Source organism: Micromonospora sp. NPDC049230 (assembly GCF_040647875.1).
GTDB lineage: Bacteria > Actinomycetota > Actinomycetes > Mycobacteriales > Micromonosporaceae > Micromonospora.
The window spans coordinates 114302-170882 of sequence record NZ_JBEZCZ010000011.1 but is presented as its reverse complement, the minus strand read 5'-3'; the positions used below and the strand labels follow the sequence as shown (position 1 = coordinate 170882).

54 protein-coding genes (2 of these 54 cut by a window edge) are annotated in these 56581 nt (G+C 71.7%); 24 read left to right on the top strand and 30 right to left on the bottom strand.

From position 1 onward, the window contains the following. A protein-coding gene (mqnE, locus tag AB0A95_RS13180; protein WP_357555895.1) for an aminofutalosine synthase MqnE crosses the window boundary here: on the bottom strand, nt 1–976 show its 5' portion. It extends 194 nt beyond the left edge of the window; the window shows 976 of its 1170 coding nt (coding positions 1–976); it begins with the start codon at nt 974–976; its stop codon lies beyond the left edge, outside the window. A gap of 238 nt (nt 977–1214) precedes the next feature. On the opposite strand from mqnE, the gene AB0A95_RS13175 reads away from it, so the two are divergent. From AB0A95_RS13175 to AB0A95_RS13160, 4 genes are all read left to right on the top strand, one after another. Beyond that, on the top strand, nt 1215–2756 hold the full coding sequence (locus AB0A95_RS13175) for a C40 family peptidase (RefSeq protein ID WP_357555894.1): 1542 nt from the start codon (nt 1215–1217) through the stop codon (nt 2754–2756). 114 nt (nt 2757–2870) lie between these two features. Beyond that, nucleotides 2871–4643, top strand: coding sequence for a hypothetical protein (locus AB0A95_RS13170; protein WP_357555893.1), 1773 nt, complete (start codon nt 2871–2873; stop codon nt 4641–4643). A gap of 365 nt (nt 4644–5008) precedes the next feature. After that, complete coding sequence (locus AB0A95_RS13165; protein WP_357555908.1) at nt 5009–6895, top strand: DEAD/DEAH box helicase; 1887 nt, start codon at nt 5009–5011, stop codon at nt 6893–6895. 102 nt (nt 6896–6997) lie between these two features. Next, nucleotides 6998–7618, top strand: coding sequence for a putative glycolipid-binding domain-containing protein (locus AB0A95_RS13160; protein WP_357555907.1), 621 nt, complete (start codon nt 6998–7000; stop codon nt 7616–7618). Between the two features lie 7 nt (nt 7619–7625). Here AB0A95_RS13160 and AB0A95_RS13155 read toward each other — a convergent pair whose 3' ends face one another. Both AB0A95_RS13155 and AB0A95_RS13150 read right to left on the bottom strand, forming a co-directional pair. Beyond that, nucleotides 7626–8717, bottom strand: coding sequence for a PLP-dependent cysteine synthase family protein (locus tag AB0A95_RS13155; protein ID WP_357555892.1), 1092 nt, complete (start codon nt 8715–8717; stop codon nt 7626–7628). Between the two features lie 102 nt (nt 8718–8819). After that, complete coding sequence (locus tag AB0A95_RS13150) at nt 8820–9278, bottom strand: Lrp/AsnC family transcriptional regulator (RefSeq protein WP_357555891.1); 459 nt, start codon at nt 9276–9278, stop codon at nt 8820–8822. Nucleotides 9279–9547: 269 nt separating this feature from the next. On the opposite strand from AB0A95_RS13150, the gene AB0A95_RS13145 reads away from it, so the two are divergent. Continuing rightward, nucleotides 9548–9814: a BldC family transcriptional regulator gene (locus tag AB0A95_RS13145; protein WP_007454516.1), complete on the top strand. Its 267-nt coding sequence runs from the start codon at nt 9548–9550 to the stop codon at nt 9812–9814. 97 nt (nt 9815–9911) lie between these two features. On the opposite strand, the gene AB0A95_RS13140 is transcribed toward AB0A95_RS13145, so the two are convergent. The 3 genes from AB0A95_RS13140 to AB0A95_RS13130 all read right to left on the bottom strand — a co-directional run bounded on the left by AB0A95_RS13140 (nt 9912) and on the right by AB0A95_RS13130 (nt 13127). Beyond that, nucleotides 9912–10541: a UbiX family flavin prenyltransferase gene (locus AB0A95_RS13140; RefSeq protein ID WP_357555890.1), complete on the bottom strand. Its 630-nt coding sequence runs from the start codon at nt 10539–10541 to the stop codon at nt 9912–9914. Between the two features lie 67 nt (nt 10542–10608). Then, nucleotides 10609–11667, bottom strand: a complete 1059-nt coding sequence (mqnP, locus tag AB0A95_RS13135) for a menaquinone biosynthesis prenyltransferase MqnP (protein ID WP_357555889.1) — start codon at nt 11665–11667, stop codon at nt 10609–10611. Beyond that, a complete protein-coding gene (locus AB0A95_RS13130; protein WP_357555888.1) occupies nt 11667–13127 on the bottom strand; it encodes a menaquinone biosynthesis decarboxylase in 1461 nt (486 codons plus the stop codon). The genes mqnP and AB0A95_RS13130 overlap by 1 nt, the downstream gene beginning before the upstream one ends. Before the next feature lie 347 nt (nt 13128–13474). Here AB0A95_RS13130 and AB0A95_RS13125 point away from each other — a divergent pair, with 347 nt between their 5' ends. Beyond that, on the top strand, nt 13475–14350 hold the full coding sequence (locus AB0A95_RS13125; protein WP_357555887.1) for an alpha/beta hydrolase: 876 nt from the start codon (nt 13475–13477) through the stop codon (nt 14348–14350). A 23-nt stretch (nt 14351–14373) separates the two neighbouring features. On the opposite strand, the gene AB0A95_RS13120 is transcribed toward AB0A95_RS13125, so the two are convergent. After that, nucleotides 14374–14928 carry a carboxymuconolactone decarboxylase family protein gene (locus AB0A95_RS13120; protein ID WP_357555886.1) on the bottom strand — a complete coding sequence of 185 codons (555 nt, stop codon included), beginning with the start codon at nt 14926–14928 and terminating at the stop codon, nt 14374–14376. Between the two features lie 84 nt (nt 14929–15012). On the opposite strand from AB0A95_RS13120, the gene AB0A95_RS13115 reads away from it, so the two are divergent. Both AB0A95_RS13115 and AB0A95_RS13110 read left to right on the top strand, forming a co-directional pair. Further along, on the top strand, nt 15013–15489 hold the full coding sequence (locus AB0A95_RS13115) for a MarR family winged helix-turn-helix transcriptional regulator (RefSeq protein WP_357555885.1): 477 nt from the start codon (nt 15013–15015) through the stop codon (nt 15487–15489). Between the two features lie 665 nt (nt 15490–16154). Next, nucleotides 16155–16355 carry a hypothetical protein gene (locus AB0A95_RS13110; protein WP_357555884.1) on the top strand — a complete coding sequence of 67 codons (201 nt, stop codon included), beginning with the start codon at nt 16155–16157 and terminating at the stop codon, nt 16353–16355. Nucleotides 16356–16480: 125 nt separating this feature from the next. On the opposite strand, the gene ccsB is transcribed toward AB0A95_RS13110, so the two are convergent. Genes ccsB through hemL form a run of 6 tightly spaced genes read right to left on the bottom strand, consistent with a single transcriptional unit; the run spans nt 16481 to nt 22488 of the window. Beyond that, complete coding sequence (gene ccsB, locus AB0A95_RS13105) at nt 16481–17458, bottom strand: c-type cytochrome biogenesis protein CcsB (RefSeq protein WP_357555883.1); 978 nt, start codon at nt 17456–17458, stop codon at nt 16481–16483. After that, nucleotides 17458–19113 carry a cytochrome c biogenesis protein ResB gene (locus AB0A95_RS13100; protein ID WP_357555882.1) on the bottom strand — a complete coding sequence of 552 codons (1656 nt, stop codon included), beginning with the start codon at nt 19111–19113 and terminating at the stop codon, nt 17458–17460. The genes ccsB and AB0A95_RS13100 overlap by 1 nt, the downstream gene beginning before the upstream one ends. Beyond that, on the bottom strand, nt 19113–19931 hold the full coding sequence (locus tag AB0A95_RS13095) for a cytochrome c biogenesis protein CcdA (protein ID WP_357555881.1): 819 nt from the start codon (nt 19929–19931) through the stop codon (nt 19113–19115). Before AB0A95_RS13095 ends, AB0A95_RS13100 begins: the two co-directional genes overlap by 1 nt. Beyond that, complete coding sequence (locus AB0A95_RS13090) at nt 19931–20497, bottom strand: TlpA disulfide reductase family protein (protein ID WP_357555880.1); 567 nt, start codon at nt 20495–20497, stop codon at nt 19931–19933. The genes AB0A95_RS13095 and AB0A95_RS13090 overlap by 1 nt, the downstream gene beginning before the upstream one ends. Beyond that, entirely contained in the window at nt 20497–21144 is a 648-nt protein-coding gene (locus AB0A95_RS13085; RefSeq protein WP_357555879.1) for a histidine phosphatase family protein, read from the bottom strand. The genes AB0A95_RS13090 and AB0A95_RS13085 overlap by 1 nt, the downstream gene beginning before the upstream one ends. 6 nt (nt 21145–21150) lie before the next feature. Beyond that, nucleotides 21151–22488: a glutamate-1-semialdehyde 2,1-aminomutase gene (gene hemL, locus AB0A95_RS13080; protein WP_357555878.1), complete on the bottom strand. Its 1338-nt coding sequence runs from the start codon at nt 22486–22488 to the stop codon at nt 21151–21153. A gap of 178 nt (nt 22489–22666) precedes the next feature. Here hemL and AB0A95_RS13075 point away from each other — a divergent pair, with 178 nt between their 5' ends. Continuing rightward, the gene (locus tag AB0A95_RS13075) at nt 22667–23002 is read left to right on the top strand and encodes an STAS domain-containing protein (protein ID WP_007454492.1); all 336 of its coding nucleotides are present in this window, start codon (nt 22667–22669) and stop codon (nt 23000–23002) included. 121 nt (nt 23003–23123) lie between these two features. Here the strand turns inward: AB0A95_RS13075 and AB0A95_RS13070 are convergent, their stop codons facing one another. After that, nucleotides 23124–24737 carry an ABC transporter permease gene (locus tag AB0A95_RS13070; protein WP_357555877.1) on the bottom strand — a complete coding sequence of 538 codons (1614 nt, stop codon included), beginning with the start codon at nt 24735–24737 and terminating at the stop codon, nt 23124–23126. Continuing rightward, nucleotides 24734–25630: an ABC transporter ATP-binding protein gene (locus tag AB0A95_RS13065; protein WP_357555876.1), complete on the bottom strand. Its 897-nt coding sequence runs from the start codon at nt 25628–25630 to the stop codon at nt 24734–24736. The genes AB0A95_RS13070 and AB0A95_RS13065 overlap by 4 nt, the downstream gene beginning before the upstream one ends. Before the next feature lie 92 nt (nt 25631–25722). Here AB0A95_RS13065 and AB0A95_RS13060 point away from each other — a divergent pair, with 92 nt between their 5' ends. Further along, nucleotides 25723–26220 carry a helix-turn-helix domain-containing protein gene (locus AB0A95_RS13060; RefSeq protein WP_357555875.1) on the top strand — a complete coding sequence of 166 codons (498 nt, stop codon included), beginning with the start codon at nt 25723–25725 and terminating at the stop codon, nt 26218–26220. A gap of 3 nt (nt 26221–26223) precedes the next feature. Here AB0A95_RS13060 and AB0A95_RS13055 read toward each other — a convergent pair whose 3' ends face one another. Together AB0A95_RS13055 and AB0A95_RS13050 are read right to left on the bottom strand one after the other, a co-directional pair. Then, entirely contained in the window at nt 26224–26778 is a 555-nt protein-coding gene (locus tag AB0A95_RS13055; RefSeq protein ID WP_357555874.1) for a response regulator, read from the bottom strand. Further along, nucleotides 26775–31142 (bottom strand): HAMP domain-containing protein, encoded by a 4368-nt coding sequence (locus AB0A95_RS13050; protein ID WP_357555906.1) that lies wholly within the window; start codon nt 31140–31142, stop codon nt 26775–26777. The genes AB0A95_RS13055 and AB0A95_RS13050 overlap by 4 nt, the downstream gene beginning before the upstream one ends. Nucleotides 31143–31457: 315 nt before the next feature. On the opposite strand from AB0A95_RS13050, the gene AB0A95_RS13045 reads away from it, so the two are divergent. Continuing rightward, nucleotides 31458–33509, top strand: coding sequence for a SpoIIE family protein phosphatase (locus AB0A95_RS13045; protein ID WP_357555873.1), 2052 nt, complete (start codon nt 31458–31460; stop codon nt 33507–33509). Nucleotides 33510–33538: 29 nt separating this feature from the next. On the opposite strand, the gene AB0A95_RS13040 is transcribed toward AB0A95_RS13045, so the two are convergent. Next, nucleotides 33539–34897 (bottom strand): FAD-binding oxidoreductase, encoded by a 1359-nt coding sequence (locus AB0A95_RS13040; protein WP_357555872.1) that lies wholly within the window; start codon nt 34895–34897, stop codon nt 33539–33541. A gap of 95 nt (nt 34898–34992) precedes the next feature. Here AB0A95_RS13040 and AB0A95_RS13035 point away from each other — a divergent pair, with 95 nt between their 5' ends. Further along, on the top strand, nt 34993–37089 hold the full coding sequence (locus tag AB0A95_RS13035) for a S9 family peptidase (RefSeq protein WP_357555871.1): 2097 nt from the start codon (nt 34993–34995) through the stop codon (nt 37087–37089). Between the two features lie 403 nt (nt 37090–37492). Next, entirely contained in the window at nt 37493–37678 is a 186-nt protein-coding gene (locus tag AB0A95_RS13030) for a hypothetical protein (protein WP_357555910.1), read from the top strand. A 189-nt stretch (nt 37679–37867) separates the two neighbouring features. Here AB0A95_RS13030 and AB0A95_RS13025 read toward each other — a convergent pair whose 3' ends face one another. The 4 genes from AB0A95_RS13025 to AB0A95_RS13010 form a co-directional block, all read right to left on the bottom strand. Further along, entirely contained in the window at nt 37868–39400 is a 1533-nt protein-coding gene (locus AB0A95_RS13025; RefSeq protein WP_357555870.1) for an FtsX-like permease family protein, read from the bottom strand. Beyond that, nucleotides 39397–40098, bottom strand: a complete 702-nt coding sequence (locus AB0A95_RS13020) for an ABC transporter ATP-binding protein (RefSeq protein ID WP_357555869.1) — start codon at nt 40096–40098, stop codon at nt 39397–39399. The genes AB0A95_RS13025 and AB0A95_RS13020 overlap by 4 nt, the downstream gene beginning before the upstream one ends. Beyond that, a complete protein-coding gene (locus AB0A95_RS13015) occupies nt 40095–40631 on the bottom strand; it encodes a PadR family transcriptional regulator (protein WP_357555868.1) in 537 nt (178 codons plus the stop codon). The genes AB0A95_RS13020 and AB0A95_RS13015 overlap by 4 nt, the downstream gene beginning before the upstream one ends. Nucleotides 40632–40817: 186 nt before the next feature. Continuing rightward, on the bottom strand, nt 40818–41399 hold the full coding sequence (locus tag AB0A95_RS13010) for a TIGR03086 family metal-binding protein (RefSeq protein ID WP_357555867.1): 582 nt from the start codon (nt 41397–41399) through the stop codon (nt 40818–40820). A gap of 31 nt (nt 41400–41430) precedes the next feature. On the opposite strand from AB0A95_RS13010, the gene AB0A95_RS13005 reads away from it, so the two are divergent. Then, complete coding sequence (locus AB0A95_RS13005; protein WP_357555866.1) at nt 41431–42228, top strand: AraC family transcriptional regulator; 798 nt, start codon at nt 41431–41433, stop codon at nt 42226–42228. 36 nt (nt 42229–42264) lie between these two features. On the opposite strand, the gene AB0A95_RS13000 is transcribed toward AB0A95_RS13005, so the two are convergent. Genes AB0A95_RS13000 through AB0A95_RS12975 form a run of 6 tightly spaced genes read right to left on the bottom strand, consistent with a single transcriptional unit; the run spans nt 42265 to nt 47853 of the window. Beyond that, nucleotides 42265–43803: a SpoIIE family protein phosphatase gene (locus tag AB0A95_RS13000; protein WP_357555865.1), complete on the bottom strand. Its 1539-nt coding sequence runs from the start codon at nt 43801–43803 to the stop codon at nt 42265–42267. Nucleotides 43804–43807: 4 nt separating this feature from the next. Next, nucleotides 43808–45157: a sensor histidine kinase gene (locus AB0A95_RS12995; protein ID WP_357555864.1), complete on the bottom strand. Its 1350-nt coding sequence runs from the start codon at nt 45155–45157 to the stop codon at nt 43808–43810. After that, complete coding sequence (locus AB0A95_RS12990; RefSeq protein ID WP_357555863.1) at nt 45154–46167, bottom strand: SpoIIE family protein phosphatase; 1014 nt, start codon at nt 46165–46167, stop codon at nt 45154–45156. The genes AB0A95_RS12995 and AB0A95_RS12990 overlap by 4 nt, the downstream gene beginning before the upstream one ends. Then, entirely contained in the window at nt 46164–46583 is a 420-nt protein-coding gene (locus AB0A95_RS12985) for an ATP-binding protein (RefSeq protein ID WP_357555862.1), read from the bottom strand. Before AB0A95_RS12985 ends, AB0A95_RS12990 begins: the two co-directional genes overlap by 4 nt. Beyond that, complete coding sequence (locus tag AB0A95_RS12980) at nt 46580–46993, bottom strand: STAS domain-containing protein (protein WP_357555861.1); 414 nt, start codon at nt 46991–46993, stop codon at nt 46580–46582. Before AB0A95_RS12980 ends, AB0A95_RS12985 begins: the two co-directional genes overlap by 4 nt. After that, a complete protein-coding gene (locus AB0A95_RS12975) occupies nt 46993–47853 on the bottom strand; it encodes an STAS domain-containing protein (protein ID WP_357555860.1) in 861 nt (286 codons plus the stop codon). The genes AB0A95_RS12980 and AB0A95_RS12975 overlap by 1 nt, the downstream gene beginning before the upstream one ends. Before the next feature lie 164 nt (nt 47854–48017). Between AB0A95_RS12975 and AB0A95_RS12970 the strand changes: the two genes are divergently transcribed. Next, complete coding sequence (locus tag AB0A95_RS12970; protein WP_357526143.1) at nt 48018–48371, top strand: STAS domain-containing protein; 354 nt, start codon at nt 48018–48020, stop codon at nt 48369–48371. Nucleotides 48372–48384: 13 nt separating this feature from the next. Here the strand turns inward: AB0A95_RS12970 and AB0A95_RS12965 are convergent, their stop codons facing one another. After that, nucleotides 48385–49665: an MFS transporter gene (locus tag AB0A95_RS12965; protein ID WP_357555859.1), complete on the bottom strand. Its 1281-nt coding sequence runs from the start codon at nt 49663–49665 to the stop codon at nt 48385–48387. 110 nt (nt 49666–49775) lie between these two features. Between AB0A95_RS12965 and AB0A95_RS12960 the strand changes: the two genes are divergently transcribed. From AB0A95_RS12960 to AB0A95_RS12945, 4 genes are all read left to right on the top strand, one after another. Continuing rightward, on the top strand, nt 49776–50432 hold the full coding sequence (locus AB0A95_RS12960) for an FCD domain-containing protein (protein ID WP_357555858.1): 657 nt from the start codon (nt 49776–49778) through the stop codon (nt 50430–50432). A 39-nt stretch (nt 50433–50471) separates the two neighbouring features. Beyond that, the gene (gene mscL, locus AB0A95_RS12955) at nt 50472–50945 is read left to right on the top strand and encodes a large conductance mechanosensitive channel protein MscL (protein WP_357555905.1); all 474 of its coding nucleotides are present in this window, start codon (nt 50472–50474) and stop codon (nt 50943–50945) included. Nucleotides 50946–51025: 80 nt separating this feature from the next. Next, a complete protein-coding gene (locus AB0A95_RS12950) occupies nt 51026–51277 on the top strand; it encodes a hypothetical protein (protein WP_088951051.1) in 252 nt (83 codons plus the stop codon). Between the two features lie 190 nt (nt 51278–51467). Further along, entirely contained in the window at nt 51468–51839 is a 372-nt protein-coding gene (locus tag AB0A95_RS12945; RefSeq protein ID WP_357555857.1) for a hypothetical protein, read from the top strand. Between the two features lie 70 nt (nt 51840–51909). Here the strand turns inward: AB0A95_RS12945 and AB0A95_RS12940 are convergent, their stop codons facing one another. Further along, on the bottom strand, nt 51910–53199 hold the full coding sequence (locus AB0A95_RS12940; RefSeq protein ID WP_357555856.1) for a benzoate/H(+) symporter BenE family transporter: 1290 nt from the start codon (nt 53197–53199) through the stop codon (nt 51910–51912). A gap of 56 nt (nt 53200–53255) precedes the next feature. On the opposite strand from AB0A95_RS12940, the gene AB0A95_RS12935 reads away from it, so the two are divergent. The 5 genes from AB0A95_RS12935 to AB0A95_RS12915 form a co-directional block, all read left to right on the top strand. Then, nucleotides 53256–53816, top strand: a complete 561-nt coding sequence (locus tag AB0A95_RS12935; protein WP_357555855.1) for an XRE family transcriptional regulator — start codon at nt 53256–53258, stop codon at nt 53814–53816. A 115-nt stretch (nt 53817–53931) separates the two neighbouring features. Then, nucleotides 53932–54651, top strand: a complete 720-nt coding sequence (locus AB0A95_RS12930; RefSeq protein ID WP_357555854.1) for a protein phosphatase 2C domain-containing protein — start codon at nt 53932–53934, stop codon at nt 54649–54651. Nucleotides 54652–54754: 103 nt separating this feature from the next. After that, nucleotides 54755–55093, top strand: a complete 339-nt coding sequence (locus AB0A95_RS12925) for a PadR family transcriptional regulator (RefSeq protein ID WP_357555853.1) — start codon at nt 54755–54757, stop codon at nt 55091–55093. Next, the gene (locus tag AB0A95_RS12920; protein WP_357555852.1) at nt 55090–55935 is read left to right on the top strand and encodes an ATP-binding cassette domain-containing protein; all 846 of its coding nucleotides are present in this window, start codon (nt 55090–55092) and stop codon (nt 55933–55935) included. The genes AB0A95_RS12925 and AB0A95_RS12920 overlap by 4 nt, the downstream gene beginning before the upstream one ends. Further along, nucleotides 55932–56581, top strand: partial view of an ABC transporter permease gene (locus AB0A95_RS12915; RefSeq protein ID WP_357555851.1) — the 5' portion only. 43 nt of this gene lie beyond the right edge of the window; the window shows 650 of its 693 coding nt (coding positions 1–650); the start codon lies at nt 55932–55934; its stop codon lies off the right edge, out of view. Before AB0A95_RS12920 ends, AB0A95_RS12915 begins: the two co-directional genes overlap by 4 nt.

Here is a 56581-nt window from a genome sequence, read left to right as displayed (position 1 = left end):
CGACGACGGAGCCGTCCAGGTCGTCCACGCCGAAGTTCAGCGAGAGCTGGGCCACCGACAGCCCGTGCATCACCCAGAAGTTCTTCACGTGCGGCACGTTGTCGAAGAGCAGCCGGGACACGGCGAACGTCTTCAGCGACTCGGCCGGCGAGGCCATCGTGGTACGCGCCTGGATCCGGTTACGGATCTTGCCGTCCGCCGAGTCCACGAAGTCGTGCTGGTAGCGCAGCGGGATGAAGACCGCGAAGCCGCCGGTCTCGTCCTGCAACTCACGCAGCCGCAGCACGTGGTCGACCCGGTGCCGGGGCTCCTCGATGTGGCCGTACAGCATCGTCGCCGGCGTCTTCATGCCCTTGCGGTGTGCGAGGGCGTGGATGCGCGACCAGTCCTCCCAGTGGCAGGCGTGGTCCACGATGTGCTGCCGGACCTCCCAGTCGAAGATCTCCGCGCCACCGCCGGTCAGCGACTCCAGACCGGCGTCCATCAGCTCGTCGAGGATCTCGTCGGCGCTCAGACCGCTGATCTTCTCGAACCACTGCACCTCGGTCGCGGTGAAGCACTTGAGCTTGACGTTGGGCAGCGCCGCCTTCAGCTCGCGCAGCACCTTCGGGTAGTAACGCCAGGGCAGCGTGGGGTGCAGGCCGTTGACGATGTGCAGCTCGGTGAGCTGCTCGTCCTCCATCTCCTTGGCCTTGCGGACCGCCTCGTCGATGCGCATCGTGTACGCGTCCTTCTCGCCCGGCTTGCGCTGGAACGAGCAGTACGCACAGGACGCCGAACAGACGTTCGTCAGGTTGAGGTGCCGGTTGACGTTGAACATCACCCGTTCGCCGTTGAGCTCGGTGCGCTTGTGGTGGGCGAGCCGCCCCAACCAGGTCAGGTCGTCGCTCTCGTAGAGGGCGACCCCGTCCTCGCGGGTCAGCCGCTCACCGGCGTACACCTTCGCTTCGAGCTCACGCTTGAGTCCGGCGTCCATGGCACGTCCCTTCCACCTGCGGTCGGATCGAGCGTACGTCGGAGGGCCGAGCACCGCGGCGGCACGGTCGGCGACAGCGACCCACTTCACCGAACTCTCAGCCTCCCGTAACCCGGCCACGCATCGACATCGGTGCCGGGGTGCGGTAGTAACAAGGTGGGGCGGAACACACACACTGGTACCGTCCCGACGGCCGTGCCCACCGAGCGCGGCGACGAGCAGTCGGACGGGGAGCGGAATGGTCTACAGCGGGCGCGGGCGACGGCAGCGACGACGGAGCCCGGTGATCTCGCCAGTGCTGCGTCCGAAGCTCTGGGCCGCCCTGCTCGGCGCGATCGCCGCCGCCGTGCTGGCCACCCCCGCGTACGCCGATCCGGCAATACCCACGACGATCCCGGACACCGGCGCCCGCCCGCCGGCCATCGGCGCGCCCCAACTGCCCGGCGTCCCGCCCGTCGGCGGTGTCCCGTCGCCGCCGGTCGGCGCCATCGGCACCGGCCCGCTGGCCGCCCAGATCTACGCCGCCCAGACCCAGGTCGGCACGCTCGGCGAGACGCTGCTGAAGAGCCGCCAGAAACGCACCGACGCGCAGGCCCAGCTCGACGCCGCCAGCAAGGCGCTGGCGACCACGCAGGACGCCCTACTCCAAGCCCAGCAGGCCGCAGACGCGGCCGCCGCGGACGCCGTCAAGGCGGACGCCGCACTGCCGCCCGGCGATTTCGCCCAGGACCTCCGCGGGCTGAGCCGCCTGCAACAGATCACCCGCGGCGAGAAGGTCGACGGCGGCACCACCGGGGTGGCCGGCGAGTTGGCCCGCGCCCGTGCCGCCGAGCAGGCCGCCTACCAGAAACACACCGAGGCCAAAGAGCTGCTCACCGCCGCCGAGGCGGAGTTCACCACGGGCGAGACGGCACTGCGCACGGCCGAGGCGGGTCTACTCAAGCTGCGCCGGGACAACTCCGCCCAGCTGATCGAGATCGAACGCCAGCAGGAAGCCACCGAGCAGCAGTACGGCGCCGGCTACGTCACCAACCAGAACGTCAGCGGGATGGCCGCGCACCCCCGGGCGATGGCCGCGGTCCGCTACGCGCTGGCCCAGCTCGGCGACCCGTACAAGTGGTCCGAGGAGGGGCCGGACGAGTTCGACTGCTCCGGTCTGATGTGGGCGGCGTACCGGTCCCCGGGCGCCGACTACTTCGACCTGCCGCGGGTCTCCCGCGACCAGTACGCCGCCACCCGCGGCCGGACCGTGCCGCAGGGCGCGCTGCTCCCCGGTGACCTGCTCTTCTTCGCTTCGGGCAGCAGTTGGACGACAATCCACCACGTCGCCATGTACATCGGCAACGGCAAGATGGTGCAGGCGCCCACCACCGGCGACGTCGTCAAGATCTCGGTGGTCAGCTGGTCTCGGCTGTATGCCGCGACCCGGGTGATCGGCGCGGTGCCGGCACCGGTCGTGCCCGCCCCGCCGGTGCCGATCACGCCGCCCACCACGAAGCCGACGCCCAAGCCGACGCCGAGCACCAAGCCGACGCCGACCACGAAGCCGACCACGAAGCCGACGGAGTCGGCCACCCCGACGCCCACCGGCAGTGCGTCGCCGTCGCCGTCGCCGACTGAGAGCGACTCGCCGACTCCCACTCCCAACAACACGCCCACGACCCTGCCCTCGGCACCCACCAGCGCACCGGTCAGCAGCACCCCGACGAGCACACCGAAGGCCAGCACGAGCGCGACGGGCAGCGGCAGCTCGCCGGGCAGCCCCAGCACCAGTGGCTGATCCGCCACGACCGGCTCCGGCTGTCCGCTCGGGAAGATCTGTGGCACGGTGACAACCGGGCACATCCGACTCGACGTCACGGGTCCGGGTGCGAGCATGGCACGGAGGGCGGAGATGGCCGAGCAGAGTGATCCGGCGGAGACTGTCGACCCCGTGGTCGACCAACCCGACTCGTCAGGGCCGGGCACCGCCGACCCGGCGTCCAGCACCGACGCCCCCGCAGCCAACCCTGACTCCGGCCCGGCCACTCCAGACTCCGGCCCGGTCTCCGGCAGCGTCGCCGCTGGTGGCGACGTCTCCACCGACGACGCTGCTCTCGACAGCGGCAGCGTCGCCGCGGACGTCCCCGACCCGGATGCCGGACCGCCGGACGCCGGACCGCCGGACGCCGGACCGCCGGCAGTCAGCAAGTTGAGCGCCGGACCGGCCGCGGTCACCGGCCCGAGTGCCGGCCAGTCGGCGCCCGCCGAGGACCGCCCCGACCAGGCTGCCGCGCCGGTCCGGGCCCGGGCCAGCGTCGCGACCGCCGGGGCCCTCCGCAGTGACCTGCCGGCCAGCGCCCCGGTCACCGCAACCACCTACCGTACGGCCGCTGCCGCCGGCCCGACCGGCTCGGCCGGATCCACCAGTTCCGCCGGATCCACCGGCCCGACCGGATCCACCGGCCCGACCGGATCCGTCGGCGCGGCCGGGTCCGCAGGGATCTCGTTGCCTGGGCAACGCAACGACTCGACCAAGCCCGCCCGAGCCAGCGCCACGGTTCCCAGCGGCAGTCGGGCCAGCGCCACGGTTCCCGACAGCAGTCGGGCCACACCAGGTGCCATGGGTGCCCCGGACGCGCGCAGCACGCCCGGCGTATACCGAGCCGCGCCGGTGCGTCCCGAACCATCCGACCCGGAACCCGAGCCGGCCCGGCTGTCGACTCCGGAGCCGGAGCCGACACCCACGCCGCCCGGCCCCACGCCGCCCGGCCCCGGGCCGACCCAGCCGTCGCCTCCCGAACCGGAGCCCGCGCCAGCCCCGGGCCCGTTCCCGCCCGAGCCGATGCCAACGCCTGGGCCCCGACCCACGCCGTCACCCGGTCCGGTTCCGCCCGTTCCGGGTCCGCCGACCCCGCCGCCCCCGCCGGTGCCACCCATCCCGGGCCCGCCGGCACCGCCGATCCCGAGCCCGCCCCTACCGCCGCCCGGTCCGCCCGTGCCCCCGCCACCGGGTCCGCCGGGTCCGATGCCGGCACCGCCGTTTCCGCCGCCGCCGGCGATGATCGACACGCCCGGCGTGCGGGCCAGCACGTCGGTTTCCGCAGCGCCGGCCGGGTGGCCATCCGCCGCCTCGACGGCACACCCGACATCCCGCGATCAGTGGGCCGGAGCACCGGTCTCCGCGCCCCCGGTGGTACCGGCACCGGCCCTGCCGACCTGGCCGCCGTCCACCACCGGCGCTGCCCAGTCGGGTGGTAATGGCAGCGGAAACTCGCGAGGGACCGCGTCCACGGGCAGCCCTTCGGAAGGCCCGGCCGGACGGGGGGCGGGCAGCACCGACGGAGGACGGCACGACGGCGGCTTCGTCGCACGGGGCACGGGCAGCACCGGCGGAGGGCGGCACGACGGCGGCTCCGACCTGGCCGGCACCGTCTACGGCAGCGGCGACGGGCCGGGCTTCACCACGATCGCGATGCCCGCCAACGCGGTGGAGAATTCCGGGTCGTTGACCGGGCACATCCTGGCCCAGGGCTGGGCGGACACACCGGCCGAACGGTCCCGGAACACCCGGGTGATGATCGTCCTGGCTGCCGCTCTGGGGCTGCTGGTGGCGATCAGCGTCATGGTCGTACTGCTCGCCGGTGACGCCCTGGACGGTCTGGTGGGCAGCGTGCTCAAGGGGTGAGTCGGAGGGTGGGAACGATGGTGAGTCCGCCCACTACCGGCCGGCAACCGGCTGGCGGCTTCGCCGGTTCGCCGTACACTGGTGGAGATCACTGACCCGGCGCGCGTGGTGCGCGCCCCTGGGCGGTCTTGCGGGCGATCCGGCGGCACAGCCGCGGCAGGCCATCGCGAAGATGCGCCCCGCTCGAAAGGCTTTTGTTGACCACCTCTGCTGACCCCAGCACCGTTTCGTCCGTTCCCCACCAGGCCCCGACGACCGACACCGCCCGGGAGCAGCTCGACGCTGCCCCGAGCGCGACCGGCACCGCGCCGGTCGACACCGCCGTCCAGGCGGCTGAGCCGGCCCCGACGGCGACCGCCGATCCGATCAGCTTCGCGACCCTCGGCCTGCCCGAGCCGCTGGTCCGCGCGCTGGCGCAGCAGGGCATCACCAGCCCGTTCGAGATTCAGCGGGCCACCGTTCCGGACGCGCTGGCCGGCCGCGACGTGCTGGGCCGCGGGCAGACCGGTTCGGGCAAGACGCTCGCCTTCGGTCTGCCGATGATCGCCCGGCTGGCCAACCGCAACCGGGCCCGGCCGATGCGTCCGCGCGCCCTGGTCCTGGTCCCCACCCGCGAGCTGGCCATGCAGGTCAACGACGCCCTGGTGCCGCTGGGCAAGTCCGTCGGCATCTTCCTGAAGACCGCCGTCGGTGGTGTTCCGTACGACCGCCAGATCGACGCTCTGCGCCGCGGTGTGGAGATCATCGTGGCCACCCCGGGCCGGCTCGGCGACCTGATCGAGCGGGGCATCTGCCAGCTCGACGACGTCGAGGTCACCGTGCTCGACGAGGCCGACCAGATGGCCGACATGGGCTTCCTGCCCGAGGTGACCGACCTGCTGGCGAAGACTCCCGCGAACGGACAGCGGCTCCTCTTCTCGGCCACTCTGGACGGTGACGTCGACGCCTTGGTCAAGCGGTTCATGACCGATCCGGTGACCCACTCCACGGCGCCGTCCACCGCGTCGGTTTCCACAATGGACCACCACATGCTGTTGATCCCGCCGCACGAGAAGTTCCCGGTGGCGGCCTCGATCGCCGCCCGGGACGGCCGGACGATGGTCTTCGCCCGTACCCAGCTCGGGGTGGACCGGCTGGTCGAGCAGCTCGCGGCGGTCGGCGTCCGCGCCGGTGGGCTGCACGGCGGCAAGACCCAGCGGATGCGTACCAAGACGTTGGCCGAGTTTCGTGAGGGCCGGATGAACGTGCTGGTCGCCACGGACGTGGCGGCTCGGGGCATCCACGTCGACGGGGTCACTCTGGTGCTGCACGTCGACCCGCCGAAGGACCCCAAGGACTACCTGCACCGCGCGGGGCGCACGGCCCGGGCGGGCGAGTCCGGCGCGGTAGCCACGCTGGTGCTGCCCAAGCAGCGCCGCACCACCCTGGCGATGATGGAGAAGGCCGGCGTCGCGCCGGCCGAGACCCGGGTGCGGGTCGGCGACGCGGCACTGGCCGAGCTGGTCGGCGCCCGTGAGCCCAGCGGCGTCCCGGTTCGCGTCGAGGCGGAGTCGCGGGGCTTTGGCGACCGCTCCGGCGGGTCGCGTCGGTTCGACGACCGGGCCGGAGGCCCACGCCGGTTTGGCGACCGCACGGGCGGCGAGCGCCGCTATGGCGACCGACCCACCGGCGAGCGGCGCTACGGCGACCGCCCCCAGGGTGACCGCCAGTACGGCGACCGGCCGCAGGGCGAGCGGCGCTACGGCGACCGACCGACGGGCGAGCGGGGCTACAGCGACCGACCGACCGGCGACCGTCGCTACGCCGACCGACCGACCGGCGACCGGGGCCGCAGCGACCGGCCGACCAGTGACCGGGGCTATGGCGACCGCCCGACCGGCGAGCGCCGCTACGCCGACCGGGACACCCGGGGCTACGGCGACCGTCCCCAGGGCGACCGCCAGTACGGCGACCAGCCGCAGGGCGAACGGCGCTACGGCGACCGGCCGACCGGTGAGCGTCGCTTCGCCGACCGGGACACCCGGGGCTACGGTGACCGGCCGCAGGGCGAGCGCCGGTTCGGTGACCGGCCGCAGTTCGGTGACCGGGACGGCCGGGGTGACCGGCCGACCGGTGAGCGGCGCTTCGGTGACCGGGACACGCGCGGTGGTTTCCGCCCGGAGAGTCGTGGTCGGGACGACCGGCCGCGTGACGAGCGCCCGCGTGACGACCGGCGCGGTTTCGGCGGACGGCCGGCGGCGCGTACCCACTGATTGATCCACCGAACGCCGTCGCGAAGCCCATGCTTCGCGACGGCGTTCGCGCATGCCCTGCCGATGTCGGCCCGATCGCGTAACGTCCGGCTCATGCCGACCATGCCGAAGTCGATCTTCTGGTCCCGGACGGACACCGCCGGCAGCGAGCAGGTCCTGCTCGACGACGGCCGGGGGTTGGCGGCCCGGGGCACACTGCTCGCCGTGGACCCGATCCCCTGGACCGCCCGCTACCGGCTGACCACCACACCGGACTGGGCCACAGCCCGGGTCGAGGTCGAGGCCGAAGGGCTCGGCTGGCTGCGCCGGGTGACGCTGGAGCGGGCCTCGGGCCGGTGGCGGGTGACGACCGCCGAGCAGGGCGACCTCGACGCCGCGCTGGTCGCGGCCGGTCACCCCCGGGCCGGCCTGCCGGGCACCGATGACCCGGACCGGCTGGCCGACGCACTCGACGTCGACCTGAGCGGCTCGCCGCTGTTCAACACCCTGCCGGTCCACCGGCTCCGGATGGCGGCCGAGCCGGCCGACGTGGCGCACCGGATCACCGTCGCCTGGGTGCTGCTGCCCGGCCTGGAGGTGGTGCCGGCCGAGCAGATCTACACCGGGCTCGGGCCGGGTCGGGTGCGGTTCGCCAGCGGCACCTTCACCGCCGACATCGAGCTGGACGACAGCGGCTACGTGGTGCGCTATCCGGGGCTGGCCGAACGGATCGACCCGCGCTGACCGGCGCTCAGGCGGGCCACGCGCCGCTGGTCAGGAAGTGCCCGACGGTGGCCAGATGTGGCGTCAGGTCGAGACCCTGGGCGGTCACCCAGTCGTCGGAGTAGTAGGTGTCGGCGTACCGGTCGCCTGGATCGCAGATCAGGGTGACCACCGAGCCGGTCCGGCCCTCGGCGAGCATCCCGGCGATCAGGCCGAACGCGCCCCACAGGTTGGTGCCGGTGGAGCCACCCACGCGACGCCCGAGCACCGCCGACCCGGCGCGCATCGCGGCCAGTGACGCCGCGTCCGGCACCTGGACCATCCGGTCCACCACCGAGGGCAGGAAGGACGCCTCCACGGTGGGCCGGCCGATGCCCTCGATCCGGGACCCTTTTCCGGTACGCACCGACCAGTCGGCGGCCAGCCACGCCGGATAGAACGCCGAGTTCTCCGGGTCGACGACGCAGAGCTTGGTGGCGAGCCGGCGGTACCTGGCGTACCTGCCGATTGTCGCGCTGGTGCCCCCGGTGCCGGCGCCCACCACGACCCAGGCCGGGATCGGGTGCCGCTCCAGCTCCAACTGCGCGTAGATCGACTCGGCGATGTTGTTGTTGCCCCGCCAGTCGGTCGCCCGCTCGGCGTAGGTGAACTGGTCCATGAAGTGCCCGCCGGAGTCCTCGGCGAGCCAGCGCGCCTCGACCGCCACTGTCGCGGGGTCGTCCACCAGGTGACACCGGCCACCCTGAAACTCGATCTGCGCGATCTTCTCGGGCGAGGTGGAGGCGGGCATCACCGCGATGAACGGCAGACCGAGCATCCGGGCGAAGTACGCCTCGGAGACCGCCGTGGAGCCCGACGACGCTTCGACGATCGTGGTGCGTGGCCCGATCCAGCCGTTGCAGAGCCCGTAGAGGAACAGCGAGCGGGCCAGCCGGTGCTTCAGCGAGCCGGTGGGGTGGGAGGACTCGTCCTTGAGGTAGAGGTCGATCCCCCATTGCCGGGGCAGCGGGAACGGCAGCAGGTGGGTGTCGGCCGAGCGGTTCGCGTCCGCCTCGACGGCGGCGATGGCCTCCGTCACCCAGGCCCGGCTGGCCGCGTCGCACCGGTCGTGATGAGTCACGCCGGAAACGTAGCAAGCAGGGCAGTGGGGGTCGGCGCCGGTCCGGCGGCGCGATCCGGACCGCCTGCGACGCCGGCCGGCAACCCCGGGGGTACGCGGGGGTCAGCCCGCCGGTGGACCGACCGGCTGTGGGCGGTTCTCCCATTTCGTGGAGAGCGCGATGGCGGTGCGGGTGGAGGCGACCCCCGGGGTCCGGTTGAGCCGCACGATCAGCTGCTCCAACTCGGCGATCGTGCCAACCCGCGCCTTGAGCAGGAAGGACTCCACGCCGGCCATGAAGTAGCAGGACTCGATCTCGGGCAGCACCCGCAGCGACTCCAGCATGTCGTCGCTGTCGGCGCCGGAGTCTTCGACGATCCCGATCAGCGCGGTGACGCCCAGCCCGATCGCCTCCGGCGCCACGTCCGCGCGGTAGCCCCGGACCACGCCGCTGCTCTCCAGCTTGCCGACCCGCTCGTGTACGGCCGGAGCCGAGAGGCCCACCTGTCGGGCCAACTCGGCGTACGACAGTCGGGCGTTGCCGCGCAGCAGGTCGACGAGGCTCAGGTCGATGGCGTCCACGGAGAGTGACCTTAACCGGTTACGCGTAACGCGACGCCTTCGGCATCCGTTGGACGGAGCAGTGGGTAACTGTTCACAAACCGACAGTCAAGGCAGGGGTTCCGCCCGTACCATTTACTAACTTCCCAGTCAGTGCATTTTTCGCGTTTGGCGGACAGGCCAGTCTCCTGGTGCTGTAATTGCCATACGTCCCTCATGACGGCTCTGGGCTCGCACCAGCCGGGGGCAGTGTGTTCAGCCAGGGGCTTCGTCGACGCGAGGAGGGGGCTGTGGACACTGGAGATCGCCTGCTGACACCGGGTGAGGTCGCCGCGCTGTTTCGGGTGGACCCGAAGACTGTGACGAGATGGGCGGCGGCCGGCCGGATAGGAAGCATCCGGACTCCAGGCGGGCATCGCCGGTTTCGGGAATCCGAGGTGCGAGCCCTGCTTGAGGGGGAGGGCATGCTGGACGAGGTGGACGAGGTCGGGAAGCCACGCAATGTGGGGCCGGCCGCATCCACCGGGCCGGGTCCGGCCAACGCCGGCATGTACTGAACTGGTGCGGACAACGCCACGCGGACCGGACATCAGTCCGGTCCGCGTCCCACTTCGGTCGGCCGGGGGTGGCCTGACGCGCGTCGAGCGCGACAGCTCAGCTCCGGGCCGCGCCGAGCTGGCCGGCCCACCTTCGGAACAGGGTGTGGGGGACGCCGAGCGCGTCCAGCACCTTGCCGGCCACGAAGTCGACAAGCTGCTGGGCGGTGGCCGCCGCGCCCGCCCCGTAGAAGCCGGGGCTGGCCGGTAGCACCACCGCGCCGGCGTCGTGCAGCGCGATCAGGTGCTCCAGGTGGCTGCGGGTCACCGGTGTCTCCCGGGGGACCACCACCACGGGCCGCCGTTCCTTGAGGTTGACCTCGGCGGCGCGCTGCAACAGGTCCTTGGAGAGCCCGATCGCGATGCCCGCGCAGGCTGCCGTACTGGCCGGAACCACTGCCATCCCGCGTACCCGGTAGGAGCCGCTGCTCGGCCCGGCGGCCAGGTCGCCGGCCGGCCAGTGCCGCACGTCCGCTCCGGTCAGGTCCCGGTCGAGCCAGCCGGCGAGGTCCTCGGCCCAGTGCCCGTCGCGAAACGGTCGGCCGGTCTCGTCGAGCACTGTGAGTCGTGCCGCCCGGGACACGATCAGGTCCACCGGCTCGCCCGCGTCGAGCAGGCCCCCGATGACGGCCGCCGCGTATGGCGTGCCGGAGGCCCCGGAGACCCCGACCACCCATGGTTCCCGCATGCCCCCAGCCTGCCTGGTCCGGCTGGTCCGCTGGTGCGCACCCCCGGGATCCTCCGTCCGGACCGCCTCAGGGCCGCAGGTCGAGCCGGATCACCAGGTCGAGCAGGGCGAAGACGAACAGCGCGATGCCGACGAACCCGTTGGCGGTGAAGAACGCCCGGTTGACCTTGCTGAGATCGGTCGGGGTGACCACCAGGTGCTGGTAGCCGAACGACACGGCGGTCAGTGCGAGCCCGATCCACCAGAGCCAGCCCAGGCCGACCAACCCGCCGAACCAGCTGAACAGCGCGAAAGTCACCACGTGCGCGACAGTGGAGGCGTGCAGCGCGAAGCGGCGACCGTAGCGCGCGGGCACGCTGTGCACGCCGATCTCCCGGTCAACCTCGGAATCCTGGCAGGCGTAGATCAGGTCGAAGCCGCCGATCCACAACCCGACCGCGGCGCCGAGCAGCCACGCCGGCCAGGAGCCGTCCAGGGTGCCGGTGACCGCCAACCACGCGCCGACCGGGCCGACCGCCTGGGCGATCCCGAGGATGGCGTGCGGCCAGTTGGTGAACCGCTTCGCGTAGGGGTAGACGACCAACGGCACCACGGCGAGCGGCGCGAGCACCAGGCAGAGCGGGTTGAGCAGGGCGGCTGCGGCGAGGAAGACCACCACCGCGACGGCCGCGCCGGTCCAGGCCGTCCGCACGCTCACCGCGCCGGTCACAAGTTCCCGGTTGGCGGTACGAGGGTTCCGCGCGTCGATCCTGCGGTCGAGGATCCGGTTGGCGGCCATCGCGAACGTCCGCGCCCCGACCATCGCCACAGTGATCAACAGCAGGTCCCACCAGCGCACGTGCCCGCCGTTGACCTGCATAGCGGTCAGGGCGGAGAGGAACGCGAACGGCAGCGCGAACACCGAGTGCTCGATCTTGACCAGCTCCAGAAAAGCCCGAACCCGCCCCCGCTCCGGATCCCGCCCCTGCTCCGGATCCCGCTCCCGCTCCCGCTCCGGATCCCGCTCCCGCTCCCGCTCCCGCTCCCGCTCCCGCGATCTTGCACTTTCTGTCGGGACGGAAGGGGCGGAAGGGGGCGAATCAGGGACCGAAAGTGCAAGATCGCGGGAGTTGTCGGCGGCGGGCATCAGATCCCGTACTCCTTCCAGCGCTTGTCGACCAGGGCCGTGACCTCGGGGGCCATGCTCATCTCCTCCGGCCAACCGCGGGTGTAGCCCTCGGTGGGCAGCTTGCGGGTCGCGTCGACGCCCGCCTTACCGCCCCAGAACTGCTGGTACGACGAGTGGTCGAGGTGGTCCACCGGACCCTCGGTGAGCAGCAGGTCGCGGGCGTAGTCGACGTTGCCGAAGGCCCGGAAGGCGACCTCGTTGTAGTCGTGCACGTCGCAGTCCTCGTCGACGATCACGATCAGCTTGGTCAACGACATCAGGTGGGCGCCCCAGATCGCGTTCATGACCTTCTGCGCGTGCTTCGGGTAGCGCTTGCGGATCGAGACGATCGCACAGTTGTGGAAGACACCGGCGGCCGGCAGGTCGTAGTCGACGATGTCCGGGATCATCAGCTTGAGCAGCGGCTGGAAGATCCGCTCGGTTGCCTTGCCGAGGCCGTGGTCCTCCTGCGGCGGCTTCGAGGTGACGATCGAGTGGTAGACCGGCTTGCGCTGCATGGTCATCGCCTCGATGTGCAGCACCGGGAACGGCTCGACCGGGGTGTAGAACCCGGTGTGGTCGCCGAACGGCCCCTCGGGCAGCCGCTCACCGGGCTCCAGGTAGCCCTCCAACACGATCTGCGCGTGCGCCGGCACCTGCAACGGCACGGTGAGGCAGTCGACCATCTCCACCCGCTCGCCGCGCAGAAACCCGGCGAACAGGTACTCGTCGATGTCGCCGGGCAGTGGCGCGCTGGCCGCGTACGAGACGACCGGATCGCAACCGATCGCGACAGCGACCGGCAGGCGCTGCCCGAGCCGCTCGGCGACCGCGTGGTGGGCCGTCGAGTCCTTGTGGATCTGCCAGTGCATGCCCAGGGTGTTGCGGCCGTGCTGCTGGAGGCGGTACAGGCCCAGGTTGCGCTTACCGGTCTCCGGGTGCTTCGTGTGGGTCAACCCGTAGTTGTGGAAGATCCCGCCGTCGTCGGGCCAGACCTGCAACCCCGGCAGCCGGTTCAGGTCGACGTCGTCGCCCCGGTAGACGACCTCCTGGCAGGGCGCGGTCTTCACCTTGCGGGGCGGCACCGACTTGAGCTGCATGACCTTGCCAAGACCCTCGCGGATGCCCGACCAGCCGACCGGCAGCTCGGGCTTGATCAGCGCGCCGATCCGGGCACCGATCTCGTCAAGCGAGTCGACACCGAGGGCCATCGCCATCCGCTTCTCCGTGCCGAACAGGTTGATCGCCACCGGCATCTCGCCCCGGGTCGGGCGCTCGAAGAGCAACGCCGGGCCGCCGGCCCGCACCGTACGGGTGACCACCTCGCTGATCTCCAGGGTGGGGTCGACGGGGACGTCGACCCGCCGCAGCTCCCCCGCGCGCTCCAGCGCCGCGAGGAAGTCCTTGAGATCGGTGTACGGGAAGCCACGAGCCGCCATACCGCCCAGTCTCCCGCACCGACTCCCGAGCGGCCCAAGCCGGGTGCTGTGACGCTCCTGATGACCCGGGCCCAGCGACCAGCCGGTGCACCCGGACAGGCCACACCGTCCGCACCCCCCGCACCCCGCACCCGCGCTTGCACCTGCGCCTGCGCCTGCGCCTGCAAGATCCACTCGGGTTTCAGAAAGTCGCGGTGTCCAATGGCCTGGGATGGCCCGACTTCCGGAAAGCGGAGTGGATCAACGGCTAGGGCCCAGAACTCGCAGACATGGCAGGCGGTCGAACGGGTAGCCGGGCAGCCGGAGCCGGGCAGCCAGCGGACGGCGGACGGCGGACGGGGGCGGCAGTGAGCGGTGAGCGGGTTCCGGCGGGGTTCAGCGAGCAGCGGGCGCGGGTCGGCCAGATCGCCATGAACTACGTCCGGGGCGGCAGTGGCCCGCCACTGGTGCTCCTGCACGGGTACCCCCAATGCTGGTACATGTGGCGGCACCTGCTGCCCGAGTTGGGGCGTTCCTTCGACGTGGTCGCACCCGACCTGCGCGGCTTCGGGGGCAGCGACGCCCCGGCCGGCGGCTACGACAAGAAGACCGTCGCCGCCGACCTGCACGGCCTGCTCGACCAACTCGGCCTGACCGGTGACCTCCGGCTGGTCGGGCACGACCTGGGGACCATGGTGGCGTACGCGTACGCTGCCGCCCATCCGCAGCGGGTGAGTCGGCTGGTGCTCAGCGAGGCGCCGATCCCCGACGAGAGCATCTACACGTTCCCCGCGCTCACCTCGGCCGGACCCGGCGTGTGGAACTTCGGCTACTTCTCCCTCGGCAACGGGCTGCCGGAGGACCTGGTCAGCGGGCGGGAGTCGCTCTGGGTGGACAAATTCACCGACGCCCTGATGGTGAACAAGGGCAGCATCGCCGCGCCTGACATCGAGGAGTTCGCCAGCCACCTGCGCGACCCCGCGCACCTGCGGGCCAGCTTCGCCTACTTCCGGGCGTTCGAGCAGGACATCACGGACAATGCGGCGTACCGGGGCACGAAGCTGACCATGCCGGTGCTGGCCGTCGGGGCGGCGGCCAGCCTCGGCGGGCAGGTCGCCGAGCAGGTTCGCCGGTACGCCGACACTGTCCGCGGCGAGGTGATCGAGGACTGCGGGCACTGGCTGTACGAGGAGCGACGGGACGAGATGCTCGCCCTGCTGCGCGACTTCCTTCAGACCGCCTGAGCAGGGTCCGCAGGTGTCCTCGGTCAGGTCGCGGGCGTCCAGGCGTGGGGAACCAGTGGCGGGTCGAGCGGTGCCCGGGTGAGCCGGTTGGCAAACGTGGACATGGTGTAGGCGCCGACGCCGAGCACCACGTCCAACGCGTGCCGGGGCTGGTAGCCGGCGGTCAGGAAGTCGTCCAACTCGTCGTCGGGCACGCCGCCCCGGTGGTCGAGCACGGCCAGCGTGAAGCGGCGCAGCGCCTCCAGGCGCGGGTCGGGCAACACCGAGCCGGCACGCAGCGCGGTGATCAGCTCGGGGGTCGCGCCGAGTTGGACGAGCTTGCCGGTGTGCAGGGCGACGCAGAAGTGGCACTCGTGGGTGGTGGAGACCGTCAGGATGACCACTTCCCGCTCCAGCGGCGCGAGGTCGGTCTGCTCGAAGCCCGCGCTGGCGGCGAGGAAGCCGGTGAGCAACTGTGGCGAGTTGGCTATCAGCGCCACCCCGGTGGGCAGCCAGCCGAACCGGCCGCGCACTCCCTCGATGGACCGACGGGCGGCGGCGGGTGCGGTCTCGGCGGTGTGGACGGTGAAAACGGACATGGGTTACCTGCTTTCCAGAGCCTGGATCGGGGGACGCTACGATAGTAAACGTGGTTGACCAAATAGTAAACGTGGTTGTCGAATATGGCAACCGCTGATCCCGCGCGTCCTGGCTTCGCGCTGCCGCTGTTGCTGCTGGCCGGCTTCCGGACGCTTATCGACGACCTGCACGCCGAGCTGGCCCGGGAGGGGCATCCGGAGCTACGACCACTGCACGGGTTCGTGCTCCAGGCCGTCGGCGCGGACGGCACCACCGCCACCGAACTGGGCCAACGGCTGGGCATCTCCAAACAGGCCGCCGGCAAGACGGTCGACCGACTGGTGGCCGTCGGCTATCTGGAGCGGGCCGACGATCCCTCCGACGCCCGACGCCGGCTGGTCCGGGTAACACCGCGCGGTGCCGACGGGCTACGCCGCTCGGCTGAGATCTTCGATCGGCTCCGCGAACGGTGGACCGAGACCCTCGGCCCGGACCGGGTCGACGCCATGGAGGACGACCTGCTGACGATGGCCTCAGCGAACTGGTTCCGCCTCGACGTGCCCGGCTGGTTCGGCGGCTGAACCGTTGACACGGCGACCTCGCCGCGCTGGATGGCAAGGCGTGCTGGATGGCAAGCTCGCACTGGGATGGCAAGGCCGCACGGATGGCAAAGCCGCGCCGGACGGCCAGGCCATCAGACGACAACCCCGCACCGGACGACAAGTGGCGCTGGATGACAAAGGCGCGTGCACCGCGTCGGGCGACTCACGCCTGGACGCGCCGTGAGCCTGATCGCCATGACTTACCGATGGGCGGTTGCCGGGCGGTGCAGGTCGGGTGCGGTGACGCCTGCGGGTGCCCAGCTCAGTGGCGGGTCAGCGGGTGCGGGCCAACTCGACGAAGGCCCGCCACGCGGGCTACGGTCCGGCCCCACCGCCAGGTTCGGCGGCGCCACGCCAAGGTCAACTCGGGTTTCATGAAGTCGGTGCCTCCAACTTGCGGTGATGCCCCCACTTCCTGAAACCCGAGTGGATCAACCGCCGACCGGACCCCACGATGCCCCGACTTCCTGAAACCCGAGCGCACCAACCCGAGTGGATCAACCGGCGACCGGACCCGGGCCAACCAACCGACCGGACGCGGGACACCGACACCCCGCATCGCCGACCCGGGGCCGGGGTCAAGCCCGGCGGGGACATCTCACTGATCGTGGCGCAACGGCGGGACGCGGAGGCAGGGTGGATTCATGTCGGACGCCTACGTCGTCGGTGACCCGGACGGGTTGTCTCCGCTGCTTGTCGAGATTCGCGACGCCATCGCCCGGGAGTTGCACGCCCAACTGGCGCTGCGCGGCGAACGGATCGAGCTGGCCGACCTACCGGAGGTGTCGTACCAGGTCACCATCCAGGTCGAGCGGGCCCTGCGCGCCTGGCGACCCACCCGGTAGGCGCGTACGAGCCACGGCCGGCAACACGAGTGCGAGTCGGGCCGCAAACTCGCGCACCGCCCACTGAAGCCGCCAACTCGCACACCGCCCACCGAGTCCGCCGGCTTGCGGACCCACCTGGCGGATCAGTCCAGGCCGCCGTACGAGTGCAGGCCGGTGAAGAAGATGTTCACGCCGAACAGGTTCATCAGCATGGTGAGGAAGCCGAGCACCGCGAGCCAGGTGGCCACGTTGCGCTTGACGCTGGGCGTGGCTCGGGCGTGCAGGTAGCCGGCGTAGACCACCCAGGAGATGAACGCCCAGGTCTCCTTCGGGTCCCAGCCCCACGGGCGACCCCAGGCCGCCTCGGCCCAGATCGCGCCGGCGATCACCGCGAACGTGAAGACCGGGAACGCGAACGCGTGCAGCGCGAAGGTCAGCCGCTCCAGGCCGACGGCGCCGGGCAGCCGCTTCGCGAGGGTGTACGGGAAGCGCCGCTTGCCCTGCTCGTACCCGTTGCGCATCAGGAAGCCGACCGCCGGCACCGCGCCGAGCAGGAAGATGCCGGACGCGAAGACGATTGTCGAGACGTGGATGACGAACCAGTACGAGTTCAGGGCCGGCACCAGCGGCACGATCGGCACGTACAGGACCAACTCGGCGGTGGCCACCAGCAGCACCATCACCAGGGTGAGGAACAGCCCGAGCTTGCGCAGCGACGGCCGCTTCCAGAGCACCACGAGCCAGGCCGCGACCCCGATGAACGTCACCGTGAGCACGAACTCGTACATGTTGCCCCAGGGCATCCGGTCCGCCGCGAGACCGCGGGTGACAAGCGCCGCGAGGTGTAGCACGGCGGCGAGCGCGGTGGCCCCCACCGCGACCAGGCCGGCGATACGTGCCCGACGCGCCGAAGCGTCGGCCGGCGCCGGGACCGGTGCGGGCGCCTTCGGGCTGATGCCGCCACCACCGCCGACTCCCGCACCCACCAGCTCGCGGGCGGGCGACGCCACGGCGATCCGGGTACGCGCGTTGCCCAGCGCGTACTCGACGGCGTGGCTGATCATCGCGATCAGGTACGTCAGGATCGCGAAGGTCACCAGATTGTCGGAGAGCGCGGACATCACTCGGTCCCTTCTCGCACACCGGCCCGGTCGCTGGAGTCAGCGTCGGTGCCAGGCCGCTCGGCAGCCCGCTCCGCACCGCTGACAGCGGTGACGAGCTGGGCGAACTCGTCGGCGAACCCTGGATAGTCGGTGCGCGGCAACCCACCGGCCTCCACCAAGCTACTACCGTCCGTCGGAGATCCGTTCGCGGGGTCGCCCGGCACCACCCGGAAGAAGACCCGGCGACGTCGACCGAACAGCGAGCCCATCAACCCGACAAGCAGGGCAGCGCAGCTGAACAGCAGCGGGGTCGCACCGGGGTCGTGCCGGATGGAGAGGGTGACGTACCGCTCGGTGCCCACGAACTCGACGGTTGAGCCGTCGTCCAACGTCCAGGTCTCACCCTTGCGGAGCAGTTTGGTGCCGACCTCCTTGACCTTGCCGGTCCGCACCTGCCGCTGGTCGAGTTGGTAGATCGAGCCGGGGATACCGGCGTCCCGGCCGAGGTTGCCCCGGTAGGCGACAAGGTTCAGCACCGGGTTGCGCTCGGCCGGATACTGCGAGCGCACGAACGGTGCCTGCTCGGGTGCCGTGGGCAGGTAGATGCCGGTGAACGCCATCTGCTGGTCGGGCGCGCGCTGACCGGTGGCCGGGTCGACGTTCGCGTCCGCGAAGGCCGCCAGCCCCTCGCTGGTCAGACCCATGTCGCCGGTGGTGAGGAACGGGTCGTCACTGAGCTGGCTGTTGCCGAACCGGTCGGTGTAGCGGATCACCGGGGCGTACCCGTGGCCGAGCAGGTAGACGCTCGCGTCCTTCAACCGCAGCGGCGAGTTGACCGAGAAGTCCGCGCGGCGGGTCGGCTCGTCCGGGCCGTCGACGGTGACCGTGGCGTTGAAGGACTCCGGCTGGCCGGACGGCAGGAACCGGGCCTGGAAGTCGTCCAACCGCAGGCAGAAGCGGGGCAGGTCGGCGCTGTCCACCCGGGGGCCGAGCTTCGCCTCGGCGTACTGCTGGCGGGTGTTGCAGAACGTGTTGTCCTGGCCCGCCACCAGCAGCCGGTTGCCGCTCCAGCCGTACCAGGAGCCGAGCCCGACGCCGATCAGCACCGCGATCAGCGAGATGTGGAACAGCAGGTTGCCGGTCTCCTTGAGGTAGCCCTTCTCGGCCGAGACCTCGTCGCCGCGTACCTCGACGCGCCAGCGGCGCTTGCGCAGCACCTCGGCGATCGCCGCCGTGCCACCCGGCGGCGCGGGCAGCACCGTGTGCTGCGGCAGCCGGGCCATCCGCTTCGGCGCCGCCGGCGGCCGGGCCCGCAACGCCCGGACGTGGTCGCGCAGGCGGGGCGTGATGCAGCCGATCAGGGAGGTGAACAGCAGCACGTAGATCGCGGAGAACCAGACCGAGCCGAAGACCTCGAACGCGCCGATCCGGTCCAGTCGGGGGGCCCAGTCCGGGTGGTCGACGAAGTACTGGTTGACCTTCTCCGGGCTGATCCCCCGCTGCGGCAGCACCGAGCCGGGGATCGCGGCGACCGCGAGCAGGAAGAGCAGGATCAGCGCCGTACGCATGCTGGTGAGCTGCCGCCACGAGTTGCGCAGCAGGGCCAACAGCCGGTTGGGCCGGCGCCGGGGCGCCGGGGCCACTGTCTCCGGTCGGTCGTCGACGACAGTCATCAGATGCTCACCTCGCCCACCCCGACGGTGGTCTGCAACCAGATCACGAAGCTCTGCCATCCACCGGTGACAAGCGCCAGGCCGATCAGGATGAGCAGGGCGCCGCCGACCCGGGTGACCCAGCGGCTGTTGCGCCGGACGGCGCGGAAGACCCCGAGCAGGCGTTCGAAGCCCAGCCCGAAGACGATGAACGGTATCCCCAACCCGAGGCAGTACGCCACGGCGAGCACCACGGCGCGGTCGCTCTGCCCGCTGGCGGTGGCCATCCCCATCACCGCCCCGAGCGTCGGGCCGGTGCAGGGCACCCAGCTGAGGGCGAAGACCGCGCCGAAGACCGGAGCGCCGAGCAAACCGGCCGACGGCAGTCGGGAGATCCGGAACTCGCGTTGCAACGCGGGGATCATCCCGAGGTAGCTCAACCCGGCCACGATGATCAGCACGCCGACGCCGATCTGCAACTCGCGCTTGTAGTCGAAGAAGACCCGGCCGATGCTGGCGAAGAGGATCGCGGTGGCCACGAAGACGACGGTGAAGCCGCCGATGAAGAGCAGCGTGCCGGCGAGCACCCGGCCCTTGACCGCGCCGACCCGCGCGACCCGCTCCCTGACCGCGACACCGCCGGTGGGCGGTGGGGAATCGGCCGCCGGTCGGCGACTCTCCAGGTCCGCGCCGGCCAGCCCGGTGACGTACGACAGGTAACCGGGGACGAGCGGGAGCACGCACGGCGACAGGAAGCTGACCAGGCCGGCGAGCGCCGCCGCGCCGATGGCGAGCAGCAGCGGCCCGCTCAGAGCCAGTTGCTCGAAGGTCTCACCCATCAGTTCGACGCCGGCTTCTCGGCCGCGATCTGCTCGACGATCGGCCTGAGTTCGTCCTTCGTCACGGCCCGACGAATCACCACGGCGATCCGGCCGTCGCGGTCGAGGACCACTGTCGCCGGTGTGCTGTTGGGCGGGATGTCGAAGTTCAGCGCCTGACGGCTGGACGGGTCGAAGATGCTCGGGTAGGTGACTCGCCCCTGCTCGAAGGCGATTGCCTTGTCCTTGCTGTCCTGCACGTTGACCCCCAGGAAGGTCACCCCGGACGCCTTGGTGGCCTGGTAGGTGGCCTCCAGGTCGTCGGCCTCCGCACGACAGGGCGCACACCAGGAACCCCAGAAGTTGACGACCACGACCTGGCCGCGTGCCTGGGAGACGTCGTACTGACCGCCGGTGAGCAGTTCACCGATCACCGTCGGGGTCTTCGACCGCTGGTCCGCCGCACAGGTGACAGTGAGGCCGTCGCTGGTGCAGCGCTTCTCCCCACTGCCCCCGGAGGTGCAGCCGACCAACGCCACCGCGGCGACGGTGGCGAGCAGGCCGGCGGTCCACCTCCGGGCGTTCATCAGGCCCCCTTGGCCGTCCGGGCTGTCGCGGAGAGAGCGATCAGGTGCGCGGCCGGCTCGCTGTAGCCGATGCCCACCACCTTCGCGCCGTCGAAGTGGAACGAGGTGAGGCTCGCCAGCCCGCACTGCCGCTTACGCGGGTCGTGCCAGAGCCTCTTTCGCTCGACGTGGCGGCGCAGCGTCCAGATCGGGAGCTGGTGCGACACCAGCACCGCCTCGCGCCCCTCGGCGGCGACCCGCGCGGCGTGCACGGCCGCGAACATCCGCTCGGCGATCACCCGGTACGCCTCGCCCCAGGACGGGGTCACCGGGTCGCGCAGCACCCACCAGTTACGCGGGTCGCGGAACGAACCGTCACCCGGGGACACCTTCTTGCCCTCGAACCAGTTGGCGCTCTCGATCAGCCGCTCGTCCACCCCGACCGGCAGCCCGAACTGGGCGGCGATCGGCTCGGCGGTCTGCTGGGCGCGCTCCAGTGGGCTGGCCACCACGTGCACGATCTCCCGCTCGGCGAGACCCTCCGCGGCGGCCTTGGCCATCTGCACGCCCAGCTCGGACAGGCGGAAACCGGGCAGCCGGCCGTAGAGGATCTGGTCGGGGTTGTGCACCTCACCGTGCCGGAGCACGTGGACCACCGTCTTGCTCACCGTCTGTTACCCCCCGTGACCAGCCGCTGCCGCCGCGTTGGCCGCCGTGGGCAGCGCTGCGGCGATGTGCTCCAGAGCGGCGTCGTCGATCGCCGCCGACACGAACCACGACTCGAACGCGCTCGGCGGCAGGTAGACGCCGGCGGCGAGCATCGCGTGGAAGAACGCCTTGAACGCCGGCACCTGCTGGGTGCGGGCACTGTCGTAGTCGACGACGTCGGCGTCGGTGAAGAAGATCGAGAACATGCTGCCCGCGTACGACAGTCGGTGCGGGACCCCGGCGGTGGCCAGCGCGTCGGACGCCAGCTTGCCCACGACGGCGGCCGTGTCGTCGAGCCTGCGGTAGAGCGCGTCGTCGGCGAGCCGCAGGGTGGCCAGGCCGGCGGCGCAGGCCAGCGGGTTACCGGAGAGGGTGCCGGCCTGGTAGACCGGGCCGGCCGGGGCCAGCCGCGCCATGATGTCCGCGCGCCCGCCGAAGGCCGCGGCGGGCAGACCACCACCCATGACCTTGCCGTACGTCCACAGGTCGGCGTCGGAGGCGTCGAGGCCGTGCCAGCCGGCGCGGGAGACCCGGAACCCGGTCATCACCTCGTCCACCACGAGCAGGGCGCCGTGCGCGTGCGCGATCCGGGCGAGCTGCTGGTTGAAGCCGTCGCGGGGGGCGACCACGCCCATGTTGCCGGCGGCGGCCTCGGTGATCACCGCGGCGATGTGCGGGCCCTCGGCGGCGAACGCCTCCTCGACGGCCCGGATGTCGTTGTACGGGAGGACGATCGTCTCGCTGGCCGCCGCGCCGGTGACACCTGGCGAGTCGGGCAGGCCCAGGGTGGCCACGCCGGACCCGGCGGAGGCGAGCAGCGCGTCGACGTGGCCGTGGTAGCAGCCCGCGAACTTGACGATCTTGGAGCGGCCGGTGAAGCCACGGGCCAGGCGGATCGCCGACATGGTGGCTTCGGTGCCGGAGTTGACGAGCCGGACCTGCTCCATCGGGGTCCGGTCGACGAGCTCGGCGGCCAGCTCCACCTCACCCGGGGTGGGGGTGCCGAAGCTGGTGCCCCTGGCGGCGGCTGCCTGCACGGCGGCCACCACCTCGGGATGCGCGTGCCCGAGGATCAACGGACCCCACGAGCAGACCAGGTCGACGTAGCGGCGACCGTCGGCGTCGTACAGCCACGGGCCCTCGCCACGGACCATGAAACGCGGGGTGCCGCCGACGGCCTGGAAGGCACGCACGGGGGAGTTCACCCCGCCCGGCACGATGGCGCGGGCGCGGTCGAACAGGGCCTCGGAGGCCGGTGCGTCGGCCGGGTAACGGCCGGAACCGGCGGGAAAGATGTCGGTCACGATGCCGCCATTGTGTCAGCGCCACACGGCCAACCAGCAGCCACCCCGCAGTGGGGTTACCGGGCTCACCCCGGGCCGGCGTCGGGTCGGCGGCGGCAGCGCGGGGCTCGTGACCTCGGTGGGCGGCGGCTCGCGGCCTCAACAGGCCGGGTCGGGCAGATCGCGCTAGGCTGACCCGGTGGATCGTGCCGAACTGTCCATCACGCTACACCGGACGGGCGACGAAGCAGTGCTGCGCCTGGCCGGTGAGATCGACATGCTCACGGCCGCCCAGCTCTCCACCGTCGTCAACGAGGTGCTGGCCGACCCACCCCCGCGGATCGTGCTCGACCTGGGCGGTGTCACCTTCTGCGACTCGCAGGGCCTGGGCACGCTCGTGGTGCTCAGCCGCAAGGCCAGCCACGCGCAGAGCCTGCTGATGCTGACCCACGTGGGCGACTTCCTGATCCGCGTCCTGGACATCACCGGCCTCCGCAGCGCCCTGATGATCCGCAACGACCAACCCACCGGCTAACCCCCTCCCGGCTGCCCCCTCCCCCCGTGACCCCCGTTGATCATGGGGTTATTGCCGTCCGCCCTGGCGTGTCGGAGCTATAACCCCATGATCAACTAGGTCACGGGTGGGGTGGGGTGGGTTAGGGGGTGGGGATGTTTCTTTTGCGGGAGGTGAGGAGCGCTGCTGTTAGGAGGGCTGCTGCTGTTGCCGTCAGGGTTGCCAGCGGGGTTATTTGCCAGCCTTGGCTGAGGATCTGGGGGGTGTGGGTGAACGGGGAGATGTCCAGCGCCCACTGGTTCAGCTTCAGCACCGCGCCGAGCTGACCTAGCAGCAGGCAGCCGGCGAGCACCGCCCAGGCAGCCCCGGAGAGTCGGGGCAGCCAGCCCACCAGCAGCGCCGCCAGCCCGGCCAGCACCCAGGCCGCCGGCACCTGGGCCAGCCCGGCACCGAGCAGTCGCGGCAACTCGCCGCGGACGTCGGAGACGCTGAGCCCGTAGGCCAGCCCGACGGCCAGCCCGGCGACGGTCAGCACCACCGCGGGGCCGAGCAGCGCGAAGACCAGATGCGAGGCCAGCCAGCGGGTCCGGCTCACCGCCGTCGCGAGCAACGGTTCGGCCCGGCCTGCGGTCTCCTCCGCCCGCGCCCGCAGCGCGGCCTGGATGCCGTACCCGGCGGCGGCCAGCGCGGTCAGGCTCAACGTCGCACCGAGGTACGCCTCGGCCAGCGCCGAGCTGCCGCCCAGCCGGGACACGATCTCGGAAACCTGCTGGTTGCCCCGCACCGCATCGCCTGCCGCGTCCGCCGCCCCGCCGAGCACCAGGCCGAGCGACCCGAAACCGACGGTCCAGCCGAACAGCGGGCCCCGGTGCAACCGCCAGGCCAGGCCGAACGGGCCAGCCAGGCCCGCTCCGGCGGTGGCCGGGCCGAGCCGGGCCGGAAACACCCCGGCGCCGAGGTCACGACGGACCGAGACGGGGTACGCGACGAGCACGACCGCCGCGCTGAACAGCACCGGCAGCAGCAGCACCCACACGCGCTCGTCGGCGTAGGCGCGGCTGCGTGCCGCCCAGCCCAGCGGCGACAGCCAACTCAGCCACTCGGCGCTCCCGCCGGTGCCGCCGGAACCACCGGCGTCGCCGGCCAACCGCAGCACGAAGGCCAGCCCGAGTGTGCCCAGGCCGATCCCACGGGCCCCACCGGCGCTCTCGGTGAGCTGCGCGGCCAGCCCGCCGACAGTGGCGAAGGCAACGCCGGTGAGCGCCACGCCAGCACCGAAGAGCACCGAACCCGCGCCGGGCAGGCCGGCCGCGACCAGGCCGCCGGCAATGAGCAGGCCGAGCAGCACGTTCGCGGCGTACGTCACAAGCAGCGCGGCGGTCAGTCCGGCGTACCGGCCCAGCACTGTGGCGCCGAGCAGCTCCCGCCGACCGGCCTCCTCCTCGGTGCGGGTGTGCCGCACGACGGTGAGCACGCTGACCAGCGCGGCGATCAACGCCAGCAGACCGGCGCGTTGGACGGTGAGCGCACCGACGCTGTCGCCGTACACCGGGCCGAGCAGGGCGACGATCGACGGGTTGCTCGCCGTCCCGGCGAGGTACTCGGCCCGCTCGGCGGCGGTGGGGTACAGCCCCTCGTACACGCTGGCGTAGCTGGCCGGCAGCACCGCCAGCAACAGAACCCAGATCGGCAGCAACACCCGGTCCCGGCGCAGGATGAGGCGGACCAGGTGCCGGGTCCCGGTGAACGCGGTCATGACCGCACCTGCTCGGCCTGGTAGTGCCGCAGGAACAGCTCCTCCAGTGTCGGCGGCTGGCTGACCAGGCTCCGTACGCCGATCTCGGTGAGCCTTCGCAGCGCGGAGTCCAGCGCGGCACTCTCCACGTCGAAGCGCACCCGGTGCCCGTCCACCCGCAGTGCGTGGACGCCGGCGAGCTGGTCCAGCCCGTCCGCCGGGCCGGTCAGCTCCGCGTCGATCGAGGTACGGCGCAGGTGGCGCAGCTCGGTCAGGGTGCCGGTCTCCACGTCCCGCCCGTTGCGGATGATCGTCACCCGGTCGCAGAGCGCCTCGACCTCGGCCAGGATGTGGCTGGAGAGCAGCACTGTGCGACCGTCGGCCTTCGCCCGGCGGACCCAGTGTTGGAACACCTCCTCCATCAGCGGGTCCAACCCGGAGGTCGGCTCGTCCAGAATGAGCAGTTCGGCGTCGGAGGCGAGGGCCGCCACCAGGCCGACCTTCTGTCGGTTGCCCTTGGAGTAGGCCCGCCCCTTCTTGCGTGGGTCCAGCTCGAAGGTGTCCAGCAGTTCGGCTCGGCGGGCCGGGTCCAGGCCGCCGCGCATCCGGCCGAGCAGGTCGATGACCTCGCCGCCGGAGAGGTTGGGCCAGAGCGTCACGTCGCCCGGCACGTACGCCAGTCGGCGGTGCAGGGCCACCGCGTCGCGCCACGGGTCACCGTCGAGCAGGCGGACGACCCCCGCGTCCGCCCGCAGCAGGCCGAGTAGTGCCCGGATGGCTGTCGACTTGCCGGCGCCGTTCGGGCCGAGGAAGCCGTGCACCTCGCCGGTGCGGACGGTCAGGTCCAGACCGTCGAGCGCCCGGGTCCGGCCGAAGGTCTTGACCAGCCCGGACACCGCAATGGGAGTTTCCATATCTCGGAAGCTACACTCGTTTCACAAAGTTGTGAAGACTGTGAGATCTGGGCAGCATCGACTGTCACACCAGGACGCGGGAGGGAACCACAATGGCAGCCGGCGACAACCACGACCCGGTGCACCTCTTCGTCGAGCGGATGGCCCTGACCTTCGCCGAGGTCGGTTTCCCGCGCATGGCCGCCCGGGTGTTGTTCACTGTGATGAGCGCGGACGACCCGCTGACCGCCGCCGAGATCGGCGACCGGCTCGGGGTGAGCGCGGCGGCGGTCAGCGGCGCGGTCCGCTACCTCACCCAGTTCGGCATGCTGATCCGCGAGCCGGTCCCCCGGTCCCGCCGGGACCGCTACCGAATGCCGGACAACCCCTGGTACGAGGGCACCATCACCAAGACCGGGATCTACAAGACCTTCATCGACGTGGCCGAGGGCGGCGTGCTCGCCCTGAACGGCCCGGAGACGCCGGCCGGCGAGCGAGTGGCCGAGATGCGCGACTTCTTCATCTTCGTCCAGGAGGAGATCGAATCGTTGGGCGAGCGCTGGCGGGCCCGGCGGGCCGCCACCGGCCACACCCGACCCGGCGAGGCCTGAGCGTCAGGCCGTGTTGCCCCAGCGCGCCTGCTCCAGCATGCGGACCGCCCGGTCGTGGGCCTCCACGTTGCCGGAACGGAGCAGCGTGGTCGCCTCGTCGACAGCGTCGGTGAGCCGCCGCCACTGCGTGTCGCGCTCGCGCACCAGGTCCGACTGGGTGGCCAACTGCCGGGTCTTCACCCACAGCTCGACGAAGACCGACACCTTGGCCCGCAACACCCACGGGTCGAACGGCTTGGTCAGGTAGTCCACCGCGCCCACCTGGTAGCCCCGCAGGGCGAGTTGGGCGTCCCGGTCGGCGGCGGTGAGGAAGATGATCGGCACGTGCCGCGTCCGCTCCCGGCGCTTGATGTGGCTCGCCGTCTCGAAGCCGTCCATGTCCGGCATCTGCGCGTCCAACAGGATCACCGCGAAGTCGTCCACGAGGAGCTGCTTGAGCGCCGCCTCACCGCTCTCCACCGCCACGGACTGGACCGGCAGGCCCTGGAGGATCGCCTCCAGGGCCGTCAGATTCTGCCGCCGGTCGTCCACGAGCAGCGCCTTGGCGATCTGGGTCACGTAGTCTCCTCGGTCCGGCTGCCGTTGATCCAGGACGACATCAACTCGATCAGGTCGTCCAGGTCGACCGGCTTGGTGATGTAGTCGCTGCCGCCGGCCGCGAGCGCCGACTCGCGATCGCCCGGCATGGCCTTCGCGGTCAAGAAGACCACCGGCAGATCGGCGAACCGATGGTTGCGGCGGATCTGGCGGGTGGTCTCGTAACCGTCCTGGTCCGGCATCATGGCGTCCATCAGCACGATGTCCACCTCCGGATGCTCGGCCAGCAGGCGGACACCGTCCGCCCCGTTGTCCGAGTACAGCACGGTCATCCCGTGCAGCTCCAACGCGCTGGTCAAGGCGAAGACATTGCGGACGTCGTCGTCCACGATCAGCACCGTGGCGCCATCCAGTTGACGGGTGGCCGGTGCCTCCGGCCGCTCCGGCAGCAACTCCAGCGGCGGCATCAGCAGCGACGACGGCAGGCCGGCGCGCTGCGGCGACGGGAGCTGGGGCGCGACCACGGCATCCGGGGCCAGCACCTGCGGCACGAACAGCGTGAAGGTCGAGCCCTGACCGGGAGCTGACGACACGGTGATCGTGCCGCCGATCAGTCGGGCCAGATCGCGGCTGATCGACAGGCCCAGGCCGGTGCCGCCGTAGCGGCGACTGGTCGTGCCGTCCGCCTGCTGGAACGCCTCGAAGATGATCGACAACTTGTCGTCGGAGATGCCGATCCCGGTGTCGATCACAGTGAACGCGATCACCTGCTGGGCATTGGCCAACGCCGGCACGTCGAAGACCGCGTTGTCCGCCGCCGGGGCGATCCGCAGCGTCACCGCACCGTTGTCGGTGAACTTCACCGCGTTGGAGAGCAGGTTGCGCAGGATCTGCTGCAACCGCTGCGCGTCGGTCACCAACGCCGGCGGCAGCTCCTTGCTCACCCGTACCTGGAAGTCCAGGTTCTTCTCCTCGGCCTGCGGCGCGAACGCCTGCTCGACGTAGCTGCGCAGCTCGGCGAACCGGATCTCGGTCGGCTCCACGTCCATCCGGCCTGCCTCGATCTTGGACAGATCGAGGATGTCGTCGATCAGCCGCAGCAGGTCGGAGCCGGAACCGTGGATGGTCCTGGCGAACTCGATCTGCTTCGGGCTGAGGTTCTGCTCCGAGTTCTCCGCCAGCAGGCGGGCCAGCAACAGCAACGAGTTCAGCGGCGTACGCAGCTCGTGACTCATGTTGGCCAGGAACTCGGACTTGTAGGCCGAGGCCCTGGTCAGCTGCTGCGCCTTCTCCTCCAGGCCCAACCGGGCCAGCTCGATCTCGCGGTTCTTCGTCTCGATGTTGCCCTTCTGCTCGGAGAGCAGGGTGGCCTTCTCCTCCAACTCGGCGTTGGTGCGCTGCAACTCCGCCGACTGCTCCTGCATCTCGTGCGCCAGCCGCTGCGACTGGGCCAGCAACTCCTCCGTACGCCGGTTGGCCTGGATGGTGTTGACAGCGATGCCGATGGTGAGCACCAACCGCTCCAGGAACGCGAGGTGCAGATCGGAGAAGGCCGACACGCTTGCGAACTCGATCACCCCGAGCAGTTCGCCCTCGAAGAGCACGGGGAGCACCACCAGGTCGGACGGAGGTGTCTCGGCCAGACCGGACCGCAGCGTGAGCCGGCTGTTCGGAGAGGCGCTGACCCGGATCGTGCGGCGGGAGAGCGCGGTCTGCCCGACCAACCCCTCACCCGGCCCGAAGGTGACGTCGTGGCCCCGCGCCACGTACCCGTAGGAAGAGGTCAGCCGCAGTCGCATGCTGCCGTCGGTGTCGTCGGCCAGGAAGAAGGCACCGAGCTGGGCGTCGACGAGCGGGGTCACCTCCGTCATGATCATGCGGCAGACCTCGCCGAGGTCGCGCTGGCCCTGCAAGAGGCCGCCGATGCGGGCCAGGTTGGAGTCCAGCCAGCCCTGCTCGGCGTTCTTCTTGGTCGTCTCCCGAAGGGTGACGACCATCTGGTTGATGTTGTCCTTCAGCTCGGCGACCTCACCCTGGGCCTCGACCGCGATCCGCTGGGTCAGGTCGCCCCGGGTCACCGAGGTGGACACCTGGGCGATGGCCCGCAGCTGCGTGGTCAGCGTCGAGGCGAGCTGGTTGACGTTCTCGGTGAGGTCGCGCCAGGTGCCGGACACGCCCTTCACCTGCGCCTGACCGCCGAGCTTGCCCTCGATGCCGACCTCGCGGGCCACCCGCGTCACCTCGTCGGCGAACGACGACAACTGGTCCACCATCGTGTTGACAGTCGACTTCAGCTCCAGGATCTCGCCCTGGGCGTCGACGGTGATCTTCTGGGAGAGGTCGCCCTTCGCGACGGCGGTGGTCACCGAGGCGATGTTGCGGACCTGGCTGGTCAGGTTCGACGCCATCGAGTTGACGTCGTCGGTCAGATCCCGCCAGGTGCCGGCCACACCGCGCACCTGCGCCTGACCACCCAGCTTGCCCTCGGTGCCCACCTCACGGGCCACCCGCGTGACCTCGTCGGCGAACGACGACAACTGGTCCACCATCGTGTTGACAGTCGACTTCAGCTCCAGAATCTCGCCCCGCGCGTCCACAGTGATCTTCTGCGACAGGTCACCCTTCGCCACCGCCGTGGAGACCTGCGCGATGTTGCGCACCTGGGCGGTGAGGTTCGACGCCATCGAGTTGACGTTGTCGGTCAGGTCCCGCCAGGTGCCGGCGACCCCGCGGACCTGCGCCTGGCCGCCGAGCTTGCCCTCGGTGCCCACCTCACGGGCCACCCGCGTCACCTCGTCGGCGAACGACGACAACTGGTCCACCATCGTGTTGACAGTCGACTTCAGCTCCAGAATCTCGCCCCGCGCGTCCACAGTGATCTTCTGCGACAGGTCACCCTTCGCCACCGCCGTGGTCACCGAGGCGATGTTCCGCACCTGGCTGGTCAGGTTCGACGCCATCGAGTTGACGTTGTCGGTGAGATCCCGCCACGTACCGCTGACGCCCTTGACCTGGGCCTGGCCGCCCAGATTGCCCTCGGTGCCCACCTCGCGGGCGACCCGGGTCACCTCGTCGGCGAACGACGAGAGCTGATCCACCATCGTGTTGACGGTGTTCTTCAGCTCCAGGATCTCGCCCTGGGCGTCCACAGTGATCTTCTGCGACAGGTCACCCTTCGCCACGGCGGTGGAGACCTGGGAGATGTTGCGGACCTGGCTGGTCAGGTTGCCAGCGAGCTGGTTGACGTTCTCGGTGAGGTCCCGCCAGGTGCCGGAGACGCCGCGGACCTGCGCCTGACCGCCGAGCTTGCCCTCGATGCCCACCTCACGGGCCACCCGGGTCACCTCGTCGGCGAACGACGACAACTGGTCCACCATCGTGTTGACGGTGTCCTTCAGCTCCAGGATCTCGCCCTGCGCCGCCACCGTGATCTTCTGCGACAGGTCACCGCGGGCCACCGCCGTGGAGACCTGTGCGATGTTGCGGACCTGGGAGGTCAGGTTCGACGCCATCGAGTTGACGCTGTCGGTCAGGTCCTTCCAGGTGCCGGCCACATTCGGCACCTCGGCCTGGCCGCCCAGCTTGCCCTCGGTGCCCACCTCGCGGGCCACCCGGGTCACCTGCTCGGCGAAGAGTCGCAGCGTGTCGGTGAGGTAGTTCATCGTGGCGGCCAACTCGGCGACCTCACCGCGCGCCCCAACTGTGATCTTCTGCGACAGGTCGCCCTTGGCCACCGCCGTCGCCACCTGCGAGATCGACCGCACCTGGCCGGTCAGGTTCGACGCCATGGTGTTCACCGAGTCGGTGAGGTCCTTCCAGGTGCCAGCCACACCCCGGACGTCGGCCTGGCCGCCCAGCTTGCCCTCGGTGCCCACCTCACGGGCCACCCGCGTCACCTCGTCGGCGAACGACGACAACTGGTCGACCATCGTGTTCACGGTGCGCCCGATGCGCAGGTACTCACCGCGCAACGGCCGGCCGTCGATCTCCAACGCCATGTGCTGGGAGAGGTCGCCGTCCGCGACCGCCACGATGACCCGGGCGATCTCGGTGGTCGGTCGGCCCAGGTCGTCGATCAGCGAGTTGATCGCCCGCTGCCCCTCCGCCCAGGAGCCGTCCAGCCCCTCGTCGTCGAGCCGCTCGGTGAGCCGGCCGTCGCGGCCGACGATCCGGCTGATCCGCCGCAGGTCCAGGTACTGCCGCTCCTGGAGCGAGACCACCTCGTTGAAGGCATCCGCCACCTCGCCGGCCGCACCGGCGCGGCGGGGAAGGCGGACCTTCAGGTCGCCGTGACCGATCCGTCGCAGTGCCTCGGTCAACTCACCGAGGAGCGCCTCGTGGTCGGGCACGGACGGATCCGCCACCGACTGCTTCGCCGTGGTCATCATTCCTCGCTCCACTCGGGGGCTGCCGGTCCGTGCGGACACACCGGCACCCCATATTGTGCCCGCGCTCGCCGTAGTGCCAGGGTGCGCGACCCGCCAGGTGGCCCCGGGCGCCAACCGATCCGCCCGATCGACCCGAGGCTGGCCCCCGGGGTCACACACCTCGCAGACTTCGCCAACCCCCCGGTGGAGGCAACGCGACGCGGCGTGTTCGGTTAGCGCCGACAGGGGACCCTTCCTCCCGGTTGGGGACGAGGGGACGCGCGGATGATGATCGGCTTGGCACCCGGTGGGGGAACGGTGGAGGATACGAGGGTGTCAGCCGAGGCGGGGCCCGCGACGGCCGGGGCCCGGGACGGGGCGACCCGGCGCGTCCGCCTGCCAGCCGACCGCCGTACGCCGGCCGCCGCGCGCGCCGTGGTCCGTTCGGTGTTGACCGAGTCACACCTGGACGAGCTGGCCAACGAGGCCCTGCTGCTCACCACCGAGTTGACCACCAACGCCGTCGAGCACGCCCGCACCGAGTTGGACATCGAGGTCGTCGCCGACGACATCGGGCTGACCGTCACCGTCTCCGACTTCGCGCCCGGCTCGGGCGACGAGCTGACCGTCGGCGCCCGCAACGACTCCACCGAGATCGACGAGGTCTCCGAACGGGGTCGCGGTCTGCTGCTCGTCGACCACTTCGCCAGCCGCTGGGGCACCACGTACCTGCCCACCGGCAAGGGCGTCTGGTTTCGGCTGGACCGCCCCGGCGCCGACCCGCCGACCGGGGGCACCACCGGTGACGCCCGGGTGGGCACCGAAACGTCCGCGCCGAGCGCCAACGCGATGAGCGAACTCATGCAAACCGCCCCCGACCTGTACGCGGACGATCCGCTGCCCGACTTCGCCACAAGCCTGCTCAGCCGGGTCGCCGAGATGGTGGGAGCGGCCGGCGGCACGATCCGCCTGGACCGGGGCGACGGGCAGGGCCGCCAGGTGCTGGCCCGCTTCGGCCGACCGCCCCGCGCCGGCAGTGAGCTGCTCCGGGTGCCGCTGACGGTGCACCGCCCGTACGCCGGGGAGCTGGAGTTGGACGCCGCGCCGTCGGCGTACGCCCAGCCGTTGGCGGTGCTCACCGCCGAGCGGCTGTCGCTGCACCTGGAGAACGACCGGCTGCGCCGGGCCGACGTCCGCCGGCAGGTGTGGTTGACGTTCCTGGCCGAGGCGAGCGAGTTGCTCGCCCAGTCGTTGGACGTCGACCTGACGATGGCCCTGGTGCCGCAGTTGGTGGTGCCCCGGCTCGGCCAGTGGTGTGCGGTGCACACCGCCGACGAGTGGGGCCGGCTCCGGCTGGCGGCGGCCAGCCACGCCGACGAGTCGATGCTGCCGCAGTTGCACAAGGTGCTGGCCGAGACCGGTCCGGACTCGATCCAGGCTCGCCTGCGTGAGGCGTCCCGCAGCGCGGCGCAGATCCCCCTGGGCGGGCCCATGGAGGGTTTCGCGGTCCCGCTGATCGCGCGGGGGCAGCGGCTCGGCACCCTTGCGGTGGGGCGGCACCAGCGGCACCGGCACGACCCGGACGAGGTGGCCGTGTTGGAGGACGTGGCCCGGCGGGCCGCGCTGGCCATCGAGAACGCCCGCATCCACGCCGAACGCCGTCGCGTGGCGCAGACGCTTCAGCAGTCCCTGTTGCCGCCGGTGCTGCCGCTCGTGGACGGGATCGGCTTCGCCGCCGAGTACGTCCCGACCGGTGACGACGCGGAGGTAGGGGGCGACTTCTACGACGTGGTGCCGCTGCCCGACGGGCGTTGGCTGGTGGTGATCGGTGACGTCTCGGGCAAGGGTGTCCAGGCCGCCGCGGTGACCGGGCTGGTCCGGGACGTGATCCGGGTGCTGGTCGGCGACGGCAAACCGTTGCCGGAGGCATTGGCGCGGCTCAACGAGACGCTCGTCGAGCGGGGCGGCGGACGATACTGCACGTTGGCGCTGGCGGCGGTCGGGCCGGGCCAGGGCGACACGTTGGACGTGTCGCTGCATCTGGCCGGGCACGACCAGCCGGTGCTGCTGGCCGGTGCGGGCGGCGCGGGGTTCGTCGGCACCGGCGGCACCGCGCTCGGCCTGCTGGACACGATCACCTCGCCAACGGCGAAGATCACGCTTGCGCCGGGCGACTCGCTGATCTTCTACACCGATGGTGTCACCGAACGACGGCGCGGCCGGGAGCTGTTCGGCACGGACCGACTGCGGGACGCCGCCGCTCCCTTGGCCGGCTATTCGGCCGACGTGGTGGCCGCCAGGCTGCGTTCCGTCGCGATCAACTTTTCGGTGGAGCCGCCCCGGGACGACATCGCCATCCTGGTGCTCCGCAACGACGCGACCTGATCTGACCGGGGCGATCTGCGGCGAGCTGCCTAGAGGCCGCCCGGGAGGCGCCCGGGGGCGAGCCGGTGCTCCGGGTCGAGGTGCTCCTTGGCCTCGCGCAGTTGGGCCAGGCCGGCCAGGTCGCCCCAGAGGTCGACGGCCTGGCGGACGGCCGCCGGGGCGGAGACCACCACGCAGCGGCCCTGCCGGGCCAGCAACACCCCTCGGACGGCGGCCAGGATGGACGCCACCCGGCTGGGAGCCAACGCTCCGGGCAGTGCCGCGTGCACCACGCCCAGCCCGGCGGACCCGCGCACCGGCACCGGCGTGCCGGTGGCGTCGCGTAGCGCGTAGACGGCGGCGTGCAGATCGCCGATCGGCACCTCCAGACGCAGCGCCGTGTCGCCCGGAGCGAACGGGTAGCGACGCCACCACGTCGGCGCGGAGTGGGCGATCGTCGCCTCGCCGTCCAGCAGGCCGACCAGTCGCTCGGCGCGTTCGGTGACGTCGGCGGGACCGCCCTCCAGCAGCACCACGAGGCTGCCCGCCCGGGACGGAACACCGGCCCGGCCGGACATCGACGGGTGGCGTTCCCGGGCCGTCGCGGACGGGTGGCCGGGCGGGTACGGCGAACGTGGCCGGAGGGCGCCACCCGGCAGGTCCAGCTCGATGGCCGCCGGCTCCAGTCGAGCGGCGAGGATCATCCGGATCAGCTCGTGCACCTCCAGCGGCGTCCACACCGGGCGGGACACCCAGAGCCGGCTCGCCGGCAGCGGCTGCACCCGCAGACTCGCCGAGACCAACACACCGAGCGCCCCCTGGGAGCCACACAGCAGCCGGGCCAGGTCGAGACCGGGCGCACCACCCCCGGCGCTGACCAGCTCGCCGTCGGCGGCGAGGTAACGGACACCGAGCAGCTGGTCGCAGGGGCTGCCGTGGCGGTGGCGCAGCGGACCGGCCTCGCCGGCGGCGAGCACCCCGCCCAGTGTCGCGCCGGGCGACGGGGCATCCATCGCCAGCCGCTGCCCGGTGCGCTCCAGCGTGGCCTGCACCGCTCGAAGCGGGGTGCCGGCACCCACCTCGGCCACCGACGCGCCGGCGGGCTCGTGACCGATGCCGGCCAGTCGGCCGGTGTCGAGCATGATGTCGACCTGCACGGGCGTGGCACCCCAGTCGATCTTCGTGCCGGCACCTCGGGGAACCACCGTCAGGTCGTGTGCGGCGGCCAGGCGTAGCACCTCGGCGGCGGCATGCGGGCCGCCCGGCACCGCCACCCAGCGCGCCCGCCGCCCCGCCACCTCGTCGGCCGCGCCGCCGAGGCGGGAGAACGGCGGACCGCAGATCGCCGCCAGCCGCCGGGTGATCTCGAGGGCGCCGGACCGGCCGAGGGAACTCGCTGCTGCCGCCATGCCGGCTATCGTACATGTGTTCGAAAGCGGCATCGACGCGGACCGGGATATCACTGGTACGGCGTACAGCAGGTGCTGGCCGGTAACGTGGCGCCGTGACCACCGAGACTGCCCCGCCCGCGGCGAAGCGGGTGCCCAGCGAGCGCAGCCACCACGGCGACACCGTCGTCGACGAGTACGCCTGGCTCGCCGCCAAGGACGACCCCGAGACGATCGCCTACCTGACCGCCGAGAACGAGTACACCGACGCGCGCACGGCGCACCTGGCCGCACTCCGTGCGGACCTGTTCGAGGAGACCCGCCAACGCACCAGGGAGACCGACCTGTCCGTGCCGACCCGCAAGGGCGGGCACTGGTATTACACCCGGACGGTCGAGGGGCAGCAGTACGGGGTGCAGTGCCGGCGTGCCGTGCGCGACGGTGAGACCGACCCGCCGATCAGCGCGGACGGCGCCCCTCTCGACGGGGAGGAGGTGCTGCTCGACGGCAACCTGCTGGCCGAGGGGCACGACTTCTTCTCGCTCGGCACGTTCGACGTCAGCCCGGACGGTCGCTGGCTGGCGTACTCCACCGACTTCTCCGGCGACGAGCGGTTCACCCTGCGCGTGAAGGACCTGACCACCGGCGAGTTGCTGCCGGACGAGGTCCCTGACACGTCCTACGGCACGGCCTGGTCGGCCGACGCATCGGTGCTGTTCTACGTGACTGTGGACGACGCGTGGCGACCGAACCGGGTCTGGCGGCACACAGTCGGTTCGGCCGCCAGCGACGACGTGGTGATCCACCAGGAGGACGACGAACGGTTCTGGGTGGGCGTCGAGCTGACCCGGTCGGAGAAGTTCATCCTGATCGACATCCACAGCAAGGTGACGAGCGAGGTGCTGGTGATCCCCGCCGGCAACCCCACCGGCACGCCGGCCGTGATCGCCCCCCGCCGGCAGGGCGTCGAGTACGCGGTGGAGCACCACGGCCACCGTTTCCTGATCCTGCACAACGACGGTGCGGAGGACTTCGCGCTGGCCTTCACCTCGGCGGACACGCCGGGCGACTGGGTGCCGCTGATCGAGCACTCCCCCGGCACCCGACTGGAGGCCGTGGACGCCTTCGCCAACCACCTCGTGGTGTCGCTGCGTACCGACGGGCTGACCGGGCTGCGGGTGCTGCCGGTGGGCAGCGACGACGCCCACGACATCGACTTCCCCGAGCCGCTGTACAGCGTCGGTCTGGACGCCAACCCGGAGTACCGCACCGGGCAGGTCCGCCTGCGCTACTCGTCGCTTGTCACCCCCGACTCGGTGTACGACTACGACCTGGTCACCCGGCAGATGGTGCTGCGCAAGCAGAAGCCGGTGCTGCCCGGGCCGGACGGCCGACCGTACGACCCGGCCGAGTACGAGCAGCACCGGGACTGGGCGCTCGCCGACGACGGCACCCGGGTGCCGATCTCACTGGTCTGCCGGGCCGGCACCCCCCGGGACGGCTCGGCACCCTGCGAGCTGTACGGCTACGGCTCGTACGAGGCAAGCATGGACCCGTGGTTCTCGGTGGCCCGACTGTCGCTGCTGGACCGGGGCGTGGTCTTCGCTGTGGCACACACCCGGGGCGGCGGCGAACTGGGTCGACGTTGGTACGACCAGGGCAAGCTGCTGGCCAAGAAGAACACCTTCACCGACTTCGTCGCCTGCGCCCGACACCTGGTCAAGGCCGGCTGGACGGCCAGCGACCGGCTGGTCGCCCGCGGGGCCTCGGCCGGTGGCCTGTTGATGGGCGCGGTGGCCAACCTGGCACCTGACGCGTTCACCGGCATCGTCGCGCAGGTGCCGTTCGTGGACGCGCTCACGTCGATCCTCGACCCGTCGCTGCCGCTGACCGTCACCGAGTGGGAGGAGTGGGGCAACCCACTGGAAGACCCCGAGGTGTACGCGTACATGAAATCCTACACGCCGTACGAGAACGTGGCCGCCGTGGACTACCCGGCGATCCTCGCGGTGACCAGCCTCAACGACACCCGGGTGCTCTACTCGGAGCCGGCGAAGTGGATCGCCCGGCTGCGGGCGGTCGCCCCGGGCGGCGACTACCTCCTCAAGACCGAGATGGGTGCCGGGCACGGTGGGCCGAGCGGTCGCTACGACTCCTGGCGTGAGGAGGCGTTCATCAACGCCTGGATCCTGGACCGCATCGGCCGCGCCTGATCGGGGCGAGTGGCGTCCGGCGCGATCGCGCTCGATCGTGGAAGTAGTTGCCTCGGCAGTTCGGCGAGACCACCGCTGCCATGACAACGCCGTTGCGTTAGGTGAAACGGCTGTTCGTCGACCAGCACTGCCTCGCCGATCATGGAGTTGTGGTGGGTGACAGAACGCCCGTAAAACCCCCAAAGTCGGCACCACAACTCCATGATCGCCAAGCCGGGCCCGACCCGCTCCCCGATCGGGCGCGAGCATGGACCGGCCGGCCGGAACGGCCGCGGGCTGGCGCGGCGCGGGGGCGGCGCGGCGCGGGGGCGGCGCGGGGCGGGGGCGGGGGCGGGCGCGGGCGCGGGGCGCTCGGGCTTGGTGTTTCCGGGGTGGCGCGGATGTCGGGGCCTAGACTTCCGGGGTGACCGGGGCTATGGATGGTGACGGCGGGGCCGCCGAGGACGTCCGTCGGCCGAGCCTGGCGGCGTTGGCACGGAATCGTCGGGTCTGGCTGATCCTCGCGGTGGTCGCCAGCCTCCTGGTCTGCTGCTGCTCGGCGGCGATCGGCGCGTTGGTGGCGCTCTCCTCCGGTCTGCTCACCACCTGAACCGACCGATCGCGGCAGACCGCGCTCGACTGGCTTGATCGACCGCGACTTGCTTGATCGACTCGGTTTGCTGAAAGTCGGGCCATCCAGGCGACCCCGATGCCCCGACCTTCATAAAGCCGAGTCGATCACAGCGAACGGACCACAGCTCGCCGAGCCGACCACAGCGGGACCGGCGGACCGCTCGACTCACGTCGTGCGAAGCTCGTCCAGGGCCGTGCTGGCACGCAGGAAGAGCATGCCGACACCGACCGTCACCAGCACCGCGGCCAGGGCGCCGGCGCCGAGCCAGGCCAACTGCTCCAGGGGTACGGCGGGAACCCGCTCGAGCCCGGGAGTTGCGACGACCTGGGTGTACTGCCCACGGGTGGCCGGATCGGCACAGAGCGCGGCAGTGGCGTCGCAGGTCTCCATCCAGGATTCCCCCCTCGACGCCTTCGGGAAGAGCCCACGACCGAGGAACGTGCCCACGGTGAGCGCGAGCAGGATCGCCGGCACCGCCGGCGCCAACGCCTGCCAGGCCACCGATCGGCTCAGCACCGCGCGGGGCACCCCGACGGCGACAAGTGCGGCGTACGCGCGTCGGCGGGCGACGATCCCCTCGACCAGCGCGACGATCAGCCCGCCGGCCGCGATCAGGACGGCCACCGCGACGGCGGCGTCCACCAGGTCCATTGTGGAGAGATAGAACGAGCCGGAGGTCGCTTCGGCCCCGACGAGTCGACTCTGTTCGCGGTCGAGCTGGTCCTGGGTGGCGAAGTAGGCGCGCAACGCGGCCGCACCGGCACCGAAGATCACGGCGGCGAGCAGCGCCGCGAAGGTGCGACTGCCCGCCCACGGGTCGGCCATCAACCGGCCCGCGGCGAGCAGCGCCGGCGCGCGGCGGGCGTACCGACGCAACAACCGCCCGCAGTGGTACGAGATCCAGCCGGTGCCGATCACCACGCCGATCATCGCCGCGAACGCACCCGCCGCCACCAGCAGCGGCACCAGCCAGGCCACCACCTCCTCGTCGTCGGCGAACCGGCGGACCGCCGGGCGGATCAACGCGATCGAGACCACGCCGAACCCGATCAGGAGCCCTGCCCACGGGCCTGGACCGCGCTCGCGGCCGGCCTTGCGGGTCACCCCGAGCGGGCTGGTGGTGACCGTCCGCAGCATCAGTGCGGTGGCGAGCGCCGCGACGGCCGGCAGACCGAGCACCACCCCGGCCAGTACGCCTGTCGACGGCAGCACGTCGGTGGGTAGGGCCAGTCGACCTCGCGCGTCCGGTCGGTGCAGCAGATCGCGGCCAAGCAGGTAGACGCCCAGGCCGACGAGCGTGCCGAGCAGGGCCGCCACGCCGGTCTCCAGCACCACCAGCCGGGTGACCTGGCCGGGGGTGGCACCGGCCAGCCGGAGCGCGGCCAACCGACGGTCCCGTGCCGGCGCGCCGAGCCGGGCGCACTGCCCGGCCAGCGCCAACACCGGGATCATCAGCATCAGCAACGCGAACGCCGTCCCGCCCCGCAACCCGGGCTCCACGAGCAGAGCGTTGTGGTAGTGCTCCGACCACCTGTTCGGGTTCGCATCAGTGGCGGCGGGCGTGGGGATGGCCAGCACGGTGAGCGCCGCGAGCCCGGTCAGGGTCGCCAGCAGGGCGCTGAGTGCGGTGAGCACCACCCGCGCGGTGTCGGTGCGGGTGCCGGCGAGCGCGAGGCGGACCAGCGTCGCCGGTCTCACCGGGCGCCGCCGGCCAGCGGCACGTCGAGCCCCAGGCCGGTGTGGTCCACCAGGCCGTCGCGCAGCACGATCTCCCGATCGGCGTACGCGGCGATCCGCGGCTCGTGGGTGACCAGCACGACGGCGGTACGCTGCTCACGGGCCAGCCGGACCAGATGGGTGAGCACCTGCTCGCCGGTGAGCGTGTCCAACGCACCGGTCGGCTCGTCGGCGAAGAGCACCCGAGGCTCGGTCACCAACGCCCGTGCGGTGGCGCAGCGTTGCTGCTGGCCGCCGGACATCTCACCCGGCCGCACGTCGGCCAACTCCTCCACGCCGAACCGTGCCAGCCAGGTGAGCGCCGCCGTCCGTGCCTCTCGCCGCCCCGTGCCGGCGAGGAGCAGGGGCAGGGCGACGTTCTCCGCGGCGGTCAACTCGGCGACCAGTTGGCCAAACTGGAACAGCACCCCGAACTCGGTGCGCCGCAGTCGGGACCGGGCCCCCTCCGACCAGGTGTCGATGCGGTGCCCGCGCCAGGTGACCTCGCCGGCGTCCGGTCGAAGGATCCCGGCCAGGCAGTGCAGCAGAGTCGACTTGCCGCAGCCGCTCGGCCCGGTGACGGCGACGATCTCGCCCTCGGCCACGTCGAGCGTCACGCCGCGCAGCGCGGGTGTCGGGCCGTACGCCCGAACCACGCCGCGAGCCTGGAGTTGCGTCACGGATGCACCTCCCGGTGCCAGTCGGCGACCCGGGCCAGTGTGGCGTGCAGCCACCGCAGGTCCGCGTCGAGGTGGGCGATCGCGAAGTCGGCCGCGACCACGTCGCTGAGGGTGGCGGTCGGGTCTCCCTTGACCGCGGTCAGCTCACGCAGCCGTGCGGTGTGTGCGGCACGCTGAGACATCAGGTAGGACCGGGCCCGGTCGACGTCGGCGGCCAGCAGCGCCACCACGACCTTGACGAACAGTGTGCTGGCCACGTACGGCATGGGTGGCTCCACTGTGGACAACCACTGGTCCAGCGTGGCCCGTCCCTGCTCGGTCAGCGCGTACGCCGTGCGATCCGGGCCGGAGGCGCGGTCCTGCCCGGCGGCGGCCACCAGGCCGTCACGGTGCAGGCGGCCAAGAGTGGCGTAGACCTGCCCGAAGGCCAGCGGCCGAGCCCGGGGCAGCCGCTCGTCGTGTGCACGCTTGAGCTCATAGCCGTGCCGGCTGCCACCAGCCAACAACCCGAGCAGAACATGCGACGTAGACACCCACCGAACTATTCACCGAGCGAATAGACAAGTCAACACCCCACCCACCCCCCCACCCCCCCACCCCCTCTGCCCCCGTTGATCATGAGGTTATTGCCACGACACGCCGCAGAGCCGCGCAACAACTCCATGATCAACGGGGGCAGAGGGGGTGGGGGACGGGGAGGGGTGGGAGTGGGGGTGGGGTTACGGGGTGGGGGGCCAGGTGGGGGTGCGGCCGGTTTGGGTTAGGAGGTGGGCCAGGTCGGGGGGTGAGGTTGGGGGCGCGGTGGTGGGCACCGGGTCGGCGAAGACGCCCATCTTGCGGGCCGTCGGGCCCAACTGCTCGACCAGCCCGTGCAGCTCGGCCACCGCCTCCGGGGCCGGCTGGTACGGCTGGCCGGTGGCGACGGCGAGGTCCCAGCCGTGCACTGTCAGGTCCAGCAGAGCCATCCCACCGATGACGGTCTGCGGCATGCCCATGCCCGGCGACACACCCTCCAGGGTGGATGGATCCGACCAGGCGGCGATCAACCTGTCGGTCTCCGTCTTGAACCGGTCCCGCCAGCCGTCGGCCAGGTGGTCGGGCTTCTCGGCCCACTCCACCTGCCGCTTCTGGGCCAGATCCTGGAAGTTGACCACCACCTCGAACAGGTGGTTGAGCAGATCGCGCACCACATAGTCCCGGCACGGTGTGGCCAGGTCGAGTTGGTCGTCGGTGATGCCGCGCACCACGTCGACGGTTCGCGGCGCGGCGGCCGCCAGCAGGTCGCTAGTCTGAGTGGTCATAGGGCCAGCGTATGAGGGTGGTCTTGAATAAATGCGACATCGACCGCGGGGCGACAGCCGGGGCATCCTCGACCCCGGACGCCTGCTGCGCGAGGTGCGCTTCCGTCGGCACCTGCCGGTGGAGTCGCTACGCCCCTGGGTGGAGCACTACTGGCTGATCGACTGGTCGTTGGGCACACCGTTCGAGCAACGTGTCGTGCCGCACCCGGCGGTGAACGTGGTGTTCCGGCGCGACGGTGACGGGCCGGAGTCCGGCGAGGTGGCCGGGGTGGGCCGCGACCTGTTTCGAATCACGCTCATCGGCACCGGCCGGGTGTGCGGTGTGCAGTTCCGTCCCGGTGGGTTCCACTCGTTCTGGCGGCGTCCGGTCACCGAGCTGACCGGCCGCCGGGTGCCGCTGCCCGCTGGCCGGCTGGCCGTACCCCAGGAAGTGGTGTGCGGGGCCACCGACGACGAACGGTGCCGCGCGTTGGACGCCCTGCTCACCGCCTGGGATCCGCAGCCGGATCCGCTGGCCGAGGAGGCCATCCGGTTGGCCGAGGCGATCCGCACCGACCGGACGGTGCTGCGGGTCGACGACTTCGCGGCGCGGCACGACGTTCCGGTTCGCCGGTTGCAGCGGCTCTTCATCGAGTACGTGGGGGTCGGGCCGAAGTGGGTGATCCGCCGCTACCGGCTCCAGGAGGCCGTCGAACAGGCCGCCGGCGGCCCGCTGAGCTGGGCGGATCTCGCCGCCGAACTGGGCTACAGCGATCAGGCCCATCTGGTCCGCGACTTCACCGCCGTGGCCGGGGTGTCACCCGCCGCGTACGCCCGCTCGGTGCACTGAAGCGGGCACCACAGGCAACCCGCGAGAGCCGTCGGCTCAGCGGCGGCGCAGGACGACCACGGCGACGTCGTCCTGGATCTCCGGTGGGGCCAGCTCCACCAGCAGCCGGGCGCAGAACCGGTCCAGGTCGTCGTCGACAGTGGCGCAGACCGCGGCGAGCGCGGCCAGCCCCTCGTCGATTGTCGCGTCCCGCCGCTCGATCAGCCCGTCGGTGTAGAACACCAGCGTGGCCCCGACCGGCAGCACGAACTCCAGGTCGGCCGGGCGAGGCGCGCGGACGCCGAGCAGCGGCGCGGAGTGCTGCACGAACTCGACAGCGCCGCCCAGGTTGAGCGCCGGCGGAAGATGCCCGGCACTGGCCAGCCGGACCCGCCCGGTCGGCGGGTGCAGCAGGAGTACGCAGAGTGTGGCGATCTCGTTGGGCAGCAGCGTCCGCATCAACTCGTTGACCCGGTGCAGGATCTCGCCGGGCTGGTGCCCCTCGACCGCGTACGCCCGCACCGCGTGCCGCAGCTCGGCCATCACCGTCGCCGCGTGCAGCGAGTGGCCTGCCACGTCGCCGATGGCCAACAGCAGGTGCCCGTCGAGCATCACCAGCTCGTAGAAGTCGCCGCCCACCTCGGTCTGTGCGCTGGCCGGCTCGTAGCGCACGGCGAGGTCCAGGCCGGCGACGGTGGGCAGCCCGCGCGGGAGCAGGCTGCGTTGGAGGGTGACGGCGATCCGGTGCTCCTCGTCGAACGAGCGTTGCCCCTCCACGGCCGCCGCCACCGCCTGCGCCAGTTGCTTGAGCACCGGGGTCCGAGCGGTCTGGGTGGCGGTCGGGACCACCACGTACAGCGGGGCCCGGTCCTCGCGCAGCCGGGCGGCGGCGACGGTCACCGTGTCGTCCGCCGGCCAGTCGACGAGCGCCCAACTCGCCGGGGTCTGCACCCGGACGGTGGCGCCGGTCGGCACTCCGGTGTCGTCGACGACCCAGGGCACCACGGCGGCGGCCGCGCCGGGACCGGCGCAGATCCCCGCGAGACAGTCACCGTCGAAGGTTTCGGCGATCACCGCCGCCGGGCTCTTGAAGATCTGCGCGGCGCCCTCGGCGGCGGCCTCCAGCAGGCGTGCGAAGGTCGGCGCGGCGTGCACCGCCACTGTCGTGTCGGCCAGCCCGAGCAGGCGTTCGGCGAGCAGTTCGGCGCGCTGCCGGGCCTGGTAGTAGCGCAGCACGGCCCGCGTGGTGGCGATCAGCTCTTCCGGCTCGATCGGCTCGGTCAGGTACGCGTCCGCGCCCCGGGTCAGCCCCTGGGCCCGGTCGGCCACGTCGACGGCGTGCGCCGACACGTGGATCACCGGCATCGCCGGGTGCCGGGCCTTGATCTGTTCGCAGACCTCGTACCCGCTCAGGTCGGGCAGCCGCACGTCGAGGACGACAAGGTCGATCCGGTCCACCTCGACCCGGGCCAACGCCTCGGCGCCGTTCTCGGCTTCGAGCACCGTGAACCCGGCCCGGGTCAGCCAGCTGACCAGCAGGTAGCGCTTGGTACGACTGTCGTCGACGACCAGGATGGTTGCCGGCATGCCGTCCATGCTGTCACGCCCCGCCGATGGGCAGGGAGACGGTGAATGTGCTGCCCCGGCCCGGCACGCTTGTCAGCTCCAGTGTCCCGCCGAGCAGTGTCACCAACCGCCGGGCGTACGGCAGGCCGAGGCCGGTGCCGCCGACCCGGGTGGCGCCCGGCACCTGGTAGAACTCCTCGAAGATCCGGTCGTGCAGCTCGGTGGCGATGCCGGGGCCGGTGTCACTGACCTCGAAGTTCCACCGGTCGCCGTGCTGGCGGGCCCGCAGTCGCACCTCGCCGTGCTCGGTGAACTTCAACCCGTTGTGCAGCAGGTTGCGCAGCACCTGGCCGAGCAGCACCTCGTCGGTGCGCAGCGTGGCCGGCGCGGTCGGCTCCTCCACCACCAGCTCCACCGCCGGGCGGGTGGCCAGGGCACGCAGTGTGCCGCGCAGTTGGCCGAACACGGGTCGCAGGTCGACGTCCGCCCAGTCCGGCTCGATTCGGCCGGACTCCGCCTTGGCGAGGTCCAGCAGTTCGTTGACCAGGTTGAGCAGGTCTGCCGCCGACGAGCGGATCAGATCGACCTGGCGGCCCTGCTCCTCGGTGAGCGGGTCGGAGGCGGAGTCGGTGAGCAGCCGCCCCAACCCGATGATCGCGGTGACCGGGGCGCGCAGCTCGTGGCTGACGTTGGCCAGGAAGCGGCTCTTCGACTCGCTCGCCGCGCGCAGTTGCGCCGACTTCTCGTCCAGCTCGGCGTAGAGGGCGACGACACCCCGATTGGTCTCCTCCAACTCCTCGGTGAGCTGGTTGTAGAGCGCCAGCACCCCCCGGTTGGTCTCGGCCAGCTCCTCGTTCAGCACTGCCAACTCGTCGCGCTGACTGCGCACCTCGTCGAGTGCGGCGATGAGTTGCCCGTTCTGCACTGTCAGCTCGTCCAGAGCGCTGGCCGGCGCGGTACGGCCGAGTTCCGTACGGAACTCGGCGAGCCGCTCCGGGGTCGGCGTCGGCGCGCTGGCCGGAACTCGTCGGGACATCCGTACGACCGTAACCCCCTCGACGGTCGACACGCTCAGAGTGTCGACCAGTCGGGACACCGCGCCGGACTGCGGCTGGTAACCGCCGTCCGGGAGCGCGGTCACCGGGGCCAGGTCGGCGCGCAGGTGGAACCGGCCGTCCGCGCCCTCGTCGACGTGGAAGGAGACGTCCGCGCCGCCGGTCGTACGCAGCAGGTCGCGGGCCACCTCGCTGAGCGCGGTGGCGATCCGCACCTGGTCCTGGCGTTCGAGGCCGACAACGGCGGCCACCTCACGGCCCCGTTGACGGATCACGAAGATGTCCTGCTCGACCCGCAGCGCCATCTGCAGCACCGGCTCGGCGGTCATGCCCAGGACCTCGCGACAAGTACGCAGGCGTCATCACGTCGCACACCCGCGTCGCGCAGCAGGGTCGCGGCCATCACCAGCGGGGATCGTTCCGCCAGGCCCGGGTAGTCGGTCAACCGCCAGCGGTCGACCACACCGTCGCTGTGCATCACCAGTCGGGCGCCCGGAGCGAGCGGGTAGTCGTACTCCCGGATCGTCGGCCGCTGGTGGCCGGCGATGCCGGGCAGCGACACCAGCCCGCGGCGCTGACCGTCACCCTCGACGACCACGCCGGAGATGTTACCCAGGCCGGCGTAGCGCAGCATGCCGGCTGCCGGCTCCAGCTCGGCGACCGCGAGCGCGGCGCCCCGGGTGTGCGACATGCTCCGGTGCAGGTGACCGACGACCGCGGCCGGTGGCCCGGCGGGGGCGTTCCGGAACGCGGCGAGCGCCGCGTCGGTGGCGGCGGCGGCCAGCGGGCCGTGCCCCAGCCCGTCGCTGACCAGCACCTGGTGCCGCCCGTCGGCGACCCGGACGGCGTACCCGTCACCGCTGACCGTCTCGCCGGTCAGCGGTCGGGTGAGGGCACCGGCCCAGGACGGCGGCGCCGGCTCCGCCGGCCAGACCTGCACGGCGAGGACTGTGCCCCGGCCGGGCAGCGAGTAGCCGTCGAACCAACTGGCCTGCCGGACGATGGCGCCCAGACCGATGCCGAGCGTGCCGGTGGTGGAGTGCCCGTCCTGCGACGAGACGGTCAGGTCGGCCATGCCGGGGCCGGAGTCGATGGCGATCAGCTCCACACCGGCCTCCCCGGCGCGGCGTACCGGCCGCAGCAGCAGGACACCGTCGTCGGCGTGCTTGACCAGGTTGCTGGTCAGCTCGGCGGCGACGATCGCCAGGTCGGCGATGCGTAGCGCACTCAACTCCACCTGCGCGCCGAGGCGTTCGGCGGCGCGCCGCACGGCGCTCGCCGCGCTGCTGGCCTCCACCCGGAACCAGATGCCACTGTCGGTGACCGGATCGGCGTTCACCGGGACCACTTGGTGACCGTGATCCGCGTGCCGGTCTGCGGAGACGTCTCGATCTCGAACTCGTCGACGAGTCGGCGGGACCCGCTGAGCCCGAGGCCCATGCCGCCGCCTGTGGTGTAGCCGTCGGTCAGGGCCAGGTCCAGGTCCGGGATACCCGGCCCGGAGTCGGCGAAGACGATCCGGACGCCCTTGCGCCGGCCGTTGTCCACTGTTGTCACCTCGGCCGAGCCGCCGCCGCCGTACACCAGGGTGTTGCGAGCCAGCTCGCTCGCCGCGGTGACCACCTTGGTCTGGTCGACGAGAGACAGCTTGACGGCCACCGCCACGGCGCGGACCAACTGCCGGACGCGCACCACGTCCTCGTCGCTCTGGACCACCTGCGTCTGCGGCTGACCCAGGTCGATGCCCGCGGTCACGTCGTGGCCGTCTCGGCGTCCGGATCGTCGTCGAGCTGATAATCGAGCAGTTCGTCGGCGTGGGCCGCCGCGATCAGCTCCATGCCACGCTCGACGTTCAGCGCGGTACGGATGCCGTTCAGCGACAGCCCCAGTTCGACGAGGGTGATGGCGACGGCGGGGCGCATGCCGACCACCACCGTCTCCGCGTCGAGCACCTTGGAGATAGACGCGATGGTGGAGAGCATCCGCCCGACGAAGGAGTCGACGATGTCCAGCGCGGTGATGTCGATGATGACGCCGTGGCAGCCGGTGTCCACGATCCGCTCGGCGAGATCCTCCTGGAGCTGGACCGCGGTCTGGTCGGACATGTCCAACTGGATGGAGACGAGCAGGATGTCGCCGATCTTGAGGATCGGCACCCGTTCCATCAGACGCCCCGGCGCGGCTGGCGGCGGGCGGTCTCCACCCCGGTGAGCCGCAGCACGTGGCGCAGCGCGTCGGCGAGGCTCGCCTTGGTGGCGATGTCGCCGAACTCGATGCCGAGCGCGACGATCGTCTGCGCGATCTGCGGGCGGATGCCGGAGATGATGCAGTCGGCGCCCATCAGCCGGGCGGCCACCACGGTCTTCAGGATGTGCTGGGCGACCTGGGTGTCCACCGCCGGGACGCCGGTGATGTCGATGATCGCGTACGGGGAGCCGGTGTCGACGAGCGTCTGCAACAGCCGCTCCATCACCACCTGGGCCCGCGCCGAGTCCAGGGTGCCGACCAGCGGGACGGCCACCACACCCTCCCAGAGCTTGACCACCGGTGTGGAGAGCTCGAGCAACTGCTCGGCCTGGTCGGCGATCAGGCTCTCCCGGGTGCGGACGAAGCTCTCGAAGGTGAACAGGCCCATCTCGTCGACGAGCTTCGAGAAGGCGACGTAGTCGTGCAGCGCGTTGACGCCGCCGGCCTCCTGCACCAGCTCGGCCAGCACGTCCTTGAGCGCGAAGATGCTGACCGTGGTCTCGGTGGCGGAGAAGCCCTGCCGGGCCCGGCCACGGGACAACTCGGTGAGCGCGGCGCGCAACTCGGCGGCGTTCTCGCTGGACAGGTCGAGCTCGCCCTGCTCACCGGCGGCGACGATGACGCGATGCAGGTCCTGGACCTGCCGGCGCAGCTCGGCCTGGCTCAGCCGGCCCCGCAACGAACTGGTGACGATCTCGGTCCACCGAGACGTGACCCGTTCGGCCTGCCCGCTGAGCAGCGCGGCGAGCCGACCACTCTCTTCGGTGCTCAACGCCATTTGGAACCCCCTTGACCTGGACCGGGCGGACTCTATCACCGGGGCCTGACCAACTACTTGCCCCGTAGCAACGGAATGACGACGGCCACCGGATCCCGGCTCCCCGTTCTGCGTACGCCCCCGGTCGTGGGATACCGTTCCCCCGATAACAGGAGGTCTGGCAAATGTCCTTGACGGTGCACACGGAACAGCGCGGCGACGTGGTCGTCGTGTCGGTCGCGGGCGAGCTCGACATGGCCACCGCACCGCAGCTTCAGGACCAGATCACCGACCTGCTCGACAAGGGCCGCAACCGGCTGGTGTTCGACCTGGCGGACGTCTCGTTCTGCGACTCGACGGGTCTGTCGGTCTTCGTCCGCGCCAAGAACAGCTGCGACGAGGCCGGCGGCGTGGTGCGGCTGGCCGCCCCGCAGCGGGGTGTGTTGCGCATCCTCGAGGTGAGCGGGCTGGTCGAGGTGCTGCACACCTATCCGACGGTGGACGAGGCAGTCGCCGGCGAACCGACGTCGGCCTCCTGACCGCTGTCGTTAGTCACTCGTCCTCGACGTAGCGGGGGCGGGAGATCGCCATACCCGCCACCGTCTGCACGGCGAGCGCGCCCAGCAGGAACCCGATCGGCGCGGTCCAGCCGCCGGTGACCTCGTAGAGGATGCCGACCAGCAGTGGGCCGAGGGCCGCGATCACGTACCCGGTGCTCTGCGCGAACGCGGAGAGCGCGACGGTCCCTTCGGCAGTGCGGGCCCGTAGGCCGATGGCGGTCAGGATCATCGGGAACGCGCCCTGGCCGATCGCCAGCAGGATGACCCAGAGCAGCGCGGCCCCGTGCGGGGCGAGCGCCAGCCCCAGGTAGGCGAGCGTCGACGCGGTGGTCATCCCGAGCACCAGCGGCCGCAGGCTGGTCATCCGGCCGGCCACTGTCGGCATCACCAGTGCGATCGGCACGCCGAGCGCTGTCACTCCGGCCAGCAGCAGTCCGGCCGACTCCGGCTGGTAGCCGGCATCCCGGAACAACTGGGCCAGCCAGCCCATGATCGCGTACCCACTCAGTGACTGCGCCCCGAAGTAGACCGCCATCGCCCAGCCGAGCCGGGTCCGCGCCGGCCGGACCCGCACCGGCGCGGTGCCGGCCGCCGTCGGGGTCGAGCGCCGCGCGCCCGCCCGGGTCCGCAGCGCCAGCGGCACCCACGGGAGTACGGCCACCGCGGCCATCGCGGCCCAGACGCCCAGCCCCGCCCGCCAGGAGCCGAAGGCGTGCGCGATCGGCACCGCGGAGGCCGCGGCCACCGTCGTGCCCAGGGTCAGGGCCATCGTGTACGCCCCGGTGACCAGCCCGGTCCGGTGCGGGAAGTGCTGCTTGACAAGCATCGGCAACAGGATGTTGGCGACCGCGATCCCGGCCAGCGCCAGGGCGCTGGTGAGCACGAAGACCCAGGCCGAGTCGGTGGCGGCCCGGAGCACCTGGCCGACGGCGAGGGCGAGCATGGCGACCACCAGCACCCGGGCGGGTGCCACCCGACGGACCAGCCACGGGGTGAGCGCGCCGAGGCCGGCGAACGCGATGGTCGGCAGCGTGGTGACCAGACCGGCCATGGTGCCGGAGAGCCCCAGCCCGTCGCGGATCTCGTCGAGCAGGGCGCCCAGGCTGGTCACCACGGCCCGCAGGTTGAGCGCGACCAGCAGCATCCCGACCAGCACGAGCGCGCCACCGGTGGCCGGGTGCGTCCGTCGGCCCGTGCCCGGGTCGCGCGTCGAGGGTGGATCGACGAGGACGGGAGCGGGCGGCGCCGGCGCGGCGGTGGGTGGCGGGGTCATGACCGCTAACCTACAATCATGGGATGAATTATGGGCCGGTGTTGTAACCAGTGCCACGATCTGGCAATTCCCCCTCCGCACCGCAGACGCCGCCCCGCGGCCAGCCCGCCGTGCCGCCCCGCGGCCACCGGGTCCGGCAGACCATCGAGCAGCTCCGCGCCCGCATCCTCGGCGGCGAGTGGCCCGTCGGCGGGCGCATCCCCACCGAGCCACAGCTGGTCGCCGCGCTGGGCGTGGGGCGCAACACGGTCCGCGAGGCGGTCCGCGCCCTGGTGCACGCCGGGGTGCTGGAGTGCCGGCAGGGCTCCGGCACCTACGTGGTGTCCACCGACGAGCTGGCGCCGGTGGTCGCCCGCCGACTCGGCGACGACCGGATGACCGAGGTCATCGAGGTGCGGCGTGCCTTCGAGGTGGAGGCCGCCCGGCTCGCCGCGCTGCGGCGTACACCGGAGGACCTGGCGGCGCTCGACGGCCTGCTCGCCGAACGCGAGGCCGCCTGGCACGGCAGCCGGGTCGACGCGTTCGTCGAGGCCGACGCGGCGCTGCACGTCGCGGTGGTCGCCGCCGCGCACAACGCCATGCTCGCCGAGCTGTACGCCTCGGTCGGCACCGCCCTGCGCAGCACTGTCGCCCAGGCGATGGGGGGCGCGCTCACGCCCGAGCGCTACGTCGACCACACCCGGCTGGTCGAGGCGATCCGGGCCGGCGATCCGGGCCGGGCGGCGAGCGAAGCCGGCGCTTTTCTGGAGCCCACCGGCGGGGCATAGGTTGTGCCGGACAGAAAAGCGGACACCTCGGGAGTACGGATGCTCAAGGGCTTCAAAGACTTCATCATGCGCGGCAACGTCGTCGACCTGGCGGTCGGTGTCGTCATCGGCGCCGCGTTCACGGGCGTGGTCACCCAGCTCACCAAGTCGTTCCTCGAACCACTGATCCGGGTCATCGTGCTGCTCATCACCGGCAGCGACAAGGGCCTGGCCGGCACGGCACCAGAGTTCCGCGGCATCCCATTCGACTGGATCGCCTTCGTCAACGCGGTGATCACCTTCCTGCTGACCGCGGCGGCGCTCTACTTCCTGGTCGTCTACCCGATGAACCGGCTGGCCGAGCGGCGCAAGCGCGGCGAGGAGCCGCCGCCCTCGGCGCCGAGCGAGGAGGTCAAGCTGCTCACCGAGATCCGGGACGCCCTGGTCTCCGCCGGCCACGCCACCCCCGGCCAGCAGCGCGGGGCACTTGACGACGTGCTGGGCCGCCGTCCCGAGCCGCCGACGCAGCGCTGACCGAACGGATGCACATCGGCCCCTGCGGGATTCCCGCAGGGGTCGCATCTTCTCGTACGTTTGTTCGATAGAGTCCCGCCATGGAGCAGCGGAAGCACTGGTGGAACGGGAAGTGGGGGCGACTGGCCCGACGGGACGTCTTCCTGCGGGTGGACGCCGACCGGTGGCACGTCGAGCAGCGGGCCGGCGGGGCCGAGGGCATCTCCCGGTTCTACGAGTACGGCAGTGCGGACGAGGCCGAGGACACTGTCCGGGCGCTCCTCGACGGCCCGGACACCTGGCGGGAGCTGTCCCCCCGACCGCCGGGCAGCTGGACCCTCCCGAACAGCTGAACGGTCACCGCCGTCCACCGTCACTCCGGCCCCGGAGAGGGTGGCGCTCTCGTCGGTGATGACGCAGTGGCATCAATATGCCTCAGAGTCATCACCTTCTCGGGCTCCATCGTCTCCTGGACCTGCCGCCACCGGACTGCCGGACCGCCGGCGGCGTTTAGCTGCGCGCGGCCCCGGGAACCGCTCTGGGATGGACCAGCAGGGCGAGCAGCAGACGACCATCTCACGGATCACCACCGGGATGCCGGTGATCGACTCGACCGGCACCGAGGTCGGCACGGTGGACCTGGTCCAGCGGGCCGATCCGAACGCGGTGACCGTCCAGGCACCGACCGCCGATCCGGGCAGCAGCCTGAACGAGTTGATCGAGGCGACCGCGGTCGAGGAGCCGGACGTTCCGGCCGACCTGGCGGCGCGGCTGCTGCACAGCGGCTACCTGAAGGTCTCGACCGAGCTGACCCGCACGGGCGCGGTGTACGTGCCGGCCGACCGGATCGGGTCGGTGGCCGACGGCCGCGTCCTCCTCGCCGTTGGCGTGGCGGACCTGCCACCCGAGGAGTAGCCCCAGCCCCGAGATCCACTCGACTTCAGGAAAGTCGGGCTATCCCAAGGCACCGGAAGCCCCGATTTCCTTAAACCCGAGTGGATCTTGGCCCGTCGGCCGGTGCGGCGGTCGGTGCGGCCGGTGCGGCGGTCGGCGCGGCCGGTGCGGCGGTCGGTGCGGCCGGTGCGGCGGTCGGCGCGTCGCCGGACGCGGCAGGTGCGGCGGCCGGGCGTCGGTGGAAGAGCAGCAGCATCAGGCAGCCCGCGATCAGGCCCCAGAACGCCCCGCCCACGCCGACCAGGGTCACCCCGGAGGCGGTCACCACGAAGGTGACAACGGCGGCCTCCCGGGTGGCCGGGTCGGTCACCGCCGCAGCGAGCGCGGTGGCGAGGGCGCCCAGTAGGGCCAGCCCGGCGACCGCCTCGATGAGGATCGGCGGGGCGACCGCGACGAGTGCGGTGGCCACGCCGGCACCCAGGCCGAGCAGGGCCAGCCCGGCACCGGCCGTGACCGAGGCGACCCAGCGGCGGTCCGGGTCCGGATGGGCGTCCGGGCCGGCGGCCAACGCGGCGGTGATCGCCGCGAGGTTCACCGCGTGCCCGCCGGCCGGGGCGGCGAGCAGGCTGGCCAGGCCGGTGGCCCGCAGCGCGGCGCCGAACGGCGGCCGGTAGCCGTAGCCGGCCAGCACCGCCATGCCTGGCACGTTCTGTGCGGCCATGGTGACCAGGAACAGCGGGAGGGCGAGGCCGACCAGGGCGGATGCTTCCCAGGCCGGCGCGGTGAGGACGATCGACGGGGCCAGCGTGGCACCGGTCAGGCCGGTCGGCGGCGCGGTCAGCGCGATCGCGACCACCGCCACCAGCAACGCGCCGGGCACCGCCCAGCGGCGGGCGAAGCGGTGCAGCAGCAGCCAGCCGGCCACCACCGGCCCGGCCACGGCGGGCAGCTCCACGAGCGCGCGGACCGGGGCGGTGCAGAGCGGGAGCAGCACCCCGGCGAGCATCGCGCCGGCCACCGGCTTGGGGATGGCGGCCACCGCACGCCCGAGTGGCGGAAACAGTCCGGCCGCCACGATCAGCACACCGGAGACGAGGAAGGCGCCCACCGCGACCGGCCAACCGCCCGGCGGCGCTCCGGTGGCCACCAACAGCGCCGCGCCCGGCGTGGACCAGGCCACGCTCATCGGTATCCGGTGCCGCCAGCCCAGCCAGGCGGCGGCGAGGCCGCACGCCACGCAGAGGGCGAGCAGGCCGGAGGCGGCCTGCGCGTCCGACGCACCGGCCGCCCGGAGCCCCGCCAGCACGACGGTGAACGAGCTGGCGAAGCCCACCAGGGCGGTCACCACGCCGGCCAACACCGGTTGGACGCGTCCGGCCATACCACCCTCCCCAAGCGTTCCGTTTACGGAACGACAGTGTGTAGCACGATAGCCGGGTGCCGCAGTCACCACCAGCCCGCCGCCCCGGCCTCGACGTGGATCCCACCGTCGTCGGCCGTCGAGTCCGTGCCCTGCGTGAGGAGCGGGGGATGTCGCTGTCCACACTGGCCCGGCTCGCCGGCGTCGGAAAGGCCACCCTCTCCGGGCTGGAGCACGGCACCCGCAACCCGACCCTGGAGACGCTCTGGGCGGTCACCGCGCAACTCGGCGTACCGTTCACCGCCCTGCTGGCCGAGCCGACCGCCGGGCCCACCGCGCACGGCACCGCGGTCACCGCCACCCTGCTGGAGGTGTTCACCGACACCGACGCGACCTACGAGCTGTACCGGATGCGGGTCGCGCCCGGCCCGGTACAGCTCTCCCCCGCCCACCAGCCGGGCGTCACCGAGCACATCACCGTCTTCGCCGGGGTGCTGCGCGCCGGCCCGGCCGACGCACCGCTGACCGCGCCGGCCGGCGGTCACCTCCGCTGGGTGTCCGACGTGCCGCACAGCTACGCGGCGGTGGGTGACGAGGAGGTCGCCGCCAGCCTGTTACTGCGCTACCCGCGCCGCTGAGGTCCGGCCGATCGGTCACGCACCGTGGGGTCCGTCGACGAAAATCGCAATCATTTCTCGACGCACGCAGGAGGCGTAGAGACGAAGGCGGGGTGTTCTTGGCAAGCTTGACCCCATGACGCTGATCCTCCGCTCGGTCATCCTCAACGACATCGGCCTGGTCCGCACCAACAACGAGGACTCCGCCCTCGCCGGTGACCGCCTGATCGCCGTCGCCGACGGCATGGGCGGGCTGCCCGCGGGCGAGGTGGCGAGCGAGATCGTGATCCGGATCCTGGACGAGTTGGCCCCGCCCACCGAGCCCGACGGCGCCGCGGACGCCCTGCGTGCCGTGGTCAGCACCGCCAACCAGCGCATCCACGCCGCCATCACTGTCGACCCGAGCCGCGACGGGATGGGCACCACGCTCACCGCGGCGCTGTTGGCCGGCGAGACGCTGGTCCTGGCCCAGGTCGGCGACTCCCGCTGCTATCTGTTGCGCGACGGGGAGCTGACCCAGCTCACCCGGGATGACACGTTCGTCCAGGCACTTGTCGACCAGGGCACCCTCTCCCCGGAGCAGGCCCGCCACCATCCGCAGCGGTCCCTGGTGACCCGGGCGGTGCAGGGCGCGGACACCCCACCGGCGGTCGGTGTGCTCACCGTGGTCCCCGGCGACCGGCTGCTGCTGTGCAGCGACGGGCTCTCCGACTACGTCGAGGACGACGCCATCGCGGCGGCGCTCGGCATGTACGCCGATCGCCAGCAGTGCGGCGAGCAGTTGGTGAAGCTCGCCCACCACGCCGGCGCACCGGACAACGTCACAGTCGTCGTCTCCGACGTCGTCGCCCGCTGACCTCGCCGGATCCCGCTCGGCGGTTCGTCGGGACCGGTCGTTCCGGGCTCGGCCGCCCACTAGATAGTTGTGCCATCTAGCTTACGCCGCTACTGTCCGACGCGTGGATTCCGACCGGCGCGGACAGTGGCTGCGCGGGGTGCTCGACATCTGTGTCCTGGCCCTGCTGGCCGAGCGCGAGTCCTACGGCTACCAGATCGCCCAGGCACTCGACGCGACGGGCGTGGGGCCCATCCAGGGCGGCACGCTCTATCCCGTCCTGCTGCGCCTACAGAAGACCGGCCTGGTGACCGCGCAGTGGCGGGAGGGCAGCGCCGGGCCGGCCCGCAAGTACTACCGGCTCACCGACGACGGGTACGCGGCACTCCGCGCGGGCGGCAACGCCTGGCTCGCCTTCGTCCGGCCGGTGAACGACATCGTCACGAAGGGGGTCACCCGGTGAACGCCGACGATTGGCTGCGAACGCTCACCGCCGAGCTGCACCAGCGCCGGGTCGGGGCGGACGCCGCCCGGCACGTGGTCGCCGAGGCCGCCACCCACCTGCGCGAGGGGGGCGGCGACCCCTGGGTCGTCTTCGGCCCACCCCAGCAGTACGCGGTCGCGGTGGTGGAGAGCATCGGCACCGCGCCGGGACCGCGTCCCGGGCCGGTCCGGTTGCACGCGGCGGGCATCACCAAGCGGTACGGGCGGCGGACGGTGCTGCGCGACGCCACGCTCACCGTCCGGGCCGGACAGATCGCCGCCGTCGTCGGCGCGAACGGCTGCGGCAAGAGCACCTTCCTGCGGATCTGCGCCGGGCTGATGTCACCCGACGCCGGTGCGGTGACCGTCTCCGGGCGGCTCGGCTACTGCCCACAGTCCGGCGGCACCGCCGACTTCCTGCTCGCCGACGAGCATTTCGTGCTCGTCGGCGCCGGCCAGGGCGTGGCCCGAGGGCCGGCGCGCCGGGCCGGTCGGGCGGCGGCTCGTCAGCTCGGTTGGGAGGCGGACGGGGACGTGCAGGCCCGACACCTGTCCGGCGGCACCCGGCAGAAGCTCAACCTGACCATGTCCACACTCAGCGCCCCGGACGTGCTGCTGCTCGACGAGCCGTACCAGGGCTTCGACCAGGGCACGTACGTCAACTTCTGGGACCAGCTCGGTCGGTTGCGGGACGCCGGCACGGCCGTCGTCGTGGTGACCCATCTGCTCACCCAACTCGACCGGGTGGACATCGTGCTCGATCTGACCCCGGCACCTGTGACCGGGTGGCACGCGCCAGGGGCCCAGGGAGGCCATCGGTGAACCGGCTCGTCGTCGTCGCCGAGATGACAGTGCGGGAGTTGCTGCGGCGTCGGGGCGTACTCCTGCTGTTGTTGTCGATGCCGTTGACCTTCTACCTGATCCGGCGGGACGCCTACCTCGGGCAGTCGGTCCGGTCGCTGCTGCTGGGTGTGGGTTGGGCGGTGAGCACCGCCGCGCTGTTCGCCACCACCGCGGCCCGGGAGCTGGAGCCGAGGCTGCGGCTGGCCGGCTACCGGCCCCATCACCTCTACCTCGGCCGGGTGCTGGGCCTGTGGACGGTGGGGCTGGTCATCGCCGTGCCGTTCTTCCTGCTCCCCATGATCGACGGTGCGGACCTGCGGTACGGCGGTCTGGCCGCCGCGCTGCTCTGCTCGGTCGCGGTGGCGGCGCCGTTCGGGATGCTGATCGGCGCGCTGCTGCCCCGCGAGATGGAGGGAACGCTGCTGCTGCTCACCGTGGTGACGGTGCAGATGTTGATCGACCCGGCCGGGTCCGGGGCGAAGTTGACGCCATTCTGGTCGACCCGGGAGATCGCCACCTGGGCGGTGGACCACACCGACCAGGGCTACCTCTCCCGTGGCGTGCTGCACGGGCTCGCCGTCACCGCTTTGCTGGTCGTGGGTGTGGCCGCCGTGGTCAGCGTCCG

Coding starts and splice junctions, on each gene's coding strand:
- AB0A95_RS13140 (WP_357555890.1), bottom strand. CDS start 10,541: ATGCGGGAACCATGGGTGGTCGGGGTCTCCGGGGCCTCCGGCACGCCA.
- AB0A95_RS12940 (WP_357555856.1), bottom strand. CDS start 53,199: ATGGCCGGACGCGTCCAACCGGTGTTGGCCGGCGTGGTGACCGCCCTG.
- AB0A95_RS13010 (WP_357555867.1), bottom strand. CDS start 41,399: ATGACCACTCAGACTAGCGACCTGCTGGCGGCCGCCGCGCCGCGAACC.
- AB0A95_RS13175 (WP_357555894.1), top strand. CDS start 1,215: ATGGTCTACAGCGGGCGCGGGCGACGGCAGCGACGACGGAGCCCGGTG.
- AB0A95_RS12995 (WP_357555864.1), bottom strand. CDS start 45,157: ATGACCGCCGAGCCGGTGCTGCAGATGGCGCTGCGGGTCGAGCAGGAC.
- AB0A95_RS13040 (WP_357555872.1), bottom strand. CDS start 34,897: ATGGCGGCAGCAGCGAGTTCCCTCGGCCGGTCCGGCGCCCTCGAGATC.
- mscL (WP_357555905.1), top strand. CDS start 50,472: ATGCTCAAGGGCTTCAAAGACTTCATCATGCGCGGCAACGTCGTCGAC.
- AB0A95_RS13005 (WP_357555866.1), top strand. CDS start 41,431: ATGCGACATCGACCGCGGGGCGACAGCCGGGGCATCCTCGACCCCGGA.
- AB0A95_RS12950 (WP_088951051.1), top strand. CDS start 51,026: ATGGAGCAGCGGAAGCACTGGTGGAACGGGAAGTGGGGGCGACTGGCC.
- AB0A95_RS12945 (WP_357555857.1), top strand. CDS start 51,468: ATGGACCAGCAGGGCGAGCAGCAGACGACCATCTCACGGATCACCACC.
- AB0A95_RS13115 (WP_357555885.1), top strand. CDS start 15,013: ATGGCAACCGCTGATCCCGCGCGTCCTGGCTTCGCGCTGCCGCTGTTG.
- AB0A95_RS13095 (WP_357555881.1), bottom strand. CDS start 19,931: ATGGGTGAGACCTTCGAGCAACTGGCTCTGAGCGGGCCGCTGCTGCTC.
- AB0A95_RS13065 (WP_357555876.1), bottom strand. CDS start 25,630: ATGGAAACTCCCATTGCGGTGTCCGGGCTGGTCAAGACCTTCGGCCGG.
- AB0A95_RS13050 (WP_357555906.1), bottom strand. CDS start 31,142: ATGACCACGGCGAAGCAGTCGGTGGCGGATCCGTCCGTGCCCGACCAC.
- AB0A95_RS13070 (WP_357555877.1), bottom strand. CDS start 24,737: ATGACCGCGTTCACCGGGACCCGGCACCTGGTCCGCCTCATCCTGCGC.
- AB0A95_RS13120 (WP_357555886.1), bottom strand. CDS start 14,928: ATGTCCGTTTTCACCGTCCACACCGCCGAGACCGCACCCGCCGCCGCC.
- AB0A95_RS13000 (WP_357555865.1), bottom strand. CDS start 43,803: ATGGACGGCATGCCGGCAACCATCCTGGTCGTCGACGACAGTCGTACC.
- AB0A95_RS13090 (WP_357555880.1), bottom strand. CDS start 20,497: ATGAACGCCCGGAGGTGGACCGCCGGCCTGCTCGCCACCGTCGCCGCG.
- AB0A95_RS12975 (WP_357555860.1), bottom strand. CDS start 47,853: ATGGCGTTGAGCACCGAAGAGAGTGGTCGGCTCGCCGCGCTGCTCAGC.
- AB0A95_RS12930 (WP_357555854.1), top strand. CDS start 53,932: ATGACGCTGATCCTCCGCTCGGTCATCCTCAACGACATCGGCCTGGTC.
- AB0A95_RS13110 (WP_357555884.1), top strand. CDS start 16,155: ATGTCGGACGCCTACGTCGTCGGTGACCCGGACGGGTTGTCTCCGCTG.
- AB0A95_RS13100 (WP_357555882.1), bottom strand. CDS start 19,113: ATGACTGTCGTCGACGACCGACCGGAGACAGTGGCCCCGGCGCCCCGG.
- AB0A95_RS12980 (WP_357555861.1), bottom strand. CDS start 46,993: ATGGAACGGGTGCCGATCCTCAAGATCGGCGACATCCTGCTCGTCTCC.
- AB0A95_RS12970 (WP_357526143.1), top strand. CDS start 48,018: ATGTCCTTGACGGTGCACACGGAACAGCGCGGCGACGTGGTCGTCGTG.
- AB0A95_RS12965 (WP_357555859.1), bottom strand. CDS start 49,665: ATGACCCCGCCACCCACCGCCGCGCCGGCGCCGCCCGCTCCCGTCCTC.
- ccsB (WP_357555883.1), bottom strand. CDS start 17,458: ATGTCCGCGCTCTCCGACAATCTGGTGACCTTCGCGATCCTGACGTAC.
- mqnP (WP_357555889.1), bottom strand. CDS start 11,667: ATGCCCGCCGCCGACAACTCCCGCGATCTTGCACTTTCGGTCCCTGAT.
- AB0A95_RS13160 (WP_357555907.1), top strand. CDS start 6,998: ATGCCGAAGTCGATCTTCTGGTCCCGGACGGACACCGCCGGCAGCGAG.
- AB0A95_RS13170 (WP_357555893.1), top strand. CDS start 2,871: ATGGCCGAGCAGAGTGATCCGGCGGAGACTGTCGACCCCGTGGTCGAC.
- AB0A95_RS13130 (WP_357555888.1), bottom strand. CDS start 13,127: ATGGCGGCTCGTGGCTTCCCGTACACCGATCTCAAGGACTTCCTCGCG.
- AB0A95_RS13060 (WP_357555875.1), top strand. CDS start 25,723: ATGGCAGCCGGCGACAACCACGACCCGGTGCACCTCTTCGTCGAGCGG.